The organism is Acidiluteibacter ferrifornacis (assembly GCF_009909615.1).
Classification (GTDB): domain Bacteria; phylum Bacteroidota; class Bacteroidia; order Flavobacteriales_E; family Vicingaceae; genus Acidiluteibacter; species Acidiluteibacter ferrifornacis.
On the sequence record NZ_WWNE01000005.1, the window covers coordinates 461,705 to 508,139 of the forward strand.

Below are 46,435 nucleotides of genomic sequence, written 5' to 3' on the forward strand. Positions count from 1 at the left end.
CTAACCCTTAATCCACCATTAATTTTCAAACGGCCATTTACCGTAAAGTCATCTTCAATATATGCTCCATTTTCCAACGCCTTTATTTTTGTTAAGTCATTTCGGTAAGATCCAATGGCTTCATCTTTTAGCACTACAGCACTTGGGGTGAATATATGATAAGTGGAAATGAGACCTGCACGAATAGAATGCTTAGGTGATGGTCGATAATCTAAGTCTATTTTAAGGGCATAATCTCTTATTCCGGATGAAGTCCTAAATTCGTATTCATCCGTATCGTATTTGCTACTGTTGCTAATTGCAAAATCATAGTTGCTGATAATTAGAGATGTATTGGCAAATAGCTGCTCATTAAACAAATGATTCCACCTTGCTGTACCCGTTACATTTCCCCACGACAAATTGGATTCTTCATCGCCCCCATCATATCTAGCACTTGCTTTGTCTTTCCCAAAATACCCACTTAAATACACTTTATTCTTTCCTCCAAAATCATAGTTTACTTTTGCATTTAAGTCGTAAAAATAATATCCAAACTGCTCATCCTTTGGCATAAACGGTCGAGTTAAGGCGTCAATATAGGTTCTTCTTCCTGAGACTAAAAAGGAGGATTTTCCTTTTTTGATGGGTCCTTCCAACGTTAATCGAGAGGATAAAATACCAACACCCACCTCTCCTTTCAATTCTTCTTTGTTTCCTTCTTTCATTTTCATATCCAAAACGGATGAAAGACGACCTCCATAGCGAGCTGGGAAGCCTCCTTTGGTCAATTCTATGCTGTTTAGAGCATCTCCATTAAACAAAGAAAAGAAGCCAAATAAATGATAAGCGTTGTATACTGTAGCATCGTCCAAAATGATTAAATTTTGATCGGGTCCTCCACCTCTCACATATAATCCACTGTTTCCTTCACTTCCTGATTGAACTCCTGGCATCAACTGTATGACTTTTAAGGCGTCCTTTTCCCCCAATAATGCAGGAATGTCTTTAATTTGATTGATGGGGATTTCAATGACACTCATTCGAGTACTTTCACTGATTTTAGGTTTTCGGCTGGCCACTATTTGGACTTCATCCAGACTGTTGCTAGCAGCAATTTCCACATCTAAATTGACATTCTTATCCAAATTGATTTGAAAAGCTTTTGCACTATATCCGACATAGGAAACAATTAATTGAAAAGTATCTGACTCTATAGTAATGGAATAAAAACCATAAGCATTGGTAGCAGTTCCAGTTTTTAAACTAGGGATGTATATAGTTGCTCCTATTAATAACTCTCCACTACCAGCTTCCTTAACATATCCGCTGATGGTGTACTTCTTCTTGACAGGATTTTCTTGGATTTGACCGAATGCAAACTGAAAGCTCAGAAAAAAGAAGATGAATAGAATATGGAATAATTTCACGGGTTGAAATTTAATTTTTGGCTATAACGTTGGAAATTTCTTTTTATTCAAAATATTCGCTGAATAAATTTTACTGTTTAATTCTTTAAGTCTGCAAATTAAATGATTCTAATTTGGATTGCTACCGAAGCCTAACGCCAGATATATAGATTTAAAAATTTGTCGATCATATAAAATTGATTTTAATTTATACCCTTTTATTGCAAACATAAAATTGATGAAACACTGTTTACTTTTCATTAGCTTATTTTTAGCACTGAATCTTCAAGCGCAATATACTTGGATGGGGAAACGTCAAACCAACTCTTCCATTGTTTTGGATCCATCAGAAATCCAAATGTTTGGAACAATTGCTACAGTTTTAAATCAACCAATTAATGAATATCAGTATATTCCATTTGCGTTTGGAGCCAGCAAATCCATTGTTAGTAAATTGATAGATAACAACCGAACTTGGGAAATGGTAGCTGAGTTTGGTGTTTTTACACAATTTGAATGGACAACAATAGATGGCAAACAACAACGAAATTTACTGAATGCCGATTATAAGGCGGCATTTTCATACGTCAGAAAACAAGCTTTCTCTACATTTAGAGTACGTTTTTTTCATGTTTCTACACATCTTGGTGATGACTATATTTTTCGAAATGCTCTTGAATCACATACTTTCAATAACAGAAACTATGAACAAATCGATTTTACCTATTATCGTAATTTGAGGCCAAATTGGAGAGTGTATGCAGGTTTGGGAAGTGTGGTACGACCTAATATCAAAAGACGCCCTTTATCTTATCAAATAGGTAGTCAAAGGGAATTTTTAAAAGAAAAGAAACAATTCGCCTTAAGTTGTGGCATTAATCTTCAAGGCTTTCAAGAGACATCATTTACTCCAAATGTCAAAACTGCATTTGGTGTAGCCTATATTCAAGAAGATAACGAAGAACCAATTCGCCTATTATTGGAATTTTATTCTGGGCATCTTCCTTATTCTCAAAAAGAAAAAGAAACCATTGACTGGTTAGGAATTGGACTGTATTTCTACATATAATTACTTCTTGGAATCAATGAAGTAAGCGCTCGAATATTTTATTAACGGATAGAATACTCAATTCAACCAACCTTTAGCCTTCGCACTTCGAGCAAAGAAAACTAGGTATATTCCTATTCCTAAGACCATAATTGGCATTATAATGCTTCCTGGTCCATATACTTTCATCGTTTCACCAATAAATAAATTCCAAGTGAATTGTGCGAATATACCCACCAAGGAAATGATCAACAAGAGGTAAGCAATTGAATTGCGAAACAACAATAGTAAACTGCCTGCTGCCCCTCCCCAAACAGCAAGTGCAAAAGCAGCCGTTACCCATGCAGGTGTGCTATCCATTAGTGTTCTTTCGGCCTCTGGTAGTGATTCTAGCATTTCTGGTGGCATAAACGCTTGCCCTAAATATGCAATAACGCCTAATGTATTCCATATTAAAGCAATAGTTGCTACCACCCAAAACCATGTAGGCACTTTTGATAGTGTTGTCATTTTTTTTGATTTTAGAATACTAGGATAAAAAAAAATGGAATAATTTCCAAATGAAAAAAAAGTTAGAAAAGCAGGCAACGTTATTAGGAAGTGAACAGTCTTAGCGGTATAAAATAATTAGTTAATTGATAAAAAGCCTTATTCATCTTTAAATAGAATGAATAAGGCTTTTTTATTTGATGTTCGATAAAGTCTACGAAACAACTAATTGATCTGCTTCTTAAAATAAAATCTAGTAATGAACAGGCCGTTATTGTCATCTGCACTTCCAACCGACTCTACTCCGGAATTGATACTCACAATTTCCCATCCTTCATCCAAAAATTGACTTACTCTTGAATTCACGATGGCATCATTGGCGGCAATGTTTTGAAAACGGATTCCGCCAATATTAAAGAAGTTCAGCAACTTCGTTTCTTCATAGTTTTTTACGCGAATTTCCCCACGGTCTGCCTTGTTCCGCTCATTATCATCTTCTGACATTATTTTGGAAAACTCTTTATAATCTTTAATTTCTAAGGACTCAATCATTCTTGAACGCCCTACCCCATTTGGTACAATAGATTCCACAACAGTTATGGTTTTGAAGTCATAAAGATGACCTTCTGGCTTAAACGAATAAACCACCAAACCCAAACAGATTAAAGAAATAGCTAATGTGATGTAATTGATTGTTTTCATGATTATTAAAATATATAATATAAAGTAATTGTTAATCTACTTTTTGAATCTCCGCTTTACTTTTTTCTCCATTTTCTGAGCATCCTCCATTAACGCCTGCCAATCATTTTCCTTTGTTTCTGTTTTGTTGACTGTATAATCGTAGTCCGCTTTCGAAATCTCTAAACGTTGGATTGGTTTACCTAAATTTTCTTCTATGGTTTTCAGTAATTCTCGCTCTTCTTTACTACAAAATGAAATGGCTTGCCCCTTTTTATCCCCTCTTCCCGTTCGTCCGACTCTATGCACATAATGTTCCGGAGATTCAGGTAAATCATAGTTAATTACATATTCTACATCGGGAATGTCAATCCCTCTAGCACTTATATCTGTTGCAATTAATACTTTTAAATCGCCATGACGGAAGTTTCTCATGGTTTTTTCTCGTTCTGCCTGATCTTTATCGCTATGAATGGTATCCGACTCTATAGCAACTCTTTCTAATGCTTTTTTAACTCGTTCAGCACGCACTTTTGTCCGAACAAAAACCAAAGTTTTTAAACCTTCATTTTCCTGAAGTAAATGTGCCAAAAAGAAACGTTTATCATCCATTTCAATATGAGCAACCGCATGTTCAATATTTTTGGCGACAGGATCCTTTGGAGAAATTTGTATACGAATAGCATTCGTTACTAATGAATAGGCTAATTTTTTAATTCGGTCGTTTATAGTAGCAGAGAAAAATAAAGTTTGTCGGCTTTTTGGTAAATGACGCATTAAATCATTGATATCTTTAATGAAACCCAAATCTAGCATATGATCCGCTTCATCTAAAACCAATATTTCTACTCGAGATAAATTCAACACTTGTTGACTAACCAAGTCAAATAGACGGCCAGGTGTAGCGATTAAAATATCCACACCTTTCTCTAATTGCTCTTTTTGTGGTTCTTGATCTACTCCACCATGAATACAAAAAGTAGTGACTTTTGTACCCTTCCCAAGTACTTTAAAAACATTTTCAATTTGCAAGGCCAATTCATGAGTTGGAGCCATAACCAGACATTTTATTCCATCAGGTCTACGAATCAATTTTCTAGAATGTAGCGTATGAATTATTGGGATTGCAAAAGCTGCAGTCTTACCTGTTCCAGTTTGCGCAATGGCAAGTACATCCTCTCCATTTAAAATGGGCGGTATCGACTTGAATTGTATGTCGGTAGGTCGCTTATATCCTTGTTTAGCGATACTCTTCTTTAATTGTTCTATGAGGTAATAATCTTCGAATTTCATAGCCGCAAAGATACAATTTTCAGTCGGTTATCGCCTTTATCAAAGCTTAAGTACAAGGTATCAAAATAAAAAAAGGTTCAAGATTAATACTAATCTGAACCTTTTTAAAATATTGGATATTATAGAATTACTTTATAATTTTCACATTCACAGCATTCATTCCTTTTAAGCCTCTTTCTAACTCAAAAGTAACTTTGTCATTTTCTTGAATAGGCTCCATCAAACCATTCACATGAACAAAGAATTTTTCTTGAGTATCCAAGTCATTGATGAATCCAAAACCTTTAGAATCATTGAAAAACGCAACTTTTCCTGTTCTTTCGGTTGGCTCCTCGTCTTCTTCAGCTCTTCGAGGTACACCAATTTCTATATTCTCAGCTTTAATTACCGTTTTCTTCTTTAATGGATCCGGAGGAGTATCGGTAATCATTCCGTTCTCATCCACATAAGCAAGCATGTTTTCTAAACCGCCTCCTTCAGAGTTTGCTTTTCTTTCTTCTCGCTTTTTAGCTTTTTCTTCTCGCTTTTTTAAACGTGCCTTTTCTTTTTCTTTCTTGTTATACGTTTGTTGTGATTTTGCCATTGAATTATTTTAGTTGTGCAGAAACATTAACCTGTCCTACGAAAGGGTGTTATTGATGACAAAAAATAAGAGGAAATAAAAGAGATCAATTTAAAATTGACGCAGAATACTCTAATGCTGTTACAATAACTTCGTGAAAAATAATTTATTCACGAATACAAAGGTAAGCGTTTTTTTAGACCTACTACTCCATTTTGTTGAATTGTTCTCAACCAAGAAAACAGATGAATTAAATTACACTTGTATTTAAAGGAATTCTCCTTTCCCTATTGTTTAACCAATCGTTGAATTTGTTTTTTTCCTGAACGATCCGTCCATTGAATAAAATAGATACCTGATTCTAATACAGATAAATCAAGTACATAATTAGAGGATGGCCCGATAACTATCTCATTACTCTTAATTTGTTCACCGATTAAATTAATAATTTCCAACTGACCAATAAAAGCCGTGGTTGTCGGGTTGTTGATGGATAAAATATCTCTAACAGGATTTGGAAATAGGTTGAAATTGGTTTCTATTGTATTCAGAATAACACTGGTGCTTTGATCTTCCGTAATGGTAAGCGAATTGGTATTTCCTCCATCCCCACTAGTATTTCCATTGTTATTTACTGCTGCACCACCTGCATAAAAAGTGATATTTCCTGTTCCTTGAGAGGGAGCTGTCCAGTTGACTTTAAATGTATTGGTCATACTTTTACCATTGTGTTCCGCATAGGATCGTCCATTACTAGCACTTGCAATTCTTGTATTTGCTGATGGAGTTTTCCATGCATTGTATGCGCTATTGTTTGGAGCTAAACTTACTAGCTGAAAACCGAAACGAGCAGGTCCAGGAGTACTATTCACATTTACAGTAAGTTCATAATCATTACCCGGGATATATGAAGTTGCAATCGTGCCATTGGCATCTCTGAATTCAATTGCTACTGTTGCTCCAAACCCTGTCCCATGGCAGTTTCGACATGTTTGAGATTCACCAGGAGCTCCTGTGTTGCCACTATTGGCAGAAAAAGCCCGTCCATTTGAACTCGAAGAAAGAACGATTTGACTTCCAATTAATAAAATACTTCCAAAGAAAAGGGTATATACTGTTTTTAACATGTGTCTGATTTTTAATTCCTAACAATATTAAGAATGAATAGTTCATTTTTTATACAACTTACAAACGGTGTTGTCTCAAATTATAAAAATCAAAGTGGATACCGAGTTGCACCTGATTACGACTATCCACTATTCTATAATTGTAATTATCGTGTCCGTGAATATAGGAAACGAAAAAACCAGTTACCCAATCTTTTGGGAAGAAACTAATAGTTGATTTTAGTCGGATAGGATTTATAGATGGATGGCTTCCTGCTAAATAGGTACATTCTTGATTAAAGGTAAGTCTTGATCTATTGACTGTTTCAAAAACAGATTCATATTCCAATTGAAATTGATTCTCTCCAATAATTTCTACATCACTTATTCCATCAGTGTAATCAATCAACATTGCAAAAGCAGCATGGTACCTCAGGTATTCCAATGCAATTTTGTGCAACAATACTCGATTTTCTTGCTCTCTCTTCTGAGGGATAACATATTGAAATCTAATCCGACTTAAATTGACCGAAAAATTCCCCGTACTTCTATTAAGTAATTGCGAAAGATTTGATTCATTGTTTATTGCTCGATAGGCCGCCTCACTTGAATCTGATCCATCTTCAAATTGTTCATTCCAAGTAGACCTTGATTGCCCATTGGAATAGTGACCTGTTTCCAACAACCAAGTAAATTGACTTTTTCGCACCCAATTATAACTTTTTTGCCACCCTATAAACCCCATATAACTAGGTGTTTTGACTGGTAAACTTTCTTCATTGTACATTCTAAAATGCGATTGAAAATACACATACAAAGCTTGTTTTTTAGCCAAAGAGTCTTGTCGATACTGATTGTAGATCTGATAATAAATGGTAGGTTGAGCTTCAAACAAAATCGTTTCGTTCTTATTCATGGCACTTGCCCAGTTTAAACTAGAAGTTTTCATCATTGGCAGATAACCGTTGAATGGATTCTGGTTTTGGCCGATTAATAACTGAATAAGAAATAATTGTAAAATCAGAATCGATATCCGCATATTTAATTGACTTAATTGAGTTAGCGAAATTAATGATCTATTAAAGAACTTCTAAAACTTTAAATACTTTCAACTGTCTTGCAGTTGACAGGAAGATAACTAACCTTGATTTTATATTTGAAAAAAAGAATTTTATGAAAAAGATAATCTGTAGTATAATAGCAATAATTGGTGGGTTTACAATAGCAACGGCACAACCACCCGCCAATGCAACAGTATACGATTGCAATAGTAATTCAAAAAATATATATCAAACATTAGGAACTGGAAAATCCATCATTATTGCGTCTAAAGGGTTTGACTGTTCAATTTGCATGAACTCAGCACCTACTGTTCAAAGCTGGGCTGCTCAAAACAAAACAAAAGTTGAAGTTTGGGGTGCAATGACCTATACCTACCGAACAATTTTACCAGATTGTTCTAATATAGCTTCCTGGAAAAATACCTATAACTGGAATGATGTTTTTATGTTTATTGATTCCGCTGAAGCATGGTTTCAAAATGGTACACCTAAATATATTACGTATTCTGCAATAGACAGTAGTATTCTTTATCAAGGTTCCAACTTTACTACAGCACGTAACTTTGCATTGGGCTCCTCTACCGTTGGTATACCAACCATTCAAGGAATCGAGCAATCCAACATCTATTCTTACGACGGAATCCTATACTTGAGCAATTTACCTGAAAGTGTCCAACAAATAAGTATTTACGATTTGACTGGAAAATTAATTTCCTCATCGCCAATCATTAACACTACTAGCCAGTTTGGACTTTCTCAAAGAAAAAGCGTTTTAATCATCCGATTGTATGCCAATGACGGAAGTACTTATCAGCAAAAAATTATGACCAATTATTAAGAATATTGCTTTTCCGCTTCTATCTGAATGTATTTCCTGGTTACTAGTGATACAAGCTGACGTTTGTAGTCATCTTGCAACCATTTTATATAGTTTTTAGTACTCTTTGTCAAGCAATAAGCATAACGTTTGGCTCTATTTTCGATGTCCTCTTCTAGTAAGTTTGCCAAACTTCGGGCTTCAAAAACATCGTTACTATTATCCAAACACATTTGAAGATGTTGTTCTAGAGATTTGTCTAACACGACTTTGGGGCGTTTTCCAGCAGACTGAGCCTTAGCATATTCATCCTCTATGTCCATGTCCACATCTTCTGAATTTGGGAATTGAGAACGAATTTCATCTGGCATTTTATATTTGAAATTGCGCTCTATCTCTTCATCAGATGTAATATTCTCTAGATAAAAATCTGGAGATTTGAAGATGTCATGCCAATTAATAGGTGCATCCCACATCCCAAAACGAAGGGCATTATTACCAAGATCAATGACCGTAAATTTCTTTTTATTTTTAATAACTCTACTTCCCCTACCGATCATCTGGTGGTAAAGGGTCAAAGATTTAGTAGCACGATTTAGAATGATGGTTTCTATAGTTGGTTCATCAAATCCTGTGGTCAAAATACCTACAGAGGTAAGAATGGCATCAGGTGTATTTTTAAACCAATCTAGAATTTCTTTTCGTTCTTCTTCTTTGTGGGTATTATCTAAGTGACGTACATTGTATCCTGCCTTTTCAAATAGCAGATATACGTGTTTAGAGGTATTAATGCCGTTGTTAAAAATTAAGGTCTTCTTTCCTTTAGATTTATGTTCATAAGCATACAGCAACTTATCTAACATGGTAAAATTGGAATATAACAGTTCTGAAGATTTAACAGTGTAATCTCCATTAATTCCAACTTTTAAAGTACTTAAACTAACATCATAGCTGTATGTTTCTGCTTCAGCTAAAAAACCTTTCTTTATGAGCCCTGCTATAGAATGACCAACGATTAATTCGTGATACAAATGTTTCATTGGTAATTTGATATTCGAACTCAATGGTGTTGCGGTCACCCCAAGTACAATACTTTTTCCAAAGTAGTCGAATAACTTTCTAAACGAATTGTAGTGCGCTTCATCAATAATGACTAAACCAACATTTTGCATATCCATTACTTGGTCTTGCAAACGGTTGTTCAAGGTTTCAACCATGGCAACAAAACACATGAAATCATTATCATTCGGTAAAGATTTCACCTTGCTATTGATAATCATGTTTTTGACACCAATCTCAGACAATAGACTAGAGGTTTGATTACAGAGTTCTATACGGTGAGTTAGAATCAACACCTTCTTTTTGTTCTCTGCAATATACCTCTTCGCTATTTCTGCAAAAATTACTGTCTTCCCTCCTCCGGTTGGAAGTTGGTAGAGTAAATTGTGATTTTCAGGAAAGGAATTGAACTTTTCAAAAATTTTCTCGATTGCATCGTGTTGATAATCGTACAGTTTTTTACCGGTTTTCTTCTCATTGCTGTCATCCGACATGCCCATATACAGTCTCCTTCTTTGTTAATCCTTACTAATCTTATATTTTGCCTTATTCAAAAAAAGGCTGTACAAAGTTAGGGCTTAAAAAGGGTTTAGTCCACTATTTACGGTATTTTTTTGGAAAGTTTTAAAATTGAGACGAGACCAATTACTATGCATGCTTAATAAATGGACGATTAGCACTCCTTTATTAGAAAAAAATATAAAAACCAATTAAACCGTAAAAGGTTAAAGTGGCAATTCGCTATAAGAATCTTCAAATTCAAAATAATTTTCCCATCCTTGCCCTTGAGCATCCAAAAGAATCTGATGTATCCTTTTTGCAAAATTAGTTGTGATTCCGTTTTTGATTACAAAACCAATCAATTCATTATAAGACTTCAACATACTTTTGTAAAAGGCCGATGCCACTACTTTTTTCTCTGCGCAATATAACTGAGCTACCTCAATATTATAACACATCAGGTCTGCAATTAACGTAGGATCCATTCCCAATTGTAGAAAATGTTGAATACTTTTCTGAGCAATCGATCTTCTTGCTTTTGCTTTCCGTTTGGTATTCGGGAAGTATTCCTTATATATTTTACCTTTTGCTGCATCAATTAGTTGACGTTCTTTAGGGTTGAATGAGAAATCATAATAAACTTTAACAGCCTTGAATTTATCATAAAGTTCTATTATTTCAGCCTCCAATTGAGCTTTTTTCAATCCTTTGAGGTGGATTTTTAATTCTCTTTTTGACATACTGTAATCAATTATGCTTTCGTAATGGATCCAAAAGATACTCCAATCCATTCAGTTTAATTTCATAAATAGTAGACAACAGTTCACCCAATTTCCCTTTTGGAAATCCTTTGGAATGATACCATACTAGGTACGGTTCTGGTAAATCACACAATAATCGGCCTTTATATTTGCCGTAAGGCATTTGTGTGGTGACTAGGAGCTTTAAGGGATGTGGTTGAGCAGCAGTCATAAAGATTTCGATAGATAGATTTTAATGAAAAGTAAATATACCACATTATCCTCCTTAACTTTGCAACATGCAAAAACTATCTCCAACATTGATCGATCGGCTGAATTATTTAGGAGTTTCCTCCCTTAATAAAATGCAAGAGGCCAGTATGGAAGCCCTGAGTAAAAATAATAATCTATTGTTGCTTTCGCCAACAGGAACAGGAAAAACATTGGCTTTTTTGTTGCCTTTATTGGATAAAATAGCACTAGACTCAAACATGAATCAAGCTATTATAATAGCGCCTAGCAGGGAATTGGCCATTCAAATAAATGATGTATTCAAGTCCTTACAAACAAAGGTACACTCTACCTTATGTTACGGTGGACATTCCATTGACACAGAAATTAAAAATCTTTCGTCATCACCCCAATTAATCATTGGTACTCCCGGACGGATTGTTGATCATATTAAACACGACAGAATTTCTCCTCAATTTGTCCATACTTTAATTCTGGACGAATTTGACAAATCCTTAGAAGTCGGCTTTGAAGAAGAAATGAGAGTAATCGTTGAGCAATGCACAAAATTGAAAAATAGAGTGTTGTGTTCAGCTACTAATGCAGTAAGAATTCCTGATTTTGTTGGCTTTGATAAATACAAAGAGTTGGACTTTATTAATCAAAGTCAAACTAATGAAAATGTGGTACTAAAACGTGTAATTTCTCCTGATAAGGATAAGTTAGAAACACTTGACCATTTGCTAAGAAATATAGGAAATAAGTCAACTTTGGTTTTTTGTAATCACAGAGAATCGTTAGAAAGGGTTCGAGAGTATTTAGATGATCAAGGGTTTGTTGCTGAAATTTTTCATGGAAAGTTAGAGCAAAACTATAGAGAATCGGCTTTAATCAAATTTCGAAATAAGAGTTGTAATATACTAATTGCAACCGACCTAGCAGCGAGAGGTATAGATGTCGATGAATTGGAATTCATTGTCCACTATCATATTCCCAAAAAATTAGAAGAGTTTACTCATAGGAACGGCCGAACAGCGCGGATGAATGCTTCTGGAACAATCATTTTGTTACAATCAGAACAAGAAGTCCTACCAGATTATATTATTGATGAAATTGATGTTTGGGAAATCGACCGTAAGTTAGAAGATATAGTTGATCCTCTTTGGGAAACGCTTTTCATTGGGGCAGGCAAAAAAGAAAAAGTCAACAAAATTGACATTGTCGGATTTCTAACCAACCAAGGGAAGTTAAAAAAGAATGATATTGGATTAATAACTGTCAAAGACCATTTTAGCTATGTAGCTGTAAAAAGAGATGGAATTGTATCCTTGATTAAGAAAATTCGAAACGAAAAAATTAAGAAACAAAAAATCAAAATAGAAATAGCCAAATGATTGAGTTAGGAAAATACAATACGCTCAGAGCAGACCGAAATACAGAACCTGGAGTTTATCTAGAGGATGAGTTAGGTGAAGCCGTCTTGCTTCCCCACAAGTATGTGCCTTTAACACTCCGTTTAGGCGATATGGTAAAGGTCTTTATTTATGCCGATAATGAGAACAGACTAATTGCTACCACACTCACTCCAAGTATGTGTTTACACGAATTTGGCTTATTGAAAGTCAATTCAATCACTAATTATGGCGCATTTGCTGAATGGGGTGTAGCAAAAGACTTATTGATTCCGCTGAAAGAGCAAGCCAAAAAACTACAAGAAGGACAGACTACAATCGGCTATTTGTTTATTGATGAAGTTACTGGGCGATTGACCGCCTCCACTAAACTTTCAAGATATATGAGCACTGAAAAACCTGATTTGAGAGTTGGGGATGAAGTGGATATAATGGTAGCAGATGGAACAGATTTGGGAGTTCAAGTTATTGTGAATAATGCACATTGGGGAATGATATACGATGATGACATTATTGAACCTCTGCTAAGAGGCAGTCGTCATAAAGCTTATGTTAGAAAAGTCAGAACGGACAATAAATTAGATATTGCTTTAGAAAAAGATGGTTATCAAAAAGTAGAACCCAATGCACAGCGTATTCTTGATACACTTAAAGCCAATAATGGGGTCTTAAACCTATCTGACAAATCAGATCCTGAAGACATTAGAGATCAAGTATTGATGAGTAAAAAGACCTTTAAAAAAGCAATTGGGATGCTTTATCGTGAAAAGCGAATTACCATTGAGGGCGATTGTATCAAACTGGTTGATTAATCATTTTTATCTCAAAAAAAAGCCCTTCCGGAATATCAATCGGAAGGGCTTTTTTATGCTTAATTGGAAGTCATTTTAATGAAACTAATTAAAATCTAAAGTTTCTTGATCATCGTCTTCTTCACTACCTGGCAATTCTAAAGCTTTTACTGTTCCGATTGCATTTCCAGCAATACCTTTAATAGAACCATACATATCAATGGTATTGGTTACTACTTTTTCAATTTGTTTTTCTCGACTTTTCCATATTCTTTGCATGCTTCGTTTTTCTGACTCTAAATCATTTTTCATCGTAGTAAAACCTTCAACTATTGCTTCAATTTGAAGCTTGAAAGAATTGCTAGTCAAGAAGTCATACAGCATTCCCATCTTATCACCTTTATTCTCTTGAGAAGCCACAGCAGCACTTAATCGTATAATAGATTCTCTTAAAACATTCGATAATCCTTTGAACTCCTCAAAGGTACAAATCCAAATACCATCTTTCATCCCCAAACGATCCATATCTGAGGGCATTACTTCTGTTACCAATACCCCAATGTCTGCACCCTTTTCACGAATATCTGCCTTAAACTTTTCTATCCATGTAGGTTGAAAATCCTTGGTACGTTTACTTTCATAACAGATTCTACCGCAGTTTGCTTTGCTTCTAGTGTTTACCACTTGAACACAATCAGCACCTCTAGCTCCTTTCTTTATTTCTTCGATAGTATCCAATGGAAAGGTTGCTTGGAGCCATTCTTCTATAGCTAACTCTTGTACTTCACCTTGCAATTGCATCGACCCTTGCTCCTGCTTTCTTTTCATTTCTTCGGTGAGCTTCTTTTGATCCTCTAATTGCTTTTGAAGTTCTTTAATAGCTAACTGATTACGCTCTTCCTCTGCTCTTCTTATTTTGTCTTTTTCTGCCAGGATCTGCTGATTAAATTTCTTTTCAGCAGCCATCTCTATCTCCTCCTTTAGCTCTAGTTTCTCACGCTTCAACCGCTCTAAATCAGCTTGTAACTTATTGTACTCTCTTAATTTTTCAGATTTCTCTTTCAGCTCAGATTGCATGGACTTCAGTTGTTCTGAATTTTCCTCCGCCAATTGCTTTTTTAGCTTTTCATTGAGTAGAGAACGCTCCTCTTTAAGTTTAGATTCTAAACGCTCTTTAAATAATTCATTTTCTCTTTTTTTAGCTTCTTCAAACTGACGTTTTTGCTCTTCAAACTTTTCAGCATCAGCTGCTTGTTTTCGTTGAGCTTCCTGTAATTGAGCATCGAACTTTTTCTTTAGATCACCTTCTAATTGGTGATATAAAATTTGATTCACATCAATAGACGTATGACAATTAGGACATTCTACTTTTGTTTGTTGTTCCATCATTTTTATATTAGAGGGTATTTTTAAGACAACACTAATCTACTTTTTTCTACTGAAATATATCATTCAAAACACCTGCTAACCTGATTCCTCCTTTCAATAATTGCTCTTGAACCAGCTCCCAGAATTGATAAGAATATTCGTAGCCAATTTTCTCCAACCCATTTTCAGGGTAAATCGTTTCACGAATTGTCGCCGATTCATTAGCCCATTGTGCAGCGGATAGGCCTTGCCATTCTTTCACTTTTATTGGTGTAACGAAATCAATGCTCTCCACTATTTCGGTATAACTCAACTGTTTTCCTTCTATTAGTTCACTATCCCAGATGCGATGCAAGTTACTATTGCTATAGAACCATTTGATTTTATAATCATTGCCTCCTCTATCTAAGCCATTTCCTACATGCAATGGTTGATGAATATCACCCACTAAATGAATTAAGAATCGCAATGCCTCTTTTTTATCTGCCATAGAAGAAGATTCATTCTTTAGTAGCTCTTTCATGTCTTCAATTTTCTGAACCACTTCCCCCTCTTTACTTTTTTCAGATTCTTCATAAGTCTTTCCTGTTGGAACTGTTGTGTAATGCCAGGCATGAGTATGATCGTAAGCTTCATCACTTTTAACATCGTCCATCCACGTGGAAGCTATCGCTATACTTTCGTTACCGAGTATCCTCTGAACTTCTAATTTAGCTTTTGGAGATAAATGGTTTTCAGCTATCTTTCCTACAACTCGATGACCAATCTGCCCCCAAGCAAAAACTGCCGTAGAACACAATAATAAAGCTGTTGAGATTATAATTTTATTCATTTTATAAGAGTTTGGTTAAAACGTTTTCAAAGGTACCCTCCTTTTAGAAACCAAGCTGAATAAATATATCAAGTTTATCAACAAAGAATGTTATTACGTTGCTTATAAATCAATAATTCAAAATAATACGACAATTACCGTATATCAGTAATACAATATCTTTTAGATGTTTGTAATATCATTAACTAATAAAAATCAAATACTATGAAAACTAAAATTTTAACAGGAGCTTTAATCGCGATGATGTGTTTTACTGCTTGTGAGAAAGATGATGAAGTTAAACCTGAAACTCCAGCTCCTACACCAACTCCTAAAAATGAAACAGCCTCTTCAAATCCAGTACCAGATGATGCATACGGCGTACTAGTGGCTGTAAACTCCAAATCAGGCTCGGGTATTTTTTCAGTAAATATAGGTACAGGTGTGGCATTATTTTTTGAAGACTCAGTATTGGTTTCTGCAGGAAAGGTAAGTGTAAACTCTACTGAATTAACTCGATCTGCAGGAAATTCTTATTATTCTACCCCAGGTTTTGCAAACCCTAATGGAATTGATTTTTCAACAGATAGAGATTGGACTGTAGAAGGAGGAAATGGAGTTCCAGCAATAAGTTATAATAACAATAGGTCTATGCCAACAGTTGGCGAGAACACTTCTCCTGAAAATGTAAGTAGAAGTTCGTCTTATACTGTATCAGCAAGCGCTGTTTCGGGAGCAGATTCTGTAATATTTATAGTTGGAAGCCTATCATACACCGCTGCTGGAAATGTAACTAGTCACACCTTTACTGCAGATGAAATAGCTGAAAATTTAGAAAATGGAGAGGCTGCTGCTATGGTTGTTCCATATAACATGAATGCTAGAAGTTACTCCAACAAGAAATACTACTTCATTAATGAAGCTGTTACTACTAAAATTGTGAATGTTAGCGAGTAACAAATTAGTGGATATTGATTTAGGTTTTCTTTTAGGTGATGATCGCCCCTTATTTGCTTCTGCGAATTGGGGCGATCACTTTTTGAATAAACTTATCTTTTTATCCTAGTCTGCTCTAATCGGTCATTGATATATTCAATTTCCGTTTTACCATGAGGTTTCGGGTGTCCATGATCACCTAAATTAACCATCACTATTGTATTGATTGCAATAATTTCTTGTCGCGTCTCCATATTTCTAACTTCACATCTCAAGGTCAAAGATGTTTTGCCAAACTTTACTGGCTCTAGACCAATCTCAAGTATATCCCCTTGCTTAGGAGAGTTAATAAAATTGATTTCAGACATAAATTTGGTTACTACCTTGTGATTGTCCAATTGAATAATCGCATATAAGGCTGCTTCTTCATCAATCCATTGTAGTAAACGCCCCCCAAAAAGTGAATTGTTAGGATTTAAATCTTCTGGTTTTACCCACTTTCTTGTGTGAAATTTCATTGATTATGTTTTTTTAAAATCTTAATTTTAATGCAAATTTACAATCCAAACTTAACAAAACGACTATGAAAAATATATTGGTGGCTATTGAAGTGAATAATACTGCATTAATGAATAGAATGTTAGACGCTGCAGCTCAAATGTCTAAAGCTTTTAATTCTAAATGTTGGTTAATTCAAATAGCAGCACCTGACCCTGATTTTGTTGGGTATGAAGTAGGGCCACAATATATTCGGGATTTTAAAGCAGAAGAGCTTAGAGAAGTGCATCGTGCAGTGCAAACCCAAACAGAACTTCTAAAAACGAAAGGAGTTGATGCTGAAGGCCTAATGATACAAGGCCCCACTGAAGAAATGATACTCGAAGAAGTCGATAAGTTGAACATTGAGCTTTTAATCTTAGGAAATAAAAACCACGGTTTACTTCATTCTATTTTTATTGGTAGTGTAACCGATGATTTAATCCAAGAAGCTAAAATTCCAATCTTATTAATACCCGGCGAGGAAGATTAATACCATTCGTCAATCAATTCAACCATTTTTATCATCTTGAACAGCTTATTTTAGGTCTTGGAACACTCTTCTGGATTGGTGCTATTTATTGTCTGTTTTTATCAGTAATTTTGCGCTCTCAAAAGCACAAAACATGATTGAAGCACAAAATATTTCCTTACAATTCGGAAAAAGGGTCTTATTCGATGAAGTAAACATCAAATTTACAGGTAATAATTGTTACGGTATAATTGGTGCAAATGGAGCTGGTAAGTCAACTTTCTTAAAGATTTTGGCAGGAGAAATGGATCCTAACGTCGGAAGAGTATACATCGAACCCGGAAAACGGATGGCTGTTTTGACTCAAAATCACAATGCATTTGATGAGTTCTCTGCAATCAATACTGTAATGATGGGACACAAAACCCTATGGAGTATTATGCAAGAAAAGGATGCAATATACATGAAGCCCGACTTTAGTGAAGAGGACGGAATAAAAGCATCTGAACTAGAAGCTGAGTTTGCAGAAATGGATGGATGGAATGCTGAGAGCGATGCTGCAGCACTACTAAGTGGATTAGGGATTGAAGAGTCAGACCACCACAAAAACCTTGAAGACCTATCTGGTAATCAAAAATTAAGGGTTTTGTTAGCACAAGCCTTGTTTGGGAATCCTGATATCCTAATCCTAGATGAGCCTACCAATGACTTGGACATTAAAACTATTTCTTGGTTGGAAGATTTTCTATTGGATTTTAAAAATACTGTAATTGTTGTTTCACACGATAGACACTTTTTAGATACGGTTTGTACCAATATTGTCGACATTGACTTCAAAAAAGTAAGTTTATTTACAGGAAACTATTCCTTTTGGTACCACACTAGTCAATTAGCGTCAAGACAAAAAGCTAATCAGAATAAAAAGGCTGAAGAAAAGAAAAAAGAGCTTCAAGAATTTATTGCTAGGTTTAGCGCAAATGCTTCTAAATCTAAACAAGCTACTAGTAGAAAGAAGTTATTGGATAAAATAAATGTAGACGAAATACAAGCCTCTACCCGACGTTACCCTGCTATTATTTTTGATCAAAAAAGAGAAGCAGGAAATCAATTACTCAATATTACCAATATGTCCAAAAAGGTCGATGGTGAATATGTATTTAAAGATTTGAATTTAAATGTCACCAAGGGTGATAAAATTGCCTTTTTGAGTCATGATGGAATTGCAGTAACAAAACTCTTTGAAATTTTAGACGGTGTTGAAAAAGCAGATACAGGAGAGTTCGAATTTGGTCAAACCATCACTACAGCCTACCTCCCAAATGACAACTCTGACTTTTTTGTGGGTGACGACAATTTGGTCGATTGGCTAAGACGCTATTCCGAAGAAAAAGACGAAGTATATATCAGAGGATTTTTAGGTAAAATGTTGTTTTCTGGAGAAGAATCATTCAAGAAAGTAAGTGTTCTTTCCGGTGGTGAAAAAGTAAGGTGCATGCTTTCTCGAATGATGTTACAAGGAGCAAACCTATTAATCTTAGATGAACCAACGAATCACTTGGATCTAGAGTCCATTACTGCATTAAACAACTCCTTAATGGATTTCCCTGGCACTGTGCTATTTACCTCTCATGACCATGAGTTCACACAAACTGTTGCCAATAGAATAGTAGAATTAACTCCGAACGGTACAATCGATATGTTAATGACCTATGACGAATATTTAGAAAGTGATAAAATTGACAATAAAAGAGCCGAGTTAACGGCATAAGAATATTCTTTTTTCATTAGTGAAGAACCCTTTTATCGATTGTTTAAACAATTGGTAAGAGGGTTTTATAATTATATCTATTTATATTTGAATGAAACATTTTTTTAATAAATTGAATGTGTCGATGAAAAAGAAAAGAGCGATTCATATTCTCCTAACAATTTTAGCAGCCTTACTCCTTTTACATACACTCATCTACTTAGAAATCATACCCTTCGATAAGGTGTGGGCCGGCAAACTCAAAACAGTTGAAGAAATGAGAACATTTGAACTGTTCTCGATTCTAATGAATATTTTTATGCTTGCTATTCTTTATATTAAACTCCAGCTATTAAAGAATAATAGAACAAATCGGATAATTGATATTTTTATTTGGCTTTTTGCCTTATTTTTTGCTTTAAATACTATTGGTAATCTTTTTTCCAAGAATATATTGGAATTAATTTTTGGAACATTCCTTACCTCAACATCTGGTATACTTTGTTTCATTATCGCAAGAAAACATTAATGCAATTCACGTTGTCCACACTCAAATACAACTAAGAATAGTTGAAATCCGATTCTTTTACATTTTCTTGAAGATCAAATTTCATTCCTTCCTCCTCTCTAATTTTTGTATTTTTATCTTATGGACAAAGTAGACACATACATCCAGAAAAAAAAAGGATGGGAAAAAGAGTTAATCTTCTTAAGGGAATTAATTGGAAAAACTGAATTGGTAGAAACCATTAAATGGGGTTCTCCAGTATACACCATTGACGGTAAAAATGTGCTAGGAATGGCTGCCTTCAAAAGCTACGTGGGCATTTGGTTTTTTCAAGGCGTTTTTCTTTCTGACCCTCATCGTATGTTGGTGAATGCTCAGGACGGGGTAACAAAGGCTTTGCGTCAAATTCGATTTCAATCCATTGAAGAAATGGATGCCTCTATCCTGTTGGAATACTTTCATGAAGCCATTCAGAACCAAAAGGAAGGAAAAGAATTAAAACCTTCAAAAGCAAAAGAAATTGTGATCCCTGCTGAATTAAAGGCTGCGCTAAACGCTAACAATTTACTAAATGAAGCTTTTAATACATTAACTCTAGGAAAACAAAAGGAGTATGCAGAATACATCGAAAAAGCGAAACGAGAGGCCACTAAGATAAGTCGATTGGAGAAAATAGTTCCAATGATTCTAAGTGGGATTGGGTTGTATGATAAATACAAAAATTGTTAACCCTTGAAACAACTTCTAACCACCATTCGTGGGTGTGAAATCTGTAAATACCATTTACCATTAGGACCTCGACCGGTATTGTCGGCTAATGCAGAAAATAGAATCCTCATTGTTGGCCAAGCTCCTGGAACTGCTGTGCATAAAAGCGGTATTCCTTGGGATGACCCTAGTGGTAGAAACTTACGTCGATGGATGGGAATCGACGATGAGACATTTTACAATCATCCATACATAGGTATAGTCCCGATGGGGTTTTGTTACCCTGGGAAAGGAAAAACTGGAGATTTACCGCCTAGAAAAGAGTGCGCTCCTACTTGGCACGCTTCATTATTAGAGCAAATGCCAAATGTAAAGTTGATGCTCTTAATCGGGAAGTATGCTCAGGACTATTATTTAGGAAAAAGTGCAAAGAAAAACCTGACGGAAACCGTCATGCATTTTGATGAATACTTGCCAAACTATTTTGTCCTGCCACACCCTTCTCCTCGTAACAACATTTGGATGAAACGAAATGATTGGTTTGAAGAGGCCGTTTTGCCAGATTTAAAAGTACGAGTCGCACAAATATTAACCTCCTAATTATGCCCACCACCTACCTTTTCCAATCCGAACATTTGGGATTCCGAATTTGGAAGCCTGAAGACCTCCTCCCTTTTTCAAAAATGAATCAGGATCAAGAAGTGATGCGTCATTTTCCTAAAACGCTCACTGAGTCAGAAAGTCAAGACTTCATAGATCGAATGGATGAAATGCACAGGCGATTGGGGTTTTGTTATTTTGCTGTTGATGAAATCGAAAGTGGACAATTTATTGGTTTCATTGGGTTAGCAGAAAAGAACTTCGCCGAACATGACGGACTTTTTGTAGATATTGGATGGCGATTGGCTCCAGAATTTTGGAATAAAGGTTATGCCACTGAGGGGGCTAAAAGAGTGTTAGCATACGCCAAAAATGTCCTACAATTGCAGGAAATCATTGCCATAGCGCCTCAAACTAATCAAAACTCTATAAACGTGATGGAAAAAATTGGAATGATATACATTAGAAACTTTAAGTTTGATGTTTTAAAAGATTACCCTACTTTAGTGAATGGTGTGTGGTATTCAATTCAACTTACTTAATCATGAGGACAAGACTAATCACCATACTTCAAAATAATTGGGGCTTATCAAATTCCCAAATTAAGTCCGTTTTACATTTATTTACGTTTCAAAAATTAAAGAAAGGAGAATATCATACCCGGAAAGGAGATCACCATCCGAGATTGAGTTTAATAATGGAGGGATATTTAAGAGTATTTGCTTCAACATCAACCAAAGAAGTGACGCAATGGATAGCATCTCCAGATGAATTAATCACAGACTTGTCTGCATTTATTTTTCATCAATCTGCAAGGTGGAATATTCAATGTATTACGGAAGTCGAAATGTATAGTTTGTCGCAACAAAACTATCTGCAACTTAGCAAGATTATTGAAAACTGGTCAACCGTTGAACGACAATTCATATCAAGTTGCTTCCTGCATTTAGAAGATAGAGTGTTTTCTTTTATTGCTTCAAGTGCTGAGGAAAGATACCTTGAGCTGTTTAAAAATCAGAAAATTTTGTTTCAGCAAGTTCCACTAAATTTTATCGCCTCTATGTTAGGAATGAGCGCTGAAACCATGAGCCGTATTCGGAGTAGAAAACTCGAAAATGAATAATGGAAATCAATAACATTCGATTAGTTATTGCTGGAGTTTAGTTAATTTTATGGCCTCTATCAAAAATCAACCAAAAGCGTTGGAATGCATTATAAAATAAAGTACGCTCCTTTTTACTTGCTCTCACTGCTCCCACTTTTTGTATTGTATTGGTTGTCAGATTTGGCTTTTTTTATTTTGTATTATATCGCTCGATATCGTAAAAAAGTAATTGAAGAAAACCTTCATATTGCATTTCCTGAAAAAACATCTCAAGAGATTCAACAGGTAGGAAAACGTTTTTTAAGGCATTTCTGTACCATGATGATTGAATCATTAAAAAACCTTACGATTAGCAAAGCAGCTATCCACAAGCATATTACCGTAAAAAATCCAGAATTAATTCAGAAATATTACGAAGAAGGAAGAAGTATTACTCTATATACCGCTCATCAAGGCAACTGGGAATGGCTTGCATTCTTACCGATTTTCGTTCCTCACCAGGTAACTTCATTCTATCAACCTTTAAGTAACAATTACTTTGATGGATTAATGCAGTTGATTCGCAGTAGATTTGGTGTATTATGTATTCCTTCCGACAAAGGTTATCGCACCATTACCAAACTGGATCAGGAGAATGTGAAAACCTTAAACATTATAATCGGAGACCAACGGCCTAGAAATAAAAGCGCCAAACACTACACTGATTTTTTTGGTGTAAAAACTGCCTTCTTAGTTGGTGCAGATCGAATTGCTAGTAAAGGGAAGCATGTGGTAATTTTTCCTGCATTTACACGACTTAAAAGAGGTAGTTATCAAATTGAATTTCAACTAATCACTGATAAAGAAATTCCTAAAGATAACTTTAACGTTATTAATGATTACTCTATTCGACTAGAAAAAATAATTAGTAATCAACCCTTTATGTGGTTGTGGAGCCATAAAAGATGGAAGGATCAATTCAATCAATCAAAGAATTGAAAAATGAAAATAGAAGTTGTAAACATATATATCTAAATAATTGACAGCACTTTGATTCCATTTTATTGATTCTATAAAAATACATTGTTGAAATCTTATTTCCTTCTCCACTCCATTATTAGCTAAGTTTGCTTCATAAATGATCACGTCAAGAATTACTTCAAATAGAGGTAATAAAAAAAGGGAATCGTGTTAAATTCACGAGCTGTTGCGCAACTGTAAATAGTAGAAATACTAGAAGCCAGAATACTTTCTCTTGTCGCTGTGACTTTTGCTTTCGCATAAAAAGCAATGGTATCAATTCACGGACATCCTCCATTCTGGAGCTCCCTGTTTTCATGTTCGTTGTTTTCTATGCTTTATATTCATTTCTAAACAACTGAGGTATGAGCATTTATGACAAAAGAATTAATTACAAGCCATTTGAATATCCAAAAGTGTCCACATTTACGGATGCCATCAATCAATCTTTTTGGGTGCATTCAGAGGTAGATTTCACGGCAGATGTACAAGATTTTTCCACTCATTTAAATGAGAATGAAAAGCAAGTGGTAAAACGAAGTTTGCTTGCCATTGCACAGATTGAAGTAGCTGTAAAGTCGTTTTGGGGAGATTTATACCATCATTTGCCAAAGCCTGAATTCAATGGTTTAGGAAGTACTTTCGCTGAATGCGAATTCCGCCATTCAGAAGCTTATTCCCGCTTGCTAAATGTATTGGGATACGACAATGAGTTTGAGGCTTTAATCGAAACTCCTGTTATCAAGAAGCGAATTGAATACCTTTCAGAAGCTTTACAACACGTAAAGTCAGACAATAAAAAGAAGTACGTTTTGTCGCTAATCCTCTTCTCTATCCTTATTGAAAACGTTTCCTTGTTCAGTCAGTTTGCCATTGTTTTATCCTTTCCAAGATTTGAAGGTGTAATGAAAAATGTGGGAAATATTATTGCTTGGACTTCTATAGATGAGCAAGTTCATGCCAATGCAGGAATTTACATCGTAGAACAAATAAAAGAAGAATTCCCTGAGTATTTTGACGAGGTGTCACTGACAGCCATCTACTCCATTGTCAATGAATCAATAAAGGTAGAAGCTGAATTATTAGATTGGATTTTTGAAAGTGGTGAAACACAACACTTATCTAAACACGACCTGCTCAATTTTATGAAATTCAGAGCTGATGAAAGTTTGGAAAAACTTGGACTTAAGAAGCAGTTTAATATCACTACCGAAGAGTACAAAACAATGATGTGGTTTGAAGAAGAAATCTTTGCCAATAGTTTGGATGATTTTTTTGCTAAAAGGCCAGTAGATTACACCAAACATGATAAAAGTATTACTGCAAATGATTTATTTTAAAAAGCTATGATTGAGACTATAAAAGAAACTGACAAAAATAGATTGTGGTGGCTTAATGAAGAAAGTCAGCAAATATTAAATAGAGGTTATTTACTAAAAGGAGAAACCGTAAAAACAGCGATTGAGCGTATTGCAAACGCTGCGGCAAAACGGTTATACAAGCCTGAATTGGCTGAAGCCTTCATTGAAATGATTGAAAAGGGATGGATGAGTTTGAGCTCTCCAATATGGGCAAATATGGGAACCGAAAGAGGATTGCCAATTTCTTGTTTCAATGTGCATGTGCCTGATAACATTGAAAGTATCACACACAAATTAGGCGAAGTGATCATGCAGACCAAAATTGGCGGAGGAACCTCTGGCTACTTTGGCGAATTGAGAGAACGTGGAAGCGCTGTAACGGATAATGGAAAAAGTAGTGGTGCAGTTAGCTTTATGAAACTGTTTGATGTAGCGATGGATACCATATCTCAAGGTGGTGTTCGAAGAGGCGCATTTGCTGCATACTTAGACATCGATCATTCCGACATTTTAGAGTTTTTAGAAATCAAAAACATTGGAAATCCAATTCAAAACTTGTTCTATGCCGTTTGTGTGCCAGATTATTGGATGCAAGACATGATTGACGGTGACGCAGATAAACGAAAGATATGGGCCAAAGTATTGGAAAGCAGACAGCAGAAAGGTCTGCCTTACATTTTTTTCTCGGACAATGTAAATCGCAATAAGCCGGAAGTTTACAAAGATCAAAACAGAGTAATTCACGCAAGTAATTTATGTTCTGAAATTGCCCTTCCATCTACTGCCGACGAATCGTTTATTTGCTGTCTATCTTCAATGAATCTAGAACTTTATGACGAGTGGAAAGATACAGAAGCTGTGAAATTGGCCATTTACTTTTTGGATGCTGTATTGCAAGAATTTATTGTTAAAACAGAAGACAATTACTATTTAGCGAGTGCCAATCGTTTTGCAAAAAGACACCGTGCTTTAGGACTTGGCGTAATGGGATGGCATTCTTACCTGCAGAAAAACAGCATTCCTTTTGAAGGCATGGAAGCTAAAAGCTTAACCAATTCTATTTTTAAAGACATTCAAGCAAAAGCCGAAAAAGCAAGCACCCAGTTGGCAGACATCTACGGTGAACCAGAGGTTTTAAAGGACTATGGCAGACGAAACACTACATTAATGGCCATTGCCCCTACTACGTCGTCATCGGCTATTCTAGGGCAAGCATCACCAGGAATTGAGCCGTTCAGCAGCAACTACTACAAGGCTGGATTAGCGAAAGGAAATTTCATGCGCAAGAACAAATACCTGAAACGTTTACTTGCAGAAAAAGACTTGGACAACGAAGACACTTGGAGAAGTATTATGCTTAACCACGGAAGTGTACAACACATAGATGGTTTGACAATCGAAGAAAAAGCAGTATTCAAAACATTCAAAGAAATCAGTCAATTGGAGATCATTCAACAAGCCTCCATTCGACAAAAATACATCGATCAAGCACAAAGTCTAAACTTGAACATTCCATCAAACTTGCCAATTAAGGAAGTAAATCAACTTATGATAGAAGCTTGGAAATTGGGCGTTAAAACATTGTATTACCAACGCAGTCAAAGCGTTTCAAAAGAATTTATCTCCAATTTGGTTTCATGCTCAAGTTGCGAAGCCTAAAGTAATTAGTTAAAACTAAATCTTAATAATAGTGCTCTAGAAACTAAACCTACTCTTTAATAAATCCATCTACCCACTGGGTTTACTTCTCTAGTTTGCTTTGATTATTTTCTTGCGATAACCTTCTCTTCGACTTTCGTCGAAGGAAGGGGGTGAAAATGGAAAGGATTAATATAATGTACATCATACTACTTTTTTGCCCGCTTCGACTCCGCTCAGCCTGACAAAAAATAGAGAAGTCTATATCTGTCATCCAGAATATCGGTAAAAAAATCGTCGAATAGAACCTCTAATCGTTTTGTTACACTGAGCATAGAACATTGTATACTTTATACCAATGGTTTTATCACCCAGAGAAGAGAAGTTTCTATTACTCTCAAAAGGGTTTTGTCACATTAAGCAGAGAAGCTTCTATAACACTCCAATGGTTTTGTCACCCTGAGCGGAGTCGAAGGGTTTAACAAAAAAGGGTTAACTCTTTTATTACCTATTCGAAAGAAACAATTTTATTCATTCCCATGATTCAAATGGCTCGATTCATTCCTACAAATCGAAAGCTCCTTCAAATCCTCCCAGTTATCATTGATGATTGCTTCCTTCTTTTTTCGACTCCAACCTTTCACTCTTTTCTCGAAAGCTATGGCTTTATCAATGTATTTAAATTCATTCATAAAAACCAACTCTACTGGCCGTCTTGCATATGTATAAGATGTCGGATCTATTCCCATATTGTGCTGCTTGAATCGCAATTCAATATCATTTGTTACACCTGTATAATATGAACCGTCAGCGCACTTTAAGATATATACATAAAATCGAAAATCTTTGGACATAGCTTAAAATTAAGGATTTATTATTATTTTCTTGTCTGATTTGGCTATTGTTACAATTATTTGTCTATCCTTCGACTATCGCTCAGGACGACAAATAGAAATACTTTACATCAAAAAAACTAACCTTCTCGAGGTTGAAAAAAAAAAACTAATATTCATTCAATCCCATAAAACTACCAATGGTTTTGTCACAATTAGCGGAGAAGTTTTTATTACACTCTAATGGTTTTGTCACATTAAGCAGAGAAGCTTCTATAACACTCCAATGGTTTTGTCACCCTGAGCGGAGTCGAAGGGTATTCTAAATATTAAAAAAAGGCTTATTTTGTATGAGCTTCGACTCCGCTCAGCCTGACAAAATATAATTAAGAATTTTAAGGCTAATTGTCATTCAAAACGTCGATGCTTCTAACACACTCAAATTGTTCTATCCCATAAAACTACCATTGTTTTTTGTCACACTGTGCACAGAAGTTTCTATTACACTCTAAAGGTTTTGTCACATTGAGTATTTCGGCTATCGCTCAATACAGGCTTTAGTCGAAAGATAAGTCAAAACATAGCCAACAAAACCACCCCATCAAACACTACAGTAAACCATTTTTTTTTACGTTTGTGATTCAAAACTTCATTATTGATCGCATACAGTAGAAATAATAGAAACAGTATCCTGATTGGATTGGTGTTGGCTTTATTGGCACCACTAATTGGTGGTGGGTTCTATTTTGTATACCGAAGAAATGCTGTCCGCCGAGAAGTGAAGCACATGATGAAGACCAAAGCGAGCAAAGACGATTTGGTAGAATTTAACTTCACCCAAGCTGAAATCGAAAATGAATTGAAATGGAAACATTCCAAAGAATTTGAATACAAAGGAATGATGTACGACATCATTGAAGCAAATGAAAATGGAGATTTGACTCAATATTGGTGCTGGAAAGATGAGAAAGAAACGCACCTGAACAAACAACTCATCCATTTGACCAATTATGCCCTTGGACATGATGTGCCGTTTAAAAATCAAAAACAACAGCTAAAGACTTTCGTAAAATCATTGTTTACCGAAAATTGGGATCAATTCCAATGTCAATTGTTTGGTAAAACCAATAATAACTATGCGCCTTATTCAGAAGGAGTAATTACCTCTTTTCTCTCTCCACCTTCACCACCACCTCAATTTATCTAGTTTAATTTCAAGAAAATAAACACAATTCTGCTATTGCTCATTTCATAGCACTGGCGGAGCTATGTTCTAACATTAACTGAATCGACTCCACGATTCACCATTAGAAATTTAAATTAGAAATACATGAAATTATACATCACACTTCTTTTGTCGCTATTCATAACGGCACAAGGATTTAGTCAGCAATTATCAGGAAAGGTAATTGATGCAGAAACGAATGCACCATTAATAGGCGCGACTATCAAAAATAAAAGTGGAATTGCAACCACTGATAATTCAGGAAACTTTAAAATAGACTGCCAATTAAATGGTCCATTAACGGTCTCTTATATTGGATATGCTACTAGTAGTCAAATTATAGCTGACTGTACTCAAGAGTTGGTTGTAAAATTAGCAATGGCAGAGAACAAGCTAGGCGAAGTTGAAATTACGGCTTCTTCTAGTAAGGAAAAGCTGTTGTTGACAGAACCTAGATCCATCGTACAATTAGACACTACTGAACTGCAGCGTGGAAACGGACTATTTTTGTCCGAAGCCATCAATACCAATGTTCCTGGCGTGCAAATGCAGCAGCGTACCATTGCAGGAGGACAATCCTTTAACATTAGAGGTTACGGAAACGGACTCGGTTTTAGAGGAGCCAGTAACAACTTCGATGGTCAGGGTTCTAAAGTGTATTTGAATGGAATTCCATTGACTGACGCAGAAGGAATTACCGTATTGGATGACATTGACTTCGGTTCTATAGATAAAGTGGAAGTTACAAAAGGTCCATCTGGTACACTATACGGTTTAGCCATAGCGGGTGTGGTGAATTTGCAAACTAAAAAAGCAGCCAAAAACACGACCTCTATTGGACAAAATACCATGTTAGGCAGTTATGGATTGTTCAGATCGACAACTCAGGTGGCGATTGGTGGCGAGAATTCATCAGTCTTGATTAACTATGGTATACAAGAGTTTGATGGATTTATGGATCACACGCAGTCGCACAAAGATTTTGTGAATGTAATGGGTGATTTTAAATTAAACGAAAAGCAAAGCATTACGGCTTATTTGGGCTATAGCGATAGCTACGACGAAAGAAATGGCGAATTGACGATCACTCAATATGAGGAAAAGGATTATTCAGGTAATTCGCGATACATCCAAAACGATGCGCATTCTGCAGTAAAATCGTTTAGAGCTGGTATTGGACAAACCTATAAATTCAACGAACACTTTTCAAACACCACCACTTTCTTTGGTTCTACCTTAAAAATGGACAACAGTTCAGCAGGTGGTTGGAACGACAAAGCACCATTAAACTATGGATTAAGATCGACGCTAGATGTCAATTACAAATTGTCAGATAACATTTCCATCAATGGAATCACAGGAATTGAATTGCAAACTTCCACAGCAGTTGCCAACTCTTATGGTATGGTAGCAGATAGCACTAATTTAGAAGGTTACAATGTGGTTGGAGGTATTAGAAGCATTCAATCTGCCACCAACAGTACGGCTGCATACTTTACACAATGGACGCTGCTATTACCAAAAAGTTTCAGCGTAACAGCAGGTTTGGGAATCAGCACAATGAAGGTAGAATTGCAAGATCGATTATGGGGAACTAAAAGCAATACTCCAGGATCAGCAGTACCACAAATCATTAGAAACCGATACGATGATCTGATTTCTCCAACAGTTTCTATAAACAAGAAAATCAATGATAAAGCCTCAGTTTATGTAACTTATTCAGTGGGTTATAAGGCTCCTGTTGGGTCTCAGTTCTACATTCCTTACACTAATGAAGTCAACAAAGGATTGGTGCCTGAAAAAGGAACTCAAATTGAAGTGGGAACAAAAGGGAGCCTCCTAAACAATCATTTGTATTATGAAGTGGCTGTTTTCAATGCTCGCTTTGAAGACAAAATGAGTACTGTGGCGGTTTCTGATCCTGAACAAACCACCACTTTATATTCATACATCACAAACAGTGGATCTTTGAACAACAATGGTTTTGAGGCTTTAATCAAGTATGAGGCGATTAAAGAAGGAGGTGGATTCTTTACTTCTATCGCTCCTTTTGCCAACTTAACGTATTCTGATTTTAAATACGATAACTTCAGTTATCAGAAAATAGGATCGAGCAATGCCGGGTTAGATAGCGCCATTACTGAGAACTATGACGGCAATCAAGTTGCTGGAGTTTCTCCGTTGGTTTACAACTTCGGAATGGATGTAAATACACAAATCGGTTTGTACGGAAATGTAACTTATAATTTCCGCGATGCCATGTATTTCACCTCTGATGAAGCCAATGAAACCGAAAGCTACACCTTGGTGAATGCTAAGTTGGGTTTCAAAAAATCATACGGTAGTTTTGGATTTGATGTTTATGCCGGAGCAAACAACATCACTAGCGAGCAATACTATCAAATGGTTTTTGTGAATCAGTTAAACGACGCATACATCCCTGCGCCTAATGAAATCAACTATTTCGGAGGAGTCAACCTGAATTATAAGTTCTAGTATCTTGAGGAGAGGGTTCTGCCCTCTCCTATTTTAATTCAATACATCCATTAGTAAACATATAACAATGAATCAATTTAAAATTCCAATTGTACTTCTTGTCCTGCTCAGTAGTTGTGGCCGTTTTTCGAATGAAGAAAAAAAGGAAGAACAAACTGACCGAATAGTAAGTGCAGCAAAGCAATACACCGAAATCATGTACGCATTAGGTGTTGGTGATAAACTAGTTGCAGTGGACATTTCAAGTACATACCCACCAGAAGTGAAAGAATTGCCAACGATTGGCTACCACATGCATTTGAGTTTTGAAGGCATTATGGCCACCAAACCTACCTTGTTATTGGAACATGGTGGCAAATTTAGTATTGGTCCTGAAGCTGTCGTAGATCAGCTTAAAAAGCTACAAATCCCTACCAAACAATTCGAAACAAAAGCAGTAGACATTGCATCTACAAAACAACTCATTCGTGAAATGGGGATATTTTTCAATGCTACGGAAAACGTAGACTCCATCTGTAAAAAACTAGACAACGATATGGCAATTGCCCAATTAGAACGAAATAAATATTCTGATACGGTAAAAGTGATTGTTATTCATTACGGGCAAGCCATGAACATTTATATGGCTGTTGGAGCAGATGGAACTGCAGGAAAAATGATTGAATGGGCCGGTGGAATTATTCCACTTCAAAAGCATGGTATGGAGCGAATAACGTCTCCTGAAATTATTGCTAAAGCCAATCCTGATGTCATTCTGTTGACTGATTTTGGTTACGATAAATTGGGCAGTATGGAGCACATTCTCGAACTCCCAGGTATTGGTCTAACCAATGCCGCTAAGAACGGAAAAATCTACCGTATTGAAGAGCACGACTTGATTTATTTCGGACCAAGAACTGGTGAGAACATTCTAAAACTCCAACAACTCATTCATCAATAGTATTACCATGAATTTATCTATAAATCAATTAAATAAAGCAACAATATACAGTACATTAAGTGTTCTATTACTTATCGTGGCTGTTTTGTCTGTAAAATGGGGAGCATTAGAGATCAGCTCAAAAGAGATTTTTCATGCCTTGGCCAATTGGAATAGCTCAGTACAGTTGAGTTTGAATGAGCGCATTTTCCTAGAAATAAGGTTGCCTAGAGCTGTGCTCACCATATTTACTGGAGCTGCATTGGCATTGGGTGGAGTTATGATGCAGGGTCTATTTTTGAATCCCATAGTAGAGCCAGGTTTAATCGGGACTTCTAGCGGAGCAGCTTTTGGAGCGGCCTTGTATTTTACATTAGGTGCTTTTATTCCTACTTTTATAGAAGGATGGAGCTTGCCCATAGCAGCTTGTATTGGTGGAGCTTTCGCAACTTTTTTGGTTTATTTTTTGGCTCAAAACAAATCGAAAAAACACACTTCTACCCTTTCCATATTATTGATTGGAATTGCAGTTAATGCATTATTCTTGAGTGGTGTGGGATTTCTATCCTACATCGCGAGAGATCCACAGGCTCGATCCATCACCTTTTGGAATTTAGGGACATTATCCGGAGCCAATTGGCATTCAGTCATTATCGTAGCAGTATCCACCATTTCTTGTGGTTGGATTGGATTGTATTTTTCCAAACAATTGAATGCACTTTTATTGGGTGAAACCGAAGCGTCCAACTTAGGCGTGAATGTGAAACAGCTAAAAATAAAACTCTTAGTCGTAAATGTAATTCTAATTGCAGTCGCTACTGCATTTACAGGTGTGATCGCTTTTGTGGGATTGGTGGTTCCTCATTTATTGCGCATTCTAAAAGGTTCTGATAATCGATACTTGATTATTGGAAGTGCTCTGATGGGAGCCTTATTGCTCAGTCTAGCCGATTTGTTGGCGCGGTTACTTCTCGCACCCGCAGAATTGCCCATTGGTATTGTCACTACCATTGTTGGAGCACCCATTTTCATCTACTTATTGCGTAAAAACGAATACTTATTTTAACATGATTGCTACTCAAAATCTAACTTATGAAGTCAATGGAAAAGTCTTAATAGAAGATATATCTACGGTGTTTAATGTCAATGAAATCAATTTAATCATTGGTGCAAATGGAGCCGGCAAATCAACATTAATCAATTTGTTGTGTAATCAAATCAATCCAACAAAAGGGAGCGTAATATATGAAGGATTAAAAACTCAGTTACCATCAGAATTGTCAAAAGTTAGGGCAGTTTTGTCCCAACACATTGACATGGCTTTTCCGCTGACAGTTCATGAAATTGTACTTATGGGAAGGTATCCCCATTTCTCTCATCAACCCACAGAAAAGGACCATCAAATTGTCAAAGAAGCAATGGATTTATTTCAAATCAATGCCTTTTCTAATCGAAATTATCAAACTTTAAGTGGAGGCGAAAAACAACGAGTGCATTTTGCAAGAGTCATGGCACAAATATGGCCTGATGGGAAAGAACAAACCAAATATCTATTGTTGGATGAGCCACTCACCTATTTAGACGTGTATTATCAGTTCGATTTCATGAATAAAATAAAAGCAATCATGCAATTGCAACCCATGGTGGTGATTGGTGTGTTACATGATTTGAATTTAGCATCTCAATATGCGAATCAGGTTTTGTTGCTTGAAAATGGGAAAGTCTTTCAATCGGGAGTTCCTGAAAAGGTGTTAACCAAAGAAACCATTTCAAAGGTATTTGATTTAGAACCCACCTTCTTTACTGATAGTAACGGAAAACGGCACCTTAGTTTTTAAAATGAAAAACGTTGAAAATATTCTACAATCTCAATAACAATCCTACAATTTAATTTTAGTTCGATGTTGTTAATCAGTAAAATAACCTTGGGGTAATTCTTGAATATGGTGATGCATCAAAAATAGATGCGATGAATATATTGGACTCTAAATTTAAAATCAAAAACCTTTTCCCATTATTAAAAGAAACTGCAATCAAGTGGAATTCGGACAATCCATTTCGATTAGGCGCCGTGGTGGCCTATTATGCCGTCCTTTCGTTACCTGGATTAATGGTTTTACTAATCAATATGGTGGGATTTATTTGGGGAAAGGAAATAGTGGCAGGTCAATTGACCAACGAAATTGCTTCAGCAATAGGAACTGATGCTGCTACAGCCATACAAAGCATGGTCAGTGAAACACAAGGGGAAAACAAAACACTGATATCGTCGATTATTGGGATTGCCACTTTGATTTTTGGAGCAACTGGGGTATTCTATCAATTACAATTGTCATTAAATGAAATTTTCGAAATTAAAATAGATCCTGATGCGGGAGTTCTAAAAGTAGTAACAGACCGTGCAAGAGGATTCGGATTTATTTTAGTCATTGGTTTCCTGCTATTAACCTCTTTTGTGGTATCCGCTGGAATTAACATCCTCAGTGACTATATAGTTCGATTGTTTCCAGACGTATTTCTGTACCTTGCTTATGCTTTGAATTTGGTGCTTTCATTGTCCATTATCGCCATTTTATTTTCTCTGATATTTAAGTATTTACCAGACATTAGAACTTCATGGAAAACTGTACTTCCTGGAGCAATCATCACTTCTATTTTATTTGTTTTAGGTAAAGAATTATTGGGCTTTTACTTTGGAAAAGCCGATCCTGCATCTGCTTATGGTGCAGCAGGAAGTATAGTTTTAATTCTGTTATGGGTTTCCTACTCTTGCTTAATTCTATTTTTTGGTGCTGAATTTACTTGGGTCTACGCTAAAAAATATAGTCGTCAAGTCGTACCCAATAAGAATGCCATTCAGTACAAAGAAAAAGAAGTCGTTGTTTCTAAGGGTTGTGACATTCCCGATGAAGACTGCGAAGAAGAAAAGTAAAAAGTAGGTAAAAATAAACTGTTTTTTTTAATACCTTGCTTCAAAACAAATACAGATATGAAACGAATGTCGCCTACTCGGTTTTTAGCATTAATCCTATTTACATTTGGGATCACCTATTTAGAATTTGATGATTTAACCTTCACCAATAACATCCGACCATACATCATGTTGTTGATTGGTTTGTTGGTGTTTTTATATTCGTTTAAACGGAGTAAATAGTAATTATTGAAGTATACTAATGTTGTGAGCTTTCAGTTTGCCTTTTATAAAGGCATTATATCTGAACCTGAAAGAATTATTTTTTAATTGACATTATATTCTCAATTTCTATCCTCGACAATTCTTCTAATTCTCCTTTTTCATATTCCTCTGCAAAAAGATACAAATCCATGCCCTTTTCACCTTTATAATTAATGTAGTCTTGAAATAATATTCCATCAATCTTACGCTTATTAATAGCCTTTCGGAAACGTGTTCCCCCATCATTCTCGATAAAGCTGTAAGCTAGATAATCTATTTCATGAGTGTTTTCATTAATCCAATACAGGTATTCATCTTGATAATCTTTTCCTCCATTTTCCTCATCAAAAGTGATAACAACTAATTGGTAGGCAGTATCATTAATTATAGACTGTCCTTTATAATCGGCATTCACTGCTAGATCATTCAGTTTATGGGGTATTTGAACAAAATAAATGACTGAATTTAAAGCATTTTTATAGTTATTCCATTCTTTCTCGGTAATCTCAGCTTTTTTGCCATCGATGGTTAATTCATAATTACCATCTTTTAAAGTATGGTTTAGTTTTTTCCCTTCATCATTAAATTCCTGCATTTCATAAGTATAGCTTGCCCCTTCATTCTTGAAAGAGTAATGCTTCTTTCTAAAGTCAAAGCTGTATTGAGCTTGATTATATTTTGAACCACCATGCGCTTTTATCGCCGCTGCTATTAATTGCTCTGCCTCAGTGATTTCTTTTACAGTCTCCTTTAGGTGTTCTTCTTGAGAAACGTCATCTTTAACAGGTTGATTACATGCTATCAAACTTAAACCTAAACCGAACGCGGTTATTCCATTTCTAATTTTCATTCTAGTTTTTTTGGGAACTCAAAAGTACAATTTATTAACAATCACAATAAAAAATAACCAGCAATATATCTGACATATAGGATTCTTAACTTTTATCTTCTATTTTTGATTTTAAATAATTTTAACATATCCCTATGACTTCTATTGGTATTTTAACCCTGATTGCCGTATTGCTAATATACGTGCTAGACCCACTTGTCGAAAAAAAGTTCAATTACGACATTATCCGAAATGACCGAAAATGGATTCTATTAATAATCGGAGCATTTTCCTTAATATTGATTTTCAACCCATTCTGCCGAACTGAAGCGGGTTACAGAACATTTGTTGAAACGATAAATGGCAATGAAAAAGTGTTTTTTAAGCCTGGATTTCACTTTGCAGGTTTCTTCAGTAAAACGACTGACTACCCTGATGTAATCACGACTGTATTTGCATCAGAAGAAAATAAAAATGTGACTACAACAGAGCCTGCATTCATAATCCGTTTTAATGATGCAACTAAAGCAACAGCCCAAGCTACCATTAGATGGAGTTTACCAGCGGATGAAATTCCTATGATTAAAATACACAGAGCTTACAGAAGCCCTGAACGTTTAGCCAAAACATCCTTAGTACCATACGCTAGAGAATGTCTCAAATTTGCCGCTCAATTGATGGAATCAGAAACGCACTATAGTGGAGGTCGTTCTAAACTAAAGGAAGACTTTAGAGATCAATTACAAAATGGCCAATACGTGTTAGAATATAAAACGGAGTATAAGTTTGACACTCTAACCAATGAAAAGGAGAAAATCACGACTTCTTATATTCGTCGTGGTCAAGATGGTTTGGCCACAAGAATAGAGTCGGATATCCAACAATATGAAATTCGAGTAAATTTTGCTGCTATCGATGAAGTTGATTACGAAGATCAAGTGGATAAAAAGCTGGCTCAAAAAATCGAACAATCAACTTTAGAATCTGTAAGTAAGCAAGCATTAATTACGGCACAGCAAGAAGCGCTAACCGAAAAAGCAAAAGGTGAGCAGATGCTAGCAAAAGTAAAGGCAGAACAAGAAGCAGACAAGCTACAGGCAGTTATTCAGGCGCAAAAAGCAAAGGAAGTAGCTAAAGAAGAAGCTTTACAAGCCAAGTATATTGCGGATAAAATAGCAGAAGAAGGTCGTGCACAAGCTGAGGCCAACAGGGCATTGGTTTCCGCCGGACTTACTCCTGTGCAACGTATGACCATGGAAATTGAAATAGCAGACAAAGTGAGTTCTAACATGGCTAAAATCCAATTTCCTGAAATTATGATTTTTGGAGGTGATGGAAAAAACTCTCCAACAAACCCATTTGATGCCGTAGGACTAGATGCCTACAGAAAAATCGTCAAAGAGATTGGTCGTTCTAAATAGTTGATCTGTGAATCACAACAGAATAAAAAAATACCCGAAATCTAGCTGTAGTCTAGATTCCGGGTATTCAAATCACACCAAGAAAAGTCGATTTTATTTGATATTTAAATTTCCTTGAAACAGGTTCACAGTAACTGTTGATGCTACACCATTCGCTCTGGTACTTTCATTCCCAATAAAATGATTTAGACTACTGTTACTGCCATTTTGAACAATAAATTCACTAACTACATTGGGTACATTTATGGAAGAATAGTTAGAGGAGGCAATAAGATTGTAACCAGATTTAGGATGAAACTGAATATTTATATTCGAATATTTTCCTTCAATCTCCACTTCACTAAAAGCTTCCCCTACTTCACCAATAGAAACATCTCCTTTGAACGTTGTCAGCTCAATATTATTCGTGATTTCTTTAATCGATAAAGGAGAATACTTAAAGGCACCTTCCAAACCACTAATTGTATTCAAATTGATTGTACTTTTAAAAGCGTTAGTTACCTTCACCTCTCCTCCATTATTCGCATTTAGACTTGAGTAGCTCAAAGCTAATTTTGCATTTCCGATATCCTTCATTGAAAAGGATGATTTAAAACCATTCATTTCTAGCGATTCTACATTCCCCGCTATAGAAAAACTACCATACTTTACTGAACCATGAAGCTTAGAAATAGTATTAGAAAAATTAAAACTACTTTTGAATCCCACGATGTCCAATTCTTCTAGTTTTCCCAAACTAACAGAAGAATAATTAGACTTTAATTTTAACTTTTGGGCTGATTTGCCTGAGAGCGAAGATTTAAATAAGGTTACCTCTCCTCCCTTTCCAAAATCTTTGAGGGCTGCGTTTCCATATTTCATCGAAATATTGATTTCATCCGTGATGTTTCCAACATTCAGATCGCCTTTAAACAAAACTGCAGTTAAACTTCCAAAAACATCTTCCATATTAATATTGGCATATGTATTTTTTAAGTCATAACTCATATCTTTTGGAGCCTTAATTTGATAGCTTATATTAAACTGTTTAAATTCAATATCATCTCCCGAATCTGTTTTGGCCTTATTTCGTTTTTTTGAATTAGTACAATTACAGTTTTGAATATCATCCCAATTCGTCTTCACTTCAATTTGATCACTTTTAGATTCTAATTCAAATGTAAAGTCGGCTAATGCTTTCTTTTCATCATCCTCATTATCGGTTTCAATCGTAAAAATGGCGGTTACTTCTATGTTTGGCTCATTCCAAGTAGAAATATCTATCTCTCCGTTATTGTTATGTAATAGGAACAGATTTATCCCATTAGCTGAAATACTTTTGGTCATCGTTTTCGATTCACCTTTAATATTGAAAATTCGATTTACTATTGAGTCATCTTCCTCCATTTCAAAAAGATCAAATCCTTCAAAACCATCCATTTCAGCATCCATTTCTCCTATTTCTAAATTTCCTAAAGAAGCTACAGGCTTTTTTATAGAAGGAATTGGTGACACATTGGGCAATTGTACCTTAATGGGAACTGCATAGTTATTAGAGGATACTGAATTGATTGGCGTATCTATGACATCAATCGTTTTTGCTTGTGCGACCTCTTCTTCGATCAGTCGCTTTGGCTTAAAATAATTGCTATAGGTATCCAATGGAGAAACCAATTCAATTTTTACGGGCTCGTAGTTGTATTTTATTTCTTTTGCTTCATTTGAAATGGTCATCATTACGATGGCGCTTATTATACTAATTGTTGCTGTCATGATCAAAAAGTTATTGAAATTCCACCATTTCATCGTTTTTGGTGGAATCACATGAGTGGATACCATCAATCGCACATCGGCCATACTTACCGAAACAGGCAGCCTTTTTGCTGACTCAAAATAATGTGCAACTGTTTTATTTTTCATTCTTTACATTATTTAGAAATGCCTAAACCATTTCTGTTATAAAAAAATCGACATAATTATGGAAGATCGACTGTCAATCGACTCACCTTTAAGCTGATCAGACTTAAAGTAATTCGCTAATGCTACTCTTCCCCTTTTCAATCGCTGCTTAACAGCTGACTCTGAACTTTTTTGAATTTCGCATACTTCCCGAATTGAAAAACCACTTATCTCAAAGAGAATTAATGCCTCCTTTTGATTTATTGGTAAAGTGTTTAAGGCCTCATACAACACCTGGATATCTAAACGAGTCTCTGCATCCAAGGATTCATCTTTGATTAAATTGGCGCTTTTCTCATTATATGTACCTCCAAACTTCAACCTCCTATTCTTTTTATTTAACAGATTAGTTGCAATTGAAAATAAATAACTTAAAAATGCCTTTTCCTCCTTTAATTGATGAAATTGTTCCAAAGCACACAAAATGGACTCTGATATCAAATCTTCTGCTTCCATTAGGCCATATGCTCGAGCATGGCAAAATCTAGCAAAAGCTTCATGAACTGGTTCATAAAGTCTTAAAAATGTGGTTTGGTATTTTTCCATTTTTTACTCTTCGTAAGAGTGGCTTTCATTAAGTAGGTACCCTAAACTCATAAAAAGTGACATTGCGGAGAAAGTTTTTTTTTAATTCAAACGGATACAATAACTTAGTGTTAACTTTTGAATTTTAATCTGAAATATAGTCAATATATTAATCATATATTCCATTTCTGTTTTCTTAGTTTTGCCCTATGCGAATAGATAAATACATTTGGTGTGTTCGACTTTGTAAAACACGATCAATAGCGTCAAAGCTAGTTTCAGATGAAAAGGTGAAACTAAATGAAGAATTTGTAAAGTCTTCCAAAGTGGTAAAAATTGGCGATGTAATTTCGATCAAAGAAATTCCTATCTGGAGAAGCTTTAAGGTTCAAGACATTCCAAAAAGTAGAGTTGGCGCGCCACTGGTTAAAGATTTAATAGTTGAAACTACCTCCGAACATGACTTAACATTATTAGAAGAAGTAAAAGAAACCAACCGACAAAACCTTCAGTTTGGAATTAAAGGTCGTCCTACGAAGAAAAATAGACGAAACCTTGATGGATTTAAATTTAATTAGAGCTATCGTAAAAGCATAAAAAAAGGCTATCTCATTTGAGATAGCCTTAAAGAAATTTGACAATAACTGATTACTTACCAGTTAATTTTGCTTTCATTATTTTATAATTCTCATTATCACCTTCGTTGATGTATACCTTCATCAATGAATCCATTGTTGCTCTGTCAGAAGGGTCAATTTCATGTGCTTTCTTTAAAGGTCCTTTAGCTTTTGCAAAATATTCTTGAGCTTTTGCCGTAGCTTCTTTGATTTTAGTGGTTTCTTTATAATTTAACTCATTCGCTTTATTGTTATAAACTGCTGCTTGGTTAAAATACATCGCTCCTAAATTGTAGGCGGCATCAAAATAGTCAGGTTTCAATTCTAAAGCCTTCTTGTAATCTGCTTCAGCTTTTTCAAAGTTTTCCATTTTATCATGAATTGTACCTCTCGCAAAAACTAATAAGGAATTTTCAGGATCTTTAGAAATTGCTAAATCTAGGTTTTTTAAAGCTTCGACACTTTTTCCTGTTTGTAGATAGTAATCTAACTCTTCAATAATTAAAGCTTTATCTTCTGGGTATGCTTTTCTTCCTTCTTGAATGGTAGATACTGCACTAGTGGTATCCCCCATTTTTCTATATAATGCAGCTTTGTAACCATATACTTTTGCTCCTTCGTGATTCAATTCAATCAACTTTGAATAATATTTTAAAGCTTTATCGTATTGTTGACTATTTTCAGCAGCTAAAGCAGAATTGTAAATCGCTAAAGTGTCAATTCTATTATTCAACTCTGTTAAATAAATTGACGTTTCAAAGTTCTCTAAAGCTCCTTTTGGATCTTTGTTTTGAAATGCCTCTACTCCTTTATTTATATATGCATTGGCCATTACAGGAATCTTATATCCCATAACATCTCTATGCCAATCGCTATCTTCGTATTTAGTTTGTTTGTTACTAATTACATTTTTCAACATAGCTCGTCCTGCTTCTGTATTCAAATCTGCATTCTTAATGCTTTCATTGTCTTCCACATTGTACTTTAGCATTTTTGTATAAAACTCCATTGATTTATCCAAAGCATTTGGAATAGAAGCTCTACACTCTTCAGGAGCAGCTGTTAAGGCATTGAAATAAAGGTTTCCACCATAATAATAGGTTTTAGCCCATGTATTAGTTGATGACTCATTTGCTGCAGACTCAATCGCAGTTATCCCCTTTTTCAACTCACTACAATCTTTATCACGTTGAAATGATTTATTGTAATTGAATGCAGAAATCACTTTAGATTTCTGAGCGAAGGCGGTCGAACCTCCAATTAAAGCAATTCCTAAAAGGGCAATTGTCTTCGTTTTCATAATTTCTATCTTAAATTGTTTTTCGTAAAATTAATTTTCCTCTGTGGAATTATCAACATCCTTGCCACTTTCATTTTCCTCGGTATCCGTATTGGCCTCTGAGTCCTCATTCACGATTAAGTTTCCATCTTCATCATAAATTTCTTCTACTTCTTCTTCCACATCCACTTTAGCAACTGCAGCAATTGAATCAGTTGATTTAAGGTTAATTAACCTTACACCTTGAGTTGCTCTCCCCATTACCCTTAGATCAGCAACTGCTATTCTAATCATAATTCCTGAACGATTAATTATCATTAAATCATTCTCATCGGTTACTAGTTTGATAGCGATAAGATTTCCAGTCTTTTCTGTAATACTTAGCGTCTTTACACCTTTTCCTCCACGGTTAGTAATTCTATAATTTTCTACACCGTCTTCTGGGTCATTCAAAAATGATCGTTTACCATAACCTTTTTCAGAAACAACTAAAACTGTTTGCTCCATAGGTTTATCAACAGTTACCATACCGATCACTTCATCATCGTCATTCGCTAGAGTTACCCCTCGAACTCCTGAAGCATTTCTTCCCATTGGACGCACCTTACTCTCGTTAAATCGTATCGCTCTACCTGATTTCAATGCCATCATTATTTCGTCGTTACCAGAAGTAAGCTTAGCTTCCAATAAGATATCGTTTTCACGAATGGTTATAGCGTTAATTCCGTTAGTTCTAGGTCTAGAATAAGCTTCTAAAGTGGTTTTCTTAATCACACCCTGTTTTGTACACATTACAATATAATTGTTGTTGATGTACTCTGTGTCAGTCAAGTCTTTTACATTGATGTAACCTTTCACATTATCGTCAGGCTCAATGCTGATTAAGTTTTGAATTGCACGTCCTTTTGATGTTTTACTTCCTTCAGGAATTTCAAAAACACGCATCCAAAAACACTTCCCTTTTTCAGTAAATATTAATAAATAGTTGTGTGTTGTAGCAGTAAATAGATGTTCTAAGAAATCTGCATCTCTAGTTGCACTAGCCCTACTTCCTTTACCACCTCTATTTTGTCGCTTGTATTCGGAAAGCTGTGTCCTTTTAATGTATCCTAGATGAGAAATTGTAACTACCACATCTTCATCAGGAATCATATCTTCTATGGTAAAGTCTTCAGCAGAATACTCAATGATACTTCTACGCTCATCTCCATACTTATCTCGAATTTCTTCCAATTCTTCTTTAATGATACTCATTCTAAGCGCCTCATCACCAAGAACACTCTCTAAGTATGCAATCAGCTTCATTAACTCAGCATACTCCTCTTTTAACTTATCTCTTTCAAGTCCGGTTAACTTTTGAAGTCTTAAATCAAGAATAGCTCTCGCTTGTATTTCAGAAAGCGAGAAACGAGCCATCAATTCTTCCCTAGCAATTTCAGGAGTTTGGGACCCTCTAATTAAAGCAATAACTTCATCTAAATTATCAATCGCAATGATTAATCCTTCGATAACGTGTGCTTTTTCTTGCGCTTTTCTCAGGTCATATTCAGTTCTTCTTACTATTACCTCATGTCTAAAAGATACGAACTCTCGGATCATATCTTTTAAGTTTAACACTTCAGGCCTACCTCCAACTAAAGCAATGTTATTTACACTAAATGAAGTCTGTAGGGCGGTATACTTATACAAATTATTTAAGACAACATTCGTAATAGCGTCTCGCTTTAAATCGTAAACAATTCGCATTCCATCTCTATCAGATTCATCATTGATATCTGAAATACCTTCAATTTTCTTATCATTAACTAAATCTGCTGTTCTTTTAATTAAATCAGCTTTATTAACCTGATAAGGAATTTCCGTTACAATAATTTTTTCCTTCCCGTTGCTGTCTATTTCTATCTCAGCTTTAGCACGCATTACAATACGACCTTTTCCAGTCTCGAATGCATCTTTCACTCCTTCGTATCCGTAAATAATACCACCAGTTGGAAAATCTGGCGCTTTTACGTGTTGCATTAATTCAGATACTTCGATGTCATTGTTATCGATATAAGCAATTGTGCCATTAATTACCTCCGTTAAATTATGAGGAGCCATATTGGTTGCCATACCTACAGCAATTCCCGAAGCTCCATTAACTAAAAGATTCGGGATTCTAGTAGGCAAAACCGTTGGTTCCTCTAAGGAGTCATCAAAATTTAAACGAAAATCAACTGTTTCTTTATCGATATCAGCCAACATCTCTTCTGAGATTTTTCTTAACCTAGCTTCTGTATATCGCATTGCGGCCGGACTATCTCCATCTACGGACCCAAAGTTACCCTGACCATCTACTAACATATACCTTAACGACCATGGTTGTGCCATACGCACCATTGTATCGTATACAGCAGTATCACCATGCGGGTGATACTTACCTAACACCTCTCCAACAATTCTAGCTGACTTTTTATAGGCTCTATTAGAAAGTAGTCCTAAATCTTGCATCGCATAAAGTATACGTCTGTGAACAGGTTTCATACCATCCCTTACATCTGGCAACGCTCTACTTACAATAACTGACATCGAATAATCGATGTAGGCGGACTTCATTTCCTCTTCAATATTTATCTGAATTATTTTTTCTCCTTCTGCCATTTTTACAGTCTGATTTTTACAATAAATTTATACGTTTAAACAACGTTCGAAGATAAGCATTTAAGCAGGTTTGAGTAGGTTTTTGTAGGTCTACTTACTAACAAAATTCTGTTGATAAAAACGATTTGGAGCGGCTTTTGTAGATAAGCATCAAATTAATTTTGATATATTAAGATAAATCTTAAATTTCGTCAAGAAAGAAACATTTTGTTATCTTAAAACGTCTTAGTTTTAAAGCACCGTTTTAGATAACTATATATCCCTAATGATTATGGAATCAAATTTTTCACAAAGAGTAAAAGATGTCATCACATACAGCCGAGAAGAAGCACTAAGGTTAGGACATGATTACATTGGTATTGAGCATCTAATGTTGGGAATGATTCGTGAAAATGAAGGTGTGGGAGTTCAATTGCTTAAAGCTCTTGGAACCGACCTATCACTTTTGAGAAAACGAATTGAAAACTCGACTAAGGTAGGAAGCAATAGCCCATTCCAACTTTCAAACATACCTCTAGTTAAGCAAGCTGAACGTGTTTTAAAAATTACCTATTTAGAAGCTAAATTGTTCAATCAATCCATGATTGGAACAGAGCATCTTTTACTTTCTATTTTAAAAGACAATAATAACATAGCGACACAAGCATTGGAAGAACAAAACGTAAATTATGACAACATAAAGGAAGAGTTGGAAGCCACGCTATCCAATCGTCCTAGAACAACAGATGAAATTCCTGGAAGTACAAATGATGATGAAAGTAGCAGCTTTATGGGTGGTGACTCATCTGGAAGCGATTCAGGTTCATCTAGAAAACCAACAGATAGTAAATCTAAAACTCCAGTTTTAGACAACTTTGGTCGTGACTTGACTGCGATGGCAGAGGAAGACAAGTTGGATCCAATTGTAGGTCGAGAAAAGGAGATTGAGCGAGTGTCTCAAATCTTAAGTAGAAGAAAAAAGAATAACCCTATATTAATAGGTGAGCCTGGTGTAGGTAAATCTGCAATTGCAGAAGGGTTAGCTTTAAGAATTGTACAAAAGAAAGTTTCTAGAGTGCTTTTTAATAAACGAATTGTTACTTTAGATTTAGCCTCATTAGTTGCTGGCACAAAATATAGAGGACAATTTGAAGAGCGAATGAAAGCCGTAATGAATGAATTGGAAAAGTCTCCCAACATCATTCTATTCATCGATGAAATACACACCATTATTGGTGCCGGTGGAGCTTCAGGATCATTAGATGCCTCTAACATGTTTAAGCCCGCATTAGCAAGGGGTGAAATTCAATGCATTGGTGCAACTACATTAGATGAGTTCCGTCAGCATATCGAGAAAGATGGTGCATTAGAAAGACGATTTCAAAAAATAATAGTGGAGCCAACTACTCCCGATGAAACCGTTCAAATTTTGAACAATATTAAAGAGCGTTATGAAGATCACCACAATGTTATTTACACCAAAGAAGCAATTGAGGCATGTGTCCAATTGACAAATAGATACATGAGTGATAGACATTTACCTGACAAGGCAATCGATGCTCTAGATGAAGCTGGTTCTAGAGTGCACATCACTAACATTAGGGTACCACAAAACATTATAGATATTGAAAAGCAAATTGAAGAAGTAAAGGAGAAAAAAAATCAAGTTGTTAAGAAACAGAAATACGAGGAAGCAGCTCAATTACGGGATTCTGAGCGTCAACTATCGGAAGCTTTAGAGGCAGCAAAAATAGCGTGGGAAGAAGAAACGAAGGCCAATCGTGAAACTGTAACTGAAGAAAATGTTGCAGAAGTAGTTTCTATGATGACGGGAATTCCTGTTCAGCGGGTTGCTCAGAAAGAAGGAAAGAAATTAGTGCAAATGATGGACGAAATACAAGACAAAGTAATCGGCCAAAATGACGCAGTGATTAAGGTGGTAAAAGCCATTCAAAGAAACCGTGCAGGTTTAAAAGATCCAAACAAACCCATTGGTTCATTTATTTTCTTAGGTCCTACTGGAGTTGGAAAAACGCAATTGGCTAAAGTATTGGCACGTCATTTATTCGATAATGATGATGCTTTAATCCGAATTGACATGAGTGAGTACATGGAGAAATTTGCCGTTTCAAGATTGATTGGAGCACCTCCTGGATATATCGGTTATGAAGAAGGTGGACAGCTGACTGAAAAAGTAAGACGTCACCCCTATTCAGTAATTCTTTTAGATGAAATTGAGAAAGCTCACCCAGACGTTTTTAACCTATTGCTTCAAATACTAGATGATGGTCAGATTACTGATTCATTAGGAAGGAAAGTGAGTTTTAAGAACACCATCATTATCATGACTTCTAATATTGGGGCAAGACAATTAAAAGATTTTGGTCAAGGAGTTGGATTTAAAACAAGTGCTAAAGCTTCAGGCGCAATGGATCATAGTAAAAGTGTTATCCAAAGTGCTTTAAAGAAAACCTTTGCACCTGAGTTCCTAAATAGAATTGATGATATTATGATCTTTAATTCATTGCTACAAGAGGATATTCACAAGATTATTGATTTAGAATTAGAAAGTCTATACAAGAGAACCAGA

The 46,435-nt window shown here is 35.6% G+C and carries 43 protein-coding genes and 1 riboswitch (1 of these 44 only partly in view); of the genes, 24 read left to right on the forward strand and 19 right to left on the reverse strand.

The features are described 5' to 3' along the window. Nucleotides 1-1,409, reverse strand: the 5' portion of a protein-coding gene (locus GQN54_RS06345) for a TonB-dependent receptor (RefSeq protein WP_317163950.1). 961 nt of this gene lie to the left of the window's left edge; 1,409 of the gene's 2,370 nt are visible here — the first part of the coding sequence; the start codon lies at nucleotides 1,407-1,409; its stop codon lies off the left edge, out of view. Nucleotides 1,410-1,626: 217 nt separating this feature from the next. On the opposite strand from GQN54_RS06345, the gene GQN54_RS06350 reads away from it, so the two are divergent. Then, nucleotides 1,627-2,457, forward strand: coding sequence for a DUF1207 domain-containing protein (locus GQN54_RS06350; RefSeq protein WP_160632673.1), 831 nt, complete (start codon nucleotides 1,627-1,629; stop codon nucleotides 2,455-2,457). Nucleotides 2,458-2,514: 57 nt separating this feature from the next. Here GQN54_RS06350 and GQN54_RS06355 read toward each other — a convergent pair whose 3' ends face one another. From GQN54_RS06355 to GQN54_RS06380, 6 genes are all read right to left on the reverse strand, one after another. Further along, the gene (locus tag GQN54_RS06355; protein WP_160632674.1) at nucleotides 2,515-2,946 is read right to left on the reverse strand and encodes a hypothetical protein; all 432 of its coding nucleotides are present in this window, start codon (nucleotides 2,944-2,946) and stop codon (nucleotides 2,515-2,517) included. 204 nt (nucleotides 2,947-3,150) lie between these two features. Further along, nucleotides 3,151-3,627, reverse strand: coding sequence for a hypothetical protein (locus GQN54_RS06360; protein ID WP_235932984.1), 477 nt, complete (start codon nucleotides 3,625-3,627; stop codon nucleotides 3,151-3,153). Between the two features lie 36 nt (nucleotides 3,628-3,663). Next, on the reverse strand, nucleotides 3,664-4,899 hold the full coding sequence (locus GQN54_RS06365) for a DEAD/DEAH box helicase (RefSeq protein WP_160632675.1): 1,236 nt from the start codon (nucleotides 4,897-4,899) through the stop codon (nucleotides 3,664-3,666). Between the two features lie 127 nt (nucleotides 4,900-5,026). Continuing rightward, nucleotides 5,027-5,482 carry a cold-shock protein gene (locus GQN54_RS06370; protein WP_160632676.1) on the reverse strand — a complete coding sequence of 152 codons (456 nt, stop codon included), beginning with the start codon at nucleotides 5,480-5,482 and terminating at the stop codon, nucleotides 5,027-5,029. A gap of 266 nt (nucleotides 5,483-5,748) precedes the next feature. Beyond that, nucleotides 5,749-6,588: a choice-of-anchor V domain-containing protein gene (locus tag GQN54_RS06375; protein ID WP_160632677.1), complete on the reverse strand. Its 840-nt coding sequence runs from the start codon at nucleotides 6,586-6,588 to the stop codon at nucleotides 5,749-5,751. A gap of 58 nt (nucleotides 6,589-6,646) precedes the next feature. Beyond that, nucleotides 6,647-7,606, reverse strand: a complete 960-nt coding sequence (locus GQN54_RS06380; RefSeq protein WP_160632678.1) for a hypothetical protein — start codon at nucleotides 7,604-7,606, stop codon at nucleotides 6,647-6,649. 134 nt (nucleotides 7,607-7,740) lie between these two features. Here GQN54_RS06380 and GQN54_RS06385 point away from each other — a divergent pair, with 134 nt between their 5' ends. Continuing rightward, a complete protein-coding gene (locus GQN54_RS06385) occupies nucleotides 7,741-8,466 on the forward strand; it encodes a hypothetical protein (protein WP_160632679.1) in 726 nt (241 codons plus the stop codon). Here the strand turns inward: GQN54_RS06385 and GQN54_RS06390 are convergent. The 3 genes from GQN54_RS06390 to GQN54_RS06400 form a co-directional block, all read right to left on the reverse strand. Next, nucleotides 8,463-10,004 (reverse strand): DEAD/DEAH box helicase, encoded by a 1,542-nt coding sequence (locus tag GQN54_RS06390; RefSeq protein ID WP_394350977.1) that lies wholly within the window; start codon nucleotides 10,002-10,004, stop codon nucleotides 8,463-8,465. The genes GQN54_RS06385 and GQN54_RS06390 overlap by 4 nt on opposite strands. Before the next feature lie 225 nt (nucleotides 10,005-10,229). Continuing rightward, nucleotides 10,230-10,796, reverse strand: a complete 567-nt coding sequence (locus GQN54_RS06395; RefSeq protein WP_235932987.1) for a DUF6155 family protein — start codon at nucleotides 10,794-10,796, stop codon at nucleotides 10,230-10,232. After that, nucleotides 10,753-10,977 (reverse strand): DUF3820 family protein, encoded by a 225-nt coding sequence (locus GQN54_RS06400; protein ID WP_160632681.1) that lies wholly within the window; start codon nucleotides 10,975-10,977, stop codon nucleotides 10,753-10,755. Before GQN54_RS06400 ends, GQN54_RS06395 begins: the two co-directional genes overlap by 44 nt. Before the next feature lie 67 nt (nucleotides 10,978-11,044). On the opposite strand from GQN54_RS06400, the gene GQN54_RS06405 reads away from it, so the two are divergent. Then, nucleotides 11,045-12,370 carry a DEAD/DEAH box helicase gene (locus GQN54_RS06405; protein WP_160632682.1) on the forward strand — a complete coding sequence of 442 codons (1,326 nt, stop codon included), beginning with the start codon at nucleotides 11,045-11,047 and terminating at the stop codon, nucleotides 12,368-12,370. Next, on the forward strand, nucleotides 12,367-13,200 hold the full coding sequence (locus tag GQN54_RS06410; RefSeq protein ID WP_160632683.1) for a CvfB family protein: 834 nt from the start codon (nucleotides 12,367-12,369) through the stop codon (nucleotides 13,198-13,200). The genes GQN54_RS06405 and GQN54_RS06410 overlap by 4 nt, the downstream gene beginning before the upstream one ends. Before the next feature lie 84 nt (nucleotides 13,201-13,284). Here GQN54_RS06410 and GQN54_RS06415 read toward each other — a convergent pair whose 3' ends face one another. Together GQN54_RS06415 and GQN54_RS06420 are read right to left on the reverse strand one after the other, a co-directional pair. After that, the gene (locus GQN54_RS06415) at nucleotides 13,285-14,565 is read right to left on the reverse strand and encodes a DUF2130 domain-containing protein (protein WP_160632684.1); all 1,281 of its coding nucleotides are present in this window, start codon (nucleotides 14,563-14,565) and stop codon (nucleotides 13,285-13,287) included. Nucleotides 14,566-14,614: 49 nt separating this feature from the next. Next, nucleotides 14,615-15,379 carry a S1/P1 nuclease gene (locus GQN54_RS06420; RefSeq protein ID WP_160632685.1) on the reverse strand — a complete coding sequence of 255 codons (765 nt, stop codon included), beginning with the start codon at nucleotides 15,377-15,379 and terminating at the stop codon, nucleotides 14,615-14,617. Nucleotides 15,380-15,583: 204 nt separating this feature from the next. Between GQN54_RS06420 and GQN54_RS06425 the strand changes: the two genes are divergently transcribed. Further along, on the forward strand, nucleotides 15,584-16,315 hold the full coding sequence (locus GQN54_RS06425; RefSeq protein WP_160632686.1) for a hypothetical protein: 732 nt from the start codon (nucleotides 15,584-15,586) through the stop codon (nucleotides 16,313-16,315). Nucleotides 16,316-16,407: 92 nt separating this feature from the next. Here GQN54_RS06425 and GQN54_RS06430 read toward each other — a convergent pair whose 3' ends face one another. Then, nucleotides 16,408-16,812 carry an acyl-CoA thioesterase gene (locus GQN54_RS06430; RefSeq protein WP_160632687.1) on the reverse strand — a complete coding sequence of 135 codons (405 nt, stop codon included), beginning with the start codon at nucleotides 16,810-16,812 and terminating at the stop codon, nucleotides 16,408-16,410. Nucleotides 16,813-16,877: 65 nt separating this feature from the next. On the opposite strand from GQN54_RS06430, the gene GQN54_RS06435 reads away from it, so the two are divergent. The 9 genes from GQN54_RS06435 to GQN54_RS06475 all read left to right on the forward strand — a co-directional run bounded on the left by GQN54_RS06435 (nucleotide 16,878) and on the right by GQN54_RS06475 (nucleotide 25,990). Then, on the forward strand, nucleotides 16,878-17,324 hold the full coding sequence (locus tag GQN54_RS06435; RefSeq protein WP_160632688.1) for a universal stress protein: 447 nt from the start codon (nucleotides 16,878-16,880) through the stop codon (nucleotides 17,322-17,324). Nucleotides 17,325-17,457: 133 nt separating this feature from the next. Next, nucleotides 17,458-19,071 carry an ABC-F family ATP-binding cassette domain-containing protein gene (locus GQN54_RS06440; protein WP_160632689.1) on the forward strand — a complete coding sequence of 538 codons (1,614 nt, stop codon included), beginning with the start codon at nucleotides 17,458-17,460 and terminating at the stop codon, nucleotides 19,069-19,071. Between the two features lie 628 nt (nucleotides 19,072-19,699). After that, nucleotides 19,700-20,287 (forward strand): YdeI/OmpD-associated family protein, encoded by a 588-nt coding sequence (locus tag GQN54_RS06445; protein WP_160632690.1) that lies wholly within the window; start codon nucleotides 19,700-19,702, stop codon nucleotides 20,285-20,287. 3 nt (nucleotides 20,288-20,290) lie between these two features. Further along, complete coding sequence (locus tag GQN54_RS06450; protein ID WP_160632691.1) at nucleotides 20,291-20,866, forward strand: uracil-DNA glycosylase family protein; 576 nt, start codon at nucleotides 20,291-20,293, stop codon at nucleotides 20,864-20,866. A gap of 2 nt (nucleotides 20,867-20,868) precedes the next feature. Then, nucleotides 20,869-21,408 (forward strand): GNAT family N-acetyltransferase, encoded by a 540-nt coding sequence (locus GQN54_RS06455; protein ID WP_160632692.1) that lies wholly within the window; start codon nucleotides 20,869-20,871, stop codon nucleotides 21,406-21,408. 2 nt (nucleotides 21,409-21,410) lie between these two features. Beyond that, the gene (locus tag GQN54_RS06460) at nucleotides 21,411-21,989 is read left to right on the forward strand and encodes a Crp/Fnr family transcriptional regulator (RefSeq protein ID WP_160632693.1); all 579 of its coding nucleotides are present in this window, start codon (nucleotides 21,411-21,413) and stop codon (nucleotides 21,987-21,989) included. A gap of 84 nt (nucleotides 21,990-22,073) precedes the next feature. Further along, the gene (locus GQN54_RS06465) at nucleotides 22,074-22,949 is read left to right on the forward strand and encodes a lysophospholipid acyltransferase family protein (protein WP_160632694.1); all 876 of its coding nucleotides are present in this window, start codon (nucleotides 22,074-22,076) and stop codon (nucleotides 22,947-22,949) included. Between the two features lie 134 nt (nucleotides 22,950-23,083). Further along, nucleotides 23,084-23,222: riboswitch (cobalamin riboswitch) on the forward strand. A gap of 113 nt (nucleotides 23,223-23,335) precedes the next feature. Next, complete coding sequence (locus GQN54_RS06470; RefSeq protein WP_160632695.1) at nucleotides 23,336-24,310, forward strand: ribonucleotide-diphosphate reductase subunit beta; 975 nt, start codon at nucleotides 23,336-23,338, stop codon at nucleotides 24,308-24,310. A gap of 6 nt (nucleotides 24,311-24,316) precedes the next feature. Further along, complete coding sequence (locus GQN54_RS06475; protein ID WP_160632696.1) at nucleotides 24,317-25,990, forward strand: ribonucleoside-diphosphate reductase subunit alpha; 1,674 nt, start codon at nucleotides 24,317-24,319, stop codon at nucleotides 25,988-25,990. 506 nt (nucleotides 25,991-26,496) lie between these two features. On the opposite strand, the gene GQN54_RS06480 is transcribed toward GQN54_RS06475, so the two are convergent. Further along, complete coding sequence (locus GQN54_RS06480) at nucleotides 26,497-26,823, reverse strand: GIY-YIG nuclease family protein (protein WP_160632697.1); 327 nt, start codon at nucleotides 26,821-26,823, stop codon at nucleotides 26,497-26,499. A gap of 634 nt (nucleotides 26,824-27,457) precedes the next feature. On the opposite strand from GQN54_RS06480, the gene GQN54_RS06485 reads away from it, so the two are divergent. The 7 genes from GQN54_RS06485 to GQN54_RS06515 all read left to right on the forward strand — a co-directional run bounded on the left by GQN54_RS06485 (nucleotide 27,458) and on the right by GQN54_RS06515 (nucleotide 34,596). After that, nucleotides 27,458-28,009: a hypothetical protein gene (locus GQN54_RS06485; RefSeq protein WP_160632698.1), complete on the forward strand. Its 552-nt coding sequence runs from the start codon at nucleotides 27,458-27,460 to the stop codon at nucleotides 28,007-28,009. Nucleotides 28,010-28,132: 123 nt separating this feature from the next. After that, nucleotides 28,133-30,523: a TonB-dependent receptor gene (locus GQN54_RS06490; protein ID WP_160632699.1), complete on the forward strand. Its 2,391-nt coding sequence runs from the start codon at nucleotides 28,133-28,135 to the stop codon at nucleotides 30,521-30,523. A 67-nt stretch (nucleotides 30,524-30,590) separates the two neighbouring features. Further along, nucleotides 30,591-31,463, forward strand: a complete 873-nt coding sequence (locus GQN54_RS06495; protein WP_160632700.1) for a heme/hemin ABC transporter substrate-binding protein — start codon at nucleotides 30,591-30,593, stop codon at nucleotides 31,461-31,463. 7 nt (nucleotides 31,464-31,470) lie between these two features. Continuing rightward, nucleotides 31,471-32,508, forward strand: coding sequence for a FecCD family ABC transporter permease (locus GQN54_RS06500; protein WP_160632701.1), 1,038 nt, complete (start codon nucleotides 31,471-31,473; stop codon nucleotides 32,506-32,508). A gap of 1 nt (nucleotide 32,509) precedes the next feature. After that, nucleotides 32,510-33,280: a heme ABC transporter ATP-binding protein gene (locus GQN54_RS06505; RefSeq protein WP_160632702.1), complete on the forward strand. Its 771-nt coding sequence runs from the start codon at nucleotides 32,510-32,512 to the stop codon at nucleotides 33,278-33,280. Between the two features lie 131 nt (nucleotides 33,281-33,411). After that, complete coding sequence (locus GQN54_RS06510; RefSeq protein ID WP_160632703.1) at nucleotides 33,412-34,374, forward strand: YihY/virulence factor BrkB family protein; 963 nt, start codon at nucleotides 33,412-33,414, stop codon at nucleotides 34,372-34,374. A gap of 57 nt (nucleotides 34,375-34,431) precedes the next feature. Continuing rightward, nucleotides 34,432-34,596, forward strand: a complete 165-nt coding sequence (locus GQN54_RS06515) for a hypothetical protein (RefSeq protein ID WP_160632704.1) — start codon at nucleotides 34,432-34,434, stop codon at nucleotides 34,594-34,596. A gap of 76 nt (nucleotides 34,597-34,672) precedes the next feature. On the opposite strand, the gene GQN54_RS06520 is transcribed toward GQN54_RS06515, so the two are convergent. Continuing rightward, nucleotides 34,673-35,467 (reverse strand): DUF6503 family protein, encoded by a 795-nt coding sequence (locus GQN54_RS06520; protein ID WP_160632705.1) that lies wholly within the window; start codon nucleotides 35,465-35,467, stop codon nucleotides 34,673-34,675. A 134-nt stretch (nucleotides 35,468-35,601) separates the two neighbouring features. Between GQN54_RS06520 and GQN54_RS06525 the strand changes: the two genes are divergently transcribed. Then, nucleotides 35,602-36,867, forward strand: a complete 1,266-nt coding sequence (locus tag GQN54_RS06525; RefSeq protein WP_160632706.1) for an SPFH domain-containing protein — start codon at nucleotides 35,602-35,604, stop codon at nucleotides 36,865-36,867. 93 nt (nucleotides 36,868-36,960) lie between these two features. On the opposite strand, the gene GQN54_RS06530 is transcribed toward GQN54_RS06525, so the two are convergent. Next, nucleotides 36,961-38,766 (reverse strand): DUF4097 family beta strand repeat-containing protein, encoded by a 1,806-nt coding sequence (locus GQN54_RS06530; RefSeq protein WP_160632707.1) that lies wholly within the window; start codon nucleotides 38,764-38,766, stop codon nucleotides 36,961-36,963. Between the two features lie 36 nt (nucleotides 38,767-38,802). Continuing rightward, a complete protein-coding gene (locus GQN54_RS06535) occupies nucleotides 38,803-39,351 on the reverse strand; it encodes an RNA polymerase sigma factor (protein WP_160632708.1) in 549 nt (182 codons plus the stop codon). 188 nt (nucleotides 39,352-39,539) lie between these two features. On the opposite strand from GQN54_RS06535, the gene GQN54_RS06540 reads away from it, so the two are divergent. After that, complete coding sequence (locus GQN54_RS06540; protein ID WP_160632709.1) at nucleotides 39,540-39,908, forward strand: RNA-binding S4 domain-containing protein; 369 nt, start codon at nucleotides 39,540-39,542, stop codon at nucleotides 39,906-39,908. Nucleotides 39,909-39,978: 70 nt separating this feature from the next. On the opposite strand, the gene GQN54_RS06545 is transcribed toward GQN54_RS06540, so the two are convergent. After that, nucleotides 39,979-41,247 (reverse strand): tetratricopeptide repeat protein, encoded by a 1,269-nt coding sequence (locus GQN54_RS06545; RefSeq protein WP_160632710.1) that lies wholly within the window; start codon nucleotides 41,245-41,247, stop codon nucleotides 39,979-39,981. A gap of 30 nt (nucleotides 41,248-41,277) precedes the next feature. Next, complete coding sequence (gyrA, locus tag GQN54_RS06550) at nucleotides 41,278-43,866, reverse strand: DNA gyrase subunit A (RefSeq protein WP_160632711.1); 2,589 nt, start codon at nucleotides 43,864-43,866, stop codon at nucleotides 41,278-41,280. A 271-nt stretch (nucleotides 43,867-44,137) separates the two neighbouring features. Here gyrA and GQN54_RS06555 point away from each other — a divergent pair. Then, nucleotides 44,138-46,435, forward strand: a 2,298-nt coding sequence (locus GQN54_RS06555) for an ATP-dependent Clp protease ATP-binding subunit (RefSeq protein ID WP_160632712.1), incomplete at its 3' end; no start/stop codon positions are given.

Bases quoted from the DNA above. Each gene is read 5' to 3' on its own strand.
- GQN54_RS06410 (WP_160632683.1), top strand. From the start codon at position 12,367: ATGATTGAGTTAGGAAAATACAATACGCTCAGAGCAGACCGAAATACA.
- GQN54_RS06535 (WP_160632708.1), bottom strand. From the start codon at position 39,351: ATGGAAAAATACCAAACCACATTTTTAAGACTTTATGAACCAGTTCAT.
- GQN54_RS06380 (WP_160632678.1), bottom strand. From the start codon at position 7,606: ATGCGGATATCGATTCTGATTTTACAATTATTTCTTATTCAGTTATTA.
- GQN54_RS06435 (WP_160632688.1), top strand. From the start codon at position 16,878: ATGAAAAATATATTGGTGGCTATTGAAGTGAATAATACTGCATTAATG.
- GQN54_RS06480 (WP_160632697.1), bottom strand. From the start codon at position 26,823: ATGTCCAAAGATTTTCGATTTTATGTATATATCTTAAAGTGCGCTGAC.
- GQN54_RS06515 (WP_160632704.1), top strand. From the start codon at position 34,432: ATGAAACGAATGTCGCCTACTCGGTTTTTAGCATTAATCCTATTTACA.
- GQN54_RS06475 (WP_160632696.1), top strand. From the start codon at position 24,317: ATGATTGAGACTATAAAAGAAACTGACAAAAATAGATTGTGGTGGCTT.
- gyrA (WP_160632711.1), bottom strand. From the start codon at position 43,866: ATGGCAGAAGGAGAAAAAATAATTCAGATAAATATTGAAGAGGAAATG.
- GQN54_RS06385 (WP_160632679.1), top strand. From the start codon at position 7,741: ATGAAAAAGATAATCTGTAGTATAATAGCAATAATTGGTGGGTTTACA.
- GQN54_RS06350 (WP_160632673.1), top strand. From the start codon at position 1,627: ATGAAACACTGTTTACTTTTCATTAGCTTATTTTTAGCACTGAATCTT.
- GQN54_RS06430 (WP_160632687.1), bottom strand. From the start codon at position 16,812: ATGAAATTTCACACAAGAAAGTGGGTAAAACCAGAAGATTTAAATCCT.
- GQN54_RS06545 (WP_160632710.1), bottom strand. From the start codon at position 41,247: ATGAAAACGAAGACAATTGCCCTTTTAGGAATTGCTTTAATTGGAGGT.
- GQN54_RS06460 (WP_160632693.1), top strand. From the start codon at position 21,411: ATGAGGACAAGACTAATCACCATACTTCAAAATAATTGGGGCTTATCA.
- GQN54_RS06520 (WP_160632705.1), bottom strand. From the start codon at position 35,467: ATGAAAATTAGAAATGGAATAACCGCGTTCGGTTTAGGTTTAAGTTTG.
- GQN54_RS06420 (WP_160632685.1), bottom strand. From the start codon at position 15,379: ATGAATAAAATTATAATCTCAACAGCTTTATTATTGTGTTCTACGGCA.
- GQN54_RS06400 (WP_160632681.1), bottom strand. From the start codon at position 10,977: ATGACTGCTGCTCAACCACATCCCTTAAAGCTCCTAGTCACCACACAA.
- GQN54_RS06360 (WP_235932984.1), bottom strand. From the start codon at position 3,627: ATGAAAACAATCAATTACATCACATTAGCTATTTCTTTAATCTGTTTG.
- GQN54_RS06455 (WP_160632692.1), top strand. From the start codon at position 20,869: ATGCCCACCACCTACCTTTTCCAATCCGAACATTTGGGATTCCGAATT.
- GQN54_RS06405 (WP_160632682.1), top strand. From the start codon at position 11,045: ATGCAAAAACTATCTCCAACATTGATCGATCGGCTGAATTATTTAGGA.
- GQN54_RS06415 (WP_160632684.1), bottom strand. From the start codon at position 14,565: ATGGAACAACAAACAAAAGTAGAATGTCCTAATTGTCATACGTCTATT.
- GQN54_RS06440 (WP_160632689.1), top strand. From the start codon at position 17,458: ATGATTGAAGCACAAAATATTTCCTTACAATTCGGAAAAAGGGTCTTA.
- GQN54_RS06355 (WP_160632674.1), bottom strand. From the start codon at position 2,946: ATGACAACACTATCAAAAGTGCCTACATGGTTTTGGGTGGTAGCAACT.
- GQN54_RS06490 (WP_160632699.1), top strand. From the start codon at position 28,133: ATGAAATTATACATCACACTTCTTTTGTCGCTATTCATAACGGCACAA.
- GQN54_RS06530 (WP_160632707.1), bottom strand. From the start codon at position 38,766: ATGAAAAATAAAACAGTTGCACATTATTTTGAGTCAGCAAAAAGGCTG.
- GQN54_RS06425 (WP_160632686.1), top strand. From the start codon at position 15,584: ATGAAAACTAAAATTTTAACAGGAGCTTTAATCGCGATGATGTGTTTT.
- GQN54_RS06390 (WP_394350977.1), bottom strand. From the start codon at position 10,004: ATGGGCATGTCGGATGACAGCAATGAGAAGAAAACCGGTAAAAAACTG.
- GQN54_RS06495 (WP_160632700.1), top strand. From the start codon at position 30,591: ATGAATCAATTTAAAATTCCAATTGTACTTCTTGTCCTGCTCAGTAGT.
- GQN54_RS06540 (WP_160632709.1), top strand. From the start codon at position 39,540: ATGCGAATAGATAAATACATTTGGTGTGTTCGACTTTGTAAAACACGA.
- GQN54_RS06505 (WP_160632702.1), top strand. From the start codon at position 32,510: ATGATTGCTACTCAAAATCTAACTTATGAAGTCAATGGAAAAGTCTTA.
- GQN54_RS06470 (WP_160632695.1), top strand. From the start codon at position 23,336: ATGAGCATTTATGACAAAAGAATTAATTACAAGCCATTTGAATATCCA.
- GQN54_RS06465 (WP_160632694.1), top strand. From the start codon at position 22,074: ATGCATTATAAAATAAAGTACGCTCCTTTTTACTTGCTCTCACTGCTC.
- GQN54_RS06525 (WP_160632706.1), top strand. From the start codon at position 35,602: ATGACTTCTATTGGTATTTTAACCCTGATTGCCGTATTGCTAATATAC.
- GQN54_RS06510 (WP_160632703.1), top strand. From the start codon at position 33,412: ATGAATATATTGGACTCTAAATTTAAAATCAAAAACCTTTTCCCATTA.
- GQN54_RS06500 (WP_160632701.1), top strand. From the start codon at position 31,471: ATGAATTTATCTATAAATCAATTAAATAAAGCAACAATATACAGTACA.
- GQN54_RS06365 (WP_160632675.1), bottom strand. From the start codon at position 4,899: ATGAAATTCGAAGATTATTACCTCATAGAACAATTAAAGAAGAGTATC.
- GQN54_RS06375 (WP_160632677.1), bottom strand. From the start codon at position 6,588: ATGTTAAAAACAGTATATACCCTTTTCTTTGGAAGTATTTTATTAATT.
- GQN54_RS06370 (WP_160632676.1), bottom strand. From the start codon at position 5,482: ATGGCAAAATCACAACAAACGTATAACAAGAAAGAAAAAGAAAAGGCA.
- GQN54_RS06445 (WP_160632690.1), top strand. From the start codon at position 19,700: ATGGACAAAGTAGACACATACATCCAGAAAAAAAAAGGATGGGAAAAA.
- GQN54_RS06395 (WP_235932987.1), bottom strand. From the start codon at position 10,796: ATGGATTGGAGTATCTTTTGGATCCATTACGAAAGCATAATTGATTAC.